Raw genomic sequence first — 57,671 nt, 5'->3', positions numbered from 1 at the left:
AAATGCGTTGTGGATTAAGTGTATTGGCATATTGAAGTGGAAGCGCATTTGTTAAATTTTCTGCATTTGCTAATGTAGCGTAGAATGTCACGTCTAAAGCGTCACTTACACCTTCAGAAATTTCTTCTACCTTAACATTAAGATCAAATAATTCACTGCCATCATTTAAAATATCATCACAAACAAACCAGTTTGTAGGTTCATTGATAACGGGATTAGTTCCAACTTCTATCGTGAGAGATGAAGTACCATAGCAGTCTGAATCTGAAGTATTTTCTACACGAACAAAAATTGTTTGTGGATTTGAAGTGTTTTGAAAAGCTGTATTTTTATCGATTGCATTTGTATTAGTATCTGCATCTGTTTGATTTAAAAAGTAAAATACGTCTTTACCAGTTTGACCATTTAAAATTTCAATATCTTTTGTGAAAAATACAAAATCACCAATGTCATCACTCGAATCTTCACAGATTTTGTAGTTAGAGATCGCTATAAAATTTGGAAGTGTATTTACAATGACTTCCAAACTTTCGGTTGAGTAACATCCTGTAATTGTATTTTCAATTCTTATAAAAACTGTTTCGGTAACTGCTGGATAAGATGAGGTTGTCGCAATTGGATTGGATGCTGTTTGTGCGTCAGATATAGTATTATGGAATGTGATACTCCTATTGGTTGTATCATTAACAATTTCTGAAACTTTGATGTCTAAGTCTATATTAGAAATCCCGTCTTGGTTATCATCACAAATGATAATACCTGATGGCTCATTAGATAATGGAGCAGGCAACACTTCAATGTCAAAGCTATTAATATCTGAGCAACCTGTTTCTCCAAAAGTAATTCTCGCATAAAATGTTTCTGGATTAGAGATGTTCGTATAGAATGCTGGTAATGCGTTTGTATTTGCCTCTGCGTCAGCTTCCGAAGAAAAATAAGTAACCGTAAAATCTGCCAGATTATTAGTGATTAAACTATCAAACTGACTTAAATTTATACTCGTAAAACCGTCTTGATCTGTATCACAATCATTCTGAAGACCAATAGGATCAAAAACTTGAATGGGATCGATATAAAGTTCAATCTGCGATACTTCTTGACAAGTAGGACTTGTTAATGTAATGTATAAAATTTGTGGGTTTGATGTTGGTTCAAAAGAAACCGATGTATCAATTGGATTGGTTTGATTGTCTCTATCGTCTTCTGTTAAATAAAAATCGATATCAATATCATAATCCATAATATCTTCCAAATTATCAAGAATATCTTCAATGATATCAAGGAGATAAAATTCTTCTTGACCATCATTGTCCTCGTCGCAGGCACGAAAATCTTTAATATCTGTTGCTGTGAGTAATAAATTAGTGTGTATCTCAATAGGTGTTATAGAAGCACAACCCGTAGTCGTATTTTCAACCCGTATGTAAAGAAGTTGTTCATTGATAATTATATTGGTATAATTAGTGTCGTCTGCAATAGGGTTAACTCCTAAATCAGCATCTTCTTGTGTGTCATGAAACGTAACATTTACACCAGTTAAACCTTCTAGAACATCATCAATAATCGATGTTAAATCAAAAAGAGCAAATCCGTCTAAATCTGCGTCACAAGCATCAATATAATGTTCGTCTGTATTAATAACGGGATTATTAAGGACTTCAATATTTAATGTTGTCGTTATAGAGCAACCGGTAATGCTATTAGTAACATTTACAAAAAGTGTTTCATTGGGATTTGTATTTACATAAGGTAGTGGGATCGCATTCATTCCATCGTCTGCATCGTTTTGTGTAAAGTGATACGTGACTACTAAATCTAAATTTCCGTTTGTAATTTCATTATCTTTTTGAGATAAATCAATAGTTGTAAATCCGTCTGCTGTTATATCATCACATTCAATTAAAATAGTTGGTGCGGTAATAACTGGTAATGGATTGACGACTAAATTAAAATTCTGAAACGCTAAACAGCCATTTATAATGTCTTCAATTCTAACAAATATTGTTTGTGGGTTTGATGTATTCTGAAATGAGCCAGACATAGCACTCGTGCCAGTTTGAGCATCTATTGCTGATAAGTGATAAGAAATATGATAACTAGAAGCAGGAACTGATGCAAGAACATCTGCATCTTTGGTAGATAAATCGAAAATTTCAATACCATCTCCACTTGCGTCATCACATAATTCATAATTTGAAATAGGTAGAGCCGCTTGCGTAGAACTTAAGGTGACTATAATTTCATCTTCTATAAGACAATTAGAACCCGCTAACGGAATTTGTATTTCAACACGATAAGTACCAGATTGAGCTGTATTAATAGTAGCTTGTGTTTCTGCAGTAATTAAAGTATTATTTAGAAACCATGAGTAGGTTGCTAAAGGATTTTCAATATTACCATCAAGTGTAACTGTATCTGCACAGGTTTGAATATCGGTGCCTAAATCAACACTAGCATTAAAGCTATTACCTTCAATGAATACTGTAGAATCATAATTTTTATCTGTTTGATCTGCGATAACTAATTTAATATGGTAGGTTACATTAGGCGTAATACTAGCTGTGGCTGTCATTACACTAGTACGACCGTTATAATTGGTGTCGCCAATATTGTAACCTTCAAAAAAAACCTCGTTTGAAGCACTACAAAATCCTACAATTTCATCATGAATAGTACTTGTGTTAACAGGAGTAGTTGTACCTGGAATTATAGCAATATTTATATAAGGATCGCTAGTGCCAGCTTCTTTAATTAGAAATGCAAAACCATCAGAGTAGTTACAAGGGAAATCTCCAAAATACTCTTCAGAAGCTAGTATGTAATTAAATTGTATTTGGTTAGATACAGAAGCAAAATCAAACTCTATTGATGTTGCATTAAGAGTTCCTGTAATACCTAAAGCAGTTTCAAGATCTGGATCGGTAGCCCAATCTGGTTGGCCTTCATTTAATACAGCTGTATTTTGTGTGTTTCCTCCAGAAGCTGCATTTCCTGTAGATAGCATGATTCCGTTTTCAAAAGGAAAGTTGGAATCAGCGCGTTCAAAATATGCAAAACTTTGAAACCCGTTGACTTGGCCATTAACTAATGATTGAATATTGGACGTTTCAACACATCCTAGAGAAAGACTGTTTTCTACAAGTTGTTGCTCTGTAAATGAATTATCGACACTAATCTGTTGAGAACTTACTACGTAACATAATAAGCATAAGATAGTACTGAGGGATTTTTTTAAAAATATCATCTGTAAGCGGTTAAATTATAGCATTATCGCTATTATAATTTGGGGTGATATCCAATATTTCTACTGAAGTGTGAAAGTAGCGTTATTTAAGACGAAATACTAAATAACACGACGAAATACATTAAACTTTAACATTTAAATGGTTTTTAGAAGATTGACAACACAATTTTAGAAACATTAGTTAATTGTTTATTTTTTTTTTGATATTTGTTTTTCGAATTTTTATTCCAAACTACTGATGAGACATTCCTTATTATTTTTGATTTTTTTCATACCACAATTTGTGATTTCCCAGATAGAATATCCAGAATCATCGAAACAACCAGTTATTAACACATATCACAATATTGATGTCATTGATAATTATCAATGGTTGGAATCACAAGAAACTGACGAGGTGAAAGATTGGATAAAGGCGCAAAATAAGTTGTCACTAAGATTTTTGAGAAAAACATCTAGACAAGCATAGATTGAACCTCAAATGAACAAATTAATGTTTAAGAGAACTGGAGGGTATTCTGGTCAAAATTTCGACGAATCTTCTAAGGATCGAATTTATTTTTCGACATGCTATACAAGTACAGGTTCAACAAGATCGCTATGTTATAAATATGGCTTAGATGATGATTATGATGTTTTGGTGAAATCCTCTTCCATACCTTCCAAAGGCGACATAGATATTTCGTATTATAAGCCTTCTAGGACCAATGGTCATTTGGCATTTCAATACAATCGCAATGGTAGTGACTGGAAAGAGATTAGAATTGTAAAAGTAAAAAAAAGACGTTCTTATTCTGAAATTATAAAACACACAAAATCATCTAATTTACATTGGTTAAGAAATGGTTTTTTTTACGAGAAATTCCCATTTGATTCGTTGAGAGCGAAGACACAAAAACCTGCAATAATGTATCATAAGATTGATTCAAGTCCTTCTGATGATATTCTCATTTTTAAATCAAGGAGAGAGAGCGATTATATTAGTATGTATGGAGCTCCAGATGAGTCCTTCTTCATTATTAAAAAGGAAAATATCGAGACTCACATTTTTAGTTATTTCTATCTTGATGCTATCGATAATGATTTAAATTTCAAACCCTTTTTAATGAATATTAAGTATGATTTAGAAGGGTTTAATTTTAAAGAGAATCAAATTTATGCGACGACATATCTTGACGATAAAAAGCAAGTTATTTCTATACCTAAAAATGAACCGACTAAGTTTAAAGTGGTCTCTGCAGTCTACGATGGTGCCATCTTTTTAGAGTTTAGAGTTCTCGAGGAGAATATCTTGTCATTGTACCTTACTAAAGAGGGCAATCTTTTTTCATTGGTAGATCGTGATGGGCGCGTTATAAAAGAAACAAAAACACCAAATGGTTTATCTGTTGATGGGATGAGTTACAATACGACCTTTAAAGAGTTCTTCTTTTATTTACAATCTTTCACCATCCCAAGTGTATTATATAAACTAGATTTAGATACTTTTAATTATGACCTTATTAATCAAACTAAAGTCGGCTTTGATCCTAAAGGATATAAGTTTATCAAAAAAACTTTTACGTCTAAAGATGGAGCAGAGGTTCCCATCACTATTGTGTATAAGGATAGTCTCTCCCAAAATTCTGTAACACCCTTTTTAATGAGCACCTATGGTGGATATGGTAGTGTGAGTTCATCATCATATGATCCAGGTATTGTATATTTTATTGAAAATGGCGGTGCTTTTGCATATGATGATATTAGAGGAAGTGGAACGCTCGGTAAGCAATGGTGGGAGAAGGGTAAAGGGCTAAATAAACAAAACGGAATTCAAGATTTTATATCAGCAGCAGAGTTTTTAATAGAACAGAAATATACAGCAGCAAAAAAGATAGCCATTCGTGGTAGTTCTCACGGAGGACTCATAATTGCCGCCTCTGTCGTAAAGCGCCCAGATCTTTTTGGAGCAGCAGAAGTTAATGTAGGAGCTTTAGACATGCTTAGACTTTCAAATTTTACCGTTGGAGCTACGCCAACAAATATTTTGGAATTTGGAGATGTTGAAAATCAACAAGATTTTGATAATCTCTATTCGTATTCTCCCTATCATAATATTGACAACACCGTGAATTATCCATCAATGTTAATTACTACTGGACTTTATGACAATCGAGTACCTCCTTTACATTCCTTTAAGTTCGCTGCTAGACTTCAAAATAATCCATCTCAAGAACATCCTATTTTATTATGGACACAAAAAAGAACAGGACATTTTGGAGCTATAAATATGTATGATAAACTAGAAGAAAACTGCTACATATATGGTTTCTTATTTGATGAGCTGTAATAAACAGTAAAGCATACGGTAACACTTTAAATGTCTAATAATTTACATAAACCCACCCCATTTGAGGTCTAAAATTAGTCTCATTAGGATTAAGAATATAGAAATAGGTGCCAACAGGAACTATTTTACCGTCATTATTTAATCCTCTGTTGATGCGTCCATACCATTTGTTATTATTATTTCCCTCAAAAATTAAAGTTCCATAGCGGTTAAAAATTTTAAGTTGATGATGTTCAAAAATATCATAAAGTCCTTGAATATTGAACCAATCGTTAGTGCCATCATTGTTAGGTGAAAAACCCTCAGGAACATGAGGCGGACAATTATCTACAGAAACCTGAAACTCATAAATATCATAACAAGGTGAGTTATCAACTTTTACAAATAGGGTTTGTGGGTTGTTAACGTTAGAATAACTTTCTGGGTTAATAATTTCGTTTGTATTTGCTTGCAAATCTTCAAATGATTCATAAAATGTAATATCGGTTAATAAGCTTTCTGAAATCAAAAAAATGTCAATTAAATTAAAAGTAGCGCTATTAAAACCTTCATTACAACCAATTTGGTTGGGTAAAATTTGTACAGGAGGTAGGACTAACAATTCTAAAATAACATCGTCAATATTATTTGTTTCTGTGATTTCAGCAACAATACCATTTCCTGATCCATCGTCATCTACAGCTAATGTTAATAAGATAATGTCACCTATTTCGTCTGGTAGTGTTAATGAAATGGTACCACTTTCTGAAGCACCGATAGCAATGTCATTTTGAGTTTGTGATTGCCCAATGATTGTGCCTTCAGCATAAAAGGCAATTGGTGTGTTTGCAGGTAATAGTTCTGTGCTGTTCACGTTAAATACAGTGTAATCCACCAAAATAGTTCTATCACCACAATCAACATTGTAATCCTCTAAAACAATTGTGGCATCTGGTAGCTGACTATTTAAAACCGTGATTATATTATTAATAATAATCAAGTCAGCTCTAAATTGCCCGTTGTCATCAAAATCACCAGTAGTTAATTTAATAGAGGCACTAGTATCTCCAATAGCGATATTATCCTGAATATCATAAACATCTAAATCACAATTATAGAGAGTGTTAGAGTTCGTAAACGTATTAGTACCATTAAAAGCGTTATCACTTAAATTTAAAGGAGGATTGGCAATAATAGTATTATTTATAGATAGACTTTCTCCAAAATTCAAACTGTTGTCACCTTCCCAGGCCAGGAACCCGATTTTAGCTCCAACATTGTCAATAACATTGAGATTATCAATATTGATAATTTTTTCCTGATTATTTCTATTGATGATTTCTAAACCTTGATATAAGTTCACCTGGTTTAATGGTAGCGAAGCATTTTCATATACGATATAAATACTCCAACCTGCAAAATTTGTACGATTGCTGCAGTAACGGTCATTGGTTGTTAGGGCTTCTGTGATGTCAAGATTAGATAATTCATAGGTTGTATTTCCTTCGGAAATTATAAAACTCGTAATGTCAGCGTAACAAGAAAAATAAGTTAATGTTCCACCTACTTCTATATAGTCAACAGTATAAGTGTCATCGGCATCAATTGAAAATCCGTTAAGCATTACATTAGTGTCACCAGTACCAGAACCAGCCCAATATAAATAGGCAGCTGTAATTACTGTCGAGTCTGATAAATCTAAATCAGCACTCGAAGATTCTAATGGAAAGCAAAAACTATCATCTAAATTATTCTCAAAAGGGTTCAGTGTATTGCCAATAGCAGTGTAATCATAACGACCATTAAACTGCTCGAATAATTCAATGTCTTGCGCATGAGAGGGTATTGTAAAAACAAATAGGAATACGATTTGTATAAATTTGATAAACCTCATTGAAAGTAATTGATATTTTTAAAAGTACATAAATTATTTTACACTAATACTCTTAACGTTTAAGTGCAAAATGGCCTGTAAATGTTCTACCATCTTGTAACGATATGACGAACCAATAATCACTAGCAGGCATCGTAAAACCATTAAAGGTCCCATCCCATCCAGGACCTAATGGATCAATTTCGGCTAATAATTTACCAAAGCGATCAAAAATTAAAACTTGAGAGTTAGGTTGAAAATCATTAGAAACCCCTCGAACTTGCCATCTGGGATTAAAAGTATCTCCATTTGGTGTAAAAAACTTCGGAAACCCTATAACCGAAACAATCTCGCTAACGGTACCGCAGTCATTTTCTATATCGCGAACATAAACAGTATGAAATCCAAAACTTACATTCTCAAAAATATTACTTTCTTGATAAGGACCTTCTGGATTATCCAATGCATAGTCATAAACACCTTCTCCAGTTACAAATACTGAAATGGTGTTATTTGAAGTCGCATCTGTCACTTGTATTTCTGTGACTGTTGCGATGTCTGATGCGAATACATTAATCGTTTTGTCCTTAAAACAACCCTGTGTTGAAGTGACTCTCACAGTATAAGTTCCGGGCTCATTAACTTCGATTTCAAATTCATCTTCACCTGTAGACCAATCGTAATAGTAATTGTTAGGCGTATCATCAATTAATCCTCCTGTCAATATTATAGTTTGTGGGAATGTATTTAAACAATAATATAGATCTTCTTGAATGACGATATTAGGCAATTTAAAAACAGTGAGTTCTATATTACTTATACCAAAGCAAGCATTCATGTTTTCTACACGAGCATAAATGGTTTGTTGATAAGGTATGGTATTGGTAAAGTTGTTTCCTAATGGATTATCTTCAATTAAAGCACCTTCATAGCTGTTATAAAAAGTAACCTCTAGATCTGGAGAAATGCCGAAGAGAATTTCATTTAGTGTGTCGTTTAAGTTGAAATTATAGAATCCGTCTTCAGTGCCATCATCATCATCACAAACTTCTAGTATTGTATGATTAGAAGCTGTAGAACTGGCTTGAAGTGTGATCTCAGCAATATTAGAGCAATCTGTAATCGTATTTGTAACGAGTGCGTAAATAATATGCGGATTAAAATAATTTTCAAAAGCATCGGCATTGAGTTCATCTTCATCATTTTCTAAATCGGCAAGCGATACGTAGAATTCGACTGTCCTATTTGAAGCACCACCAGTGATATCATCAAAGATCTGGTTGAGGTCAAAAGTTGTAAATCCTTCTGGTATGCCATCTTCATCACATTGTATTATTGTGGTGTCAAAAGCATCTGGAGGAGGGATTATAATTAAATTTATAGCTACGTATCCAAAACATTCTGTCGTAATTTCTTCTACTCGAGCGAAGACTTCTTGTATGTCAGGAGCTGTGTTTTGAAAATTTGATGGAATAGGGTTAGAGTTAGTCACGGCATTATCCTCAGTTAAATGAAATGAAAATGTATATTCATTAAGATTTAATCCGTTTAATATTTCAGGAATTTTTAGTGTTAAGTCAAATTCTGAGATACCACTAGGTAAATTAACATTATCGCAAAGCTCAAAATCAGAAGGGGTTACGATACCTATTTCAATGACATTTAAGTTTATTCTAGAAGTAATAAAACACAAAGAAATGGTGTTTAGAATTCTTGCATAGATGGCTTGCGAGTTACTGGTATTCGTGTATGGGCTTGCTAAGGGATTGAGACCTAAAACAGCATTTTCTTCTGAGTCATGATAAGAAACCACGATATTAGTTTGATTTCCAGCAAGCGCTAATGTATTAATTTCTAAATCAAATTGTGTGATCCCATCTCCAAATGGAGCTATGGTGTCACATGCATTTAAATTGATGACATCATCAAATGACAATTGATTTTCTGGCGGATTTGGAAACTGCGAAGAACCAGTCCATTCTAGACTAAACGGACTATTTCCAACGGGTCTATCAATGAGTAGATAATACGTTTCACCATTTAGTACTTCAATTTCATTTACAAAACTATCTCCATCTACTCCAGGACCCTCAGTTACGTCAGTTTCAGTCGTATTCATGCCAGTAAGATTATTACCTTGGTTAGCGGCTTGTGGGTTTGTTGTTGAGCAACGAATAGCAGCACCTAAATTAGAACAGGAGTCTGTTGGACCAAATAGAGAAAAGTCATAATCTTCCGTTATTGCAGTACTATTTGGAGTCAAAATAAAGCCAAAATTACCAGCTTGTTCAAACGTTAATCTAAACCAAATGGTGTTATTTTCAACCATTCCGCAGGCATTAGAAAAAGATTCTTGAATCCCCACACCAGCAACATCTAAATCAATATTAGAATTTCCACAAATTTGAATTGCATTTACACAATCGTTAGGAGTTTGAGAAAAAACTGTAGTTGAAAAAAATAAAAATAAAAGTAAAATTGAAAATAGTTTGTTCATGAAGGATCTATCGTTTTAATGCAAAATGGCTTTTAAAAGTACGACCATCCTCTAAGGTGACAACAAACCAATAGTCACTTGCAGGCATATTAAAACCATTAAATGTACCATCCCATCCGGGACCGAGTGGGTCAATTTCAGCTAATAATTTTCCATAACGATCAAAAATTAGAACTTGGGAGTTAGGTTGAAAATTGCTAGAAATCCCTTTGACTTGCCAAGTAGGATTAAAAGTATCTCCATTTGGTGTAAAAAACTTAGGAAACCCTATTACTGATACAACCTCGTTAACGGTTCCGCAATTATTTTCTATATCGCGAACATAAACGGTATGAAATCCAAAACTAACATTTTCAAAGATGTTACTTTCTTGGTAAGGACCTGCAGGGTTATCCAATGCATAGTCATAAACACCTTCACCAGTTACAAAGACTGAAATGGTGTTATTTGAGGTCGCATCTGTCACTTGTATTTCTGCGAATGTTGCTATATCTGATGCTAATACATTAATCGTTCTATCTTTAAAACAACCCTCTGTAGAGGTCACTCTCACTGTATAAGTTCCAGGCTCATTAACTTCAATTTCAAATTCGTCCTCATCTGTAGACCAATCGTAATAGTAATTATTAGGCGTATCATCAATTAACCCTCCTGTCAATATTATGGTTTGTGGGAATGTATTTAAACAATAATATAGATCTTCTTGGATGATGATATTAGGTAATTCAAAAACAGTGAGTTCTATATCACTTATGCCAAAGCAAGCATTCATGTTTTCAACGCGAGCATAGATCGTTTGGTTGTAAGCTATTGTATTTGTGAAACTATTTCCTAAAGGATTATCTTCTAATAAACCCTCTTGATAGGTTTCATAGAATCTGACCTCTAGATCGGGATCAATCCCAAAGAGAATAGCGTCTACAGCACTGGTAAGATTAAAATTATAGAACCCATCTTCAGTACCATCATCATCACAAACTTCAATTGTGGTACTATTTGAAGATGTAGAACTCGCTTGCAAGCTAAGCTCAGCAATGTTAGTACAACCAGTATCTGTATTAGTGACTAAGGCATAAATAATATGCGGATTAAAATAATTCTCAAAAGCATCTGCATTGAGTTCATCTTCGTTATTTTCTAAATCTGTTAGCGACACATAAAACTGAATCGTTCTATTAGCACCACCACCAGTAATATCATCAAATACTTGATTGAGATCAAAGGTGGTGAAGCCTTCTGGAATCCCATCTTCATCACATTGTGTTAATGTGGCGTCAATAGCGTCGGGAGCATCGTTTATAGTCAGAATAAATGAACCTGTAGAGAAACAATCTGTATTTGCATTATTCTCTATTCTCACAAATATTTCTTCTGTATAAGCTGTTGTATTTGTATAAGAATTTAGAAAAATATCGGTGTTATCATCTGCATCTTGCTGCGATGGATGAAATGTTATCGCGTATAACAAGGGCTCTTGTGTAAATAGAATTCCTGCATTGAGTCCATCTAAAGTTATGGTCGTAAAACCGTCCATATTATTCCCATTAAAATCGGTATCACAAACTGTAATATCATCAAGGGTACTTATTACTGGTGTAATAGAAACTGTAAGTGTAAAAGATGTTGTTGCGTAACAATTAACGTTATCGTTATTATCTACGCGAGCATAGATAATTTGCGGATTCTCAGTCGCTGTAAAATTGCCAATAATTTCGTTGGTATTATTATCTGCCTCTTCCTGTGAAGTGAAATAATGAACCGAGTATTGCAAAGAGTCTTGTGTGTCTAAAATAGCTGAGTCTTGAGCGGTTAAATCAAAAACAGAAACTTCAGTAAAATCACAATTGACCATATTTTGAGGTTGTGTGGCTGTTGGGATGTCAAATACACCAACAAAAGCTTCACCTTCAATAGGACATTCACCACTGTTCGGTTCTATAAAAACTTCATAAAACCCTGGCTCGTTAATATCTAATTCAAATGTTATTTCGGTTAATTCAATACCATCTTTTGTCCATGAATAAGTACCTCCGGCAACATCCTCTGCAGTTAAAGTGAAACTGTCACCTGTACACAATTTAAGCTCTGTGGTACTAATCCCATTTTGGATGATATCAATTTGTGAGTTAAAAAGCGACTGGATAAAAGGTGGTAAACCAATACGACTTGTGTTTTGAAACCCACCATTAATATCCAGTAGAATCCCCGTTTCATCATAGTTAGTGGCACTACCAGTTTCTTCAGGATTATTAATGATACCCATAAAGTTTCCAGTATTTGGAAACGGTACATTAAAATTTACACTAAAATCAATTTGCGCCCTATATATACGTTTGTCCAAGCCTAATTGTAGCGCTCCAGCACTAAATACTGTGGATTGATGAATGATTTCAATAGAATTAGGAATATCAGAACTTTCTAAATCCCATTGGTATATAGTGCTGTCTCCACCGCCTCCAATTCCTGCACCAACGCTTGCATATATTTTTCTGTTTTCCGCAGAAAACTCAACACCATAAGGACTATCACCCTGATCTGGGCCATATAACTCAACCGAATTTGATACAATTCCTGTATCGTTGTCAAAGTCTAACAAATAGACGCCACCAGGAGCATTGCCCGCTTGTTCCGTCGCAAAGCCTAAATGAGCAACTGCCAATTTAGACCCATCAGGAGAGGCTTTAAGATAACCAAGAGCATTTCGACGATATCCAGAAATAGGAACCTCAGGGCCAACAGTCGAAATTACAGGGGTTGTATTTACCCCATTAATATCTACTTTAAACGCATAGTATTTATCAATAAAATGAGTGATTACCCAAAATGAAGAGCAATCATCTGCTTTTACAGCTGTAATTTTTTCAGAGCATTTATAGGCTTCCTCTAACGGATTAGCCACATCATAGGTAATTAATGGAATGTTTTTTTCAGTGTCTACGACATCTCCTAAACCACCATCTAAAGTAACATCGACCAAAGAGTAAGCAAATCCATTATTAAAACCATCATCTTCTTCAGGGGCGGAAGTCCCTCCTTGATAAGTCCCTGTATATTGATTGGGAAAAGCATTTGCATTTAAATGATGAGGTTCATCAACAGTAAAAATATAATATTGCGTTGGGTCTTGTGGTTTTGGCACGATTAGTCCCGAGGAGGTACTCGAGGGGTCACCTAAAAGTCCTGTACCACCAAAATAATCACCATTGGCCATTATTTCATGGTTTTGATTCCATACGGTTCTTCCGTCTGTATAAAACAAAAGATCACCAGTAGTATCTGAGATTGAAGTACAGCCTTCTAAAGTATCTATTTGACCATCTGTAATTGCAGTAACCGTCCCGTTACCCGAATTAAATCGCAATCCAGCATTTTGTCCAAAATACCAGTAGGAGGCTTCTTGTTGTGCAAAAGTATAGGCAATGCAAAGGAGTGCTACTAATAATATGAGGGATTTTTTTTTCATGTAATCGTCGCAATTAACTTAGAAAGTCTTGTGAAGTTAACTTGGCTTTTTCTTTTACCTACAAAACATCCATTTTGAACTCTAATTTTATGATTTTTTATAAACGTAGCGATGCTACGTCGAGAAAAAATAATTTCATTTTAGCACAAAAGCTATATTTTTCGGTTTAAAACAAAAAGCCAAGATAACTTTAAGAATAGAACAGTTAACTACGTAAAATTCCTACTTTTTCTTCGGAAATTTTAATCAGTCAATACAGTTTCTTTTTCAAAAAGACTAACCCTTTAAAGGTATTACAAATCTCGCTTCTTTAATAATCTATACGATAAAAAGATAAATAAAGCAGTCCAAGCCATAACGATGGCTATTTCATACCAATGTACTCCAAAATCATATAAAAAATCTTGACCGTTTGGTGCTTTTGAGATGGCGATACGTTGAAACGGTTGGTCAATAAGTTTATACATGGATTTTAATGGAAAGAAATTCTGAATTTTAGTTGCAGTACTTTCGTTAATTTTCCATGCTAATATCCCGAAGATAATCCACTCTAAAATGAACAATACGAATAGGAACGCCAATGCAAAAGCTGAACGTTTTACTAACATACCTAAGAATAAGCATAAACTGAAAAAGCCGACTAGTTTTATGAAATAGGCGAAAAGAAATTCTGTGTCTCTAAAGATAAGATGTAATTCGTCAATGCTCGAGTAAAATAAGCCGACTAATAAACAGATGATAAACACTAACAGCGTTGCCAATGCAGAAAAGAAAATAATGGTATAAAATTTAGAGAGTATGAATTCTTTTTTGCTCAAGCCGTCAATTAAATTTTGCTTAATGGTTTTGTTACTGTATTCGTTACCAACCATACTTACAACGACAATGGCAAAGAAGAGTTTAAATTGTGATGCAAAAAAGGTCACAATATGCCATACAATAGGAAAATTAAAAACGCCATAATGTCCTACTTCTAGAGTGAAATAATTAAATACATTAAATCGTATAGAGGATAGTAGAATAATAAAAAATGGCAGTACAAACGATATAAAAATGAGAACTTTACTAGCTCTATTAAGCAGTAATTTTTGAAGTTCTAGTTGCAGTAATCTTAACATGGTGGTTGATTTTTTTATTCTGAAGTAAAAAATATTCAGAACGCTTTATGGTTGACGATTATAATTCTGTGTGGTCTGTTAATTGCAAGAATTGTTCTTCTAAGCTTTCTTTGCGTTTAACAAGGTGAGAAAGGATAATGCCCTTTTCAAACATGAGCGTGTTAAATTCTGGAGCATCCATAGGAATATTTAAAAACGCAGTGATGAGCTGGTCTTCAACTTTTATATTTCCGAAGGACGTATGATTTTCTAATAATTTGATAAGCTCATCATGCTTTTTTGCTTTAAGTTCAAAGAAGCCATGACTCGATATCATCTCGTCCACACGACCAGAATATAACTTCTCACCTTTTCTTAATACAACAACATGAGAACACACTTTTTCAACTTCATCGAGCAGGTGAGAAGCCAATAGTATGGTTGTGCCTTTGCTTGCTATATCTTTAATGATTTTACGAATTTGATGAATCCCTTGAGGATCAAGACCATTTGTAGGTTCATCAAGAATTAAGATCTCTGGGTCATTTAACAACGCCGAAGCAATTGCCAAACGCTGTTTCATACCTAACGAGTAGGTGCTAAACTTATGGTCTTTTCTATCTAAAAGTCCTACAACCTCTAGCTTTTCTATTATTTTACTTCTATCAACACCTTTTATCCTACAAACTAACCTTAAGTTTTGCGCAGCTGTCATGTAAGGATAAAAGTTTGGTCGTTCAATAATGGCACCTACTTTTTTAAGCGCATCATGAGTTGTGGTATTACCATCAAACCAATGGAAACTCCCTTCGGTTTTATTGACAACGTTTAAAACGATTCCTAGAGTTGTTGATTTTCCACTTCCATTTGGTCCTAGAATTCCGTATACATTGCCTTTATTAATGGTAAATGATAAATCTTTGACAGCAGTGAGGTAGCCAAATTTTTTGGTGAGATTAGTAATGGTTAAAATTGGTTCCAAAATTTGATTGATTTTTCTACGGAAAAGTTTTCAGCAGTGGTTGATTATATCAATACGACGAGCATATGCAGGAATTGTTACAGAAAAAATAAGCAACCTTTAAATTAGATGTCACAATTAAAGCATCATCATAACCACTAAAACAAAAATAATCGTATTAATTGCCAATCGTACCGATCTCATTTTAGATTTCAAAAGCAGTTGAAATACAGATAATACAATCAATAAACCAGTAACAATTAGTAACTGTGCTAATTCTATCCCAACATTAAAACCTAAAAGGGGTAACACAATAGACTCATCGTCAAACAGCATCATTTTGATATAGTTTGAAAATCCTAAACCATGGATTAATCCAAAGATTAACAAAATGATATAAGTAATGACTAATTGTTGTTTAGACTGCTTGTCTTTCAGCAGTACATAAAAATTATTAATACAACTTAGTAGAATGGTAATAGGAATGAGGAGTTCTATTGTATCTGCATTAATGGTCACCAATTCTAATCCAGAAAGAAATAAAGTGATGCAATGACCAAAGGTAAACGCAGTAACTAAACCTATAATTTTCTTCCAGTCTTTAAAAGAGAAAAGAATACAAAATGAAAGTATGAAATAGAAATGGTCAAGGCCATCTAGGTCTAAAATATGAATGATGCCCTCTTTTAAGTAAAACCAAAAATCAGTCATAGATTAGAAATACTTAATTCCAATTCTCATCAAAATCGAGATCGCTATAATCGTCGACATCTAGCTCATCGTCATTAAATTCGTTTAAATCGTCATCAAAATTTTCGGCTTCAAAAGTTTTTTCTGGAGCTGAGTCTGGTATTTGGCCATGAACAAACATGAGATTAGGATAGTCTGTGCCTTCTGTTTCTTCAACAATTTCAGCAAGTTCGACGAGAAACGTCCACATGCTTAGAAAGTCATACACATAAATAAGTTTGGTTTGTGATTGGTCAAGAACAGTATTGAGGATTGTTTCGCTCATCGTTCTCGTGTCATTATGACCTTCACTAACATCATACATCGAGATTTCCTCACCTTGTTCCCAATCTTCATTGCTTACATAAAAAGAGGCCATTTCTAATCCTTCAAAACCAAAAGATTGAGTAATAGCATTATGTAAATCTTCTAAAGAATCGGTTTCCCGAATTTCAATATCTCTAAAAATATCGTCTTCTGTATCGTTGTCAAGTATGGCTCTAAATCTGTAAATCATGTTCATTAATTAGATTACAAAGGTACTGTTAATGTACAAATAAGTTTTATGTTAGAAGCGCTTTTTTACGCTTGCTTTCTAAATAAATATAAAACTGTATTCCAAACATTATCAGCGCAATAACTAAATGTAAAGGTTGTGATAAAAACGGGAAATCAAAGTAGAACATGGCAATTCCTGAAATGATTTCAGCAAGGATACACAACATCAAAAGATAGGTCTTCACGTAGCCTAAATTTAATTTTTTACTTCTAAAAAAGAGCCAGCCATTGATCACAAGGATTAAAACAGAAAAACTACGATGCACATAAAATTGCAAGGTTGGATGCTCCATCCATAGGGATTTTATATAACCAATATCTTTAACACGTTCGTCGATATGCTGTCTCACTTGAGTACCTAACACGATTTGAACTAACGATAATGCAAGAGCTACTAAGATTACATTTCTAAAGGCCACATCAAACACCTGATTTCTAAACCTGAGTTTTGATGCGTAAATCAAGTATAAAACAATGGCAACAATAACCATTGCCATGACCATGTGAACAGTTATCTTAAAAGGCGCTAAATTAGAATCAACAACTGTTTTTCCCAACCAGGCTTGAAATGCCATTCCAAAAACTGTGGCGATTGATAAGATGGTCAACCATTTGTTTTTTCGCCATAACCAAAATGATAAAATAGTAAATATTAAAATCGGAATTCCAGATAATGCACCTAGCAATCTGTTGATATATTCAACCCAAGTATGTGTGGCGTTAAATTGGGCGTAATCGTGTGCTGTGTACGATTCCCAATTATTTAGATTTAGAATTTCCGAAGAATTGAAATGCTCAGTAGCCACTAACAAGGCCTCATCTTTGATGATGATTATACCTTTATCGTAAGCGTGATTGGGTTTGAATTGTAATTCTGAAATTTCTGTTGGCGGAATATAATAGCCAAAACATTTTGGCCAGTCTGGGCAACCCATTCCAGAACCTGTCATGCGAACAACTGCTCCAGCAATGATTACTAAGTAAACCAGAACTAATGCTATTTTTGCGGATTTTCTAAACGGTTTTTGCATACTTTAAATTATCTTTTTAAAACATAAACTATTTTCCATATCTACATATTGACTATAGTTTGTAATACTCTTATAGTCATTCTTTTTATAAAAAGCAACTGCTTCCTTTTGACGAATACCTGTTTCGAGAACGCAAGCCTTATAGTTTAATTCTGAAGCCCAAAGTTCTAATGCTTTTAAAATTGCCGAAGCTATTCCGTTACCTCGCATTTCAGGCTTGGTAAACATGCGCTTTATTTCAACACTTAAACTCTCAAATTCTTTAAAAGCACCACAACCTGCTAGTTCATCATTGACATAGGCAACGAGGACATTATTTAAAATATCAATACCGTTAAATTGGTTGTAGAAGTCGTGTTCATCGCCATCTGTTATTTTTAGATACGCATCTAATTCTGTAACCAACTTGTTAAAATCTCTATTTTTTGAATCTGTTCTTATGATTTTAATCATAATTATACGTTTACTTTTAATCCTAAGCGTTTACCCTCCCTCAACATCAATTCGTAAGCAGCATCATATTCATTTGGAATATCGCCTTCCAAAATTGCTTCTTTAATCAATTCTTTAATTTGTCCAATCTCTCGAGATGGTTTCAAACTAAAAGTGGTCATAATTTCCTCTCCAGAAATTGGTGGTTGAAAATTACGAACATGATCTCTAGCTTCAACTTCATCAATTTTTTGACGCACTATTTTAAAATTGTTATGATACTTATTGAATTTCTTAGAATTTTTAGTCGTGATATCTGCTTCACACAATACCATCAAATCTTCCACAAAGTCTCCGGCATCAAAAACCAAGCGTCGCACGGCAGAATCTGTCACCAACTCTTGAGCTAAAACAATTGGTCGAGAACTCATAAATACCATTTTTTGGACGAATTTCATTTTATCATTCAAGGGCATTTTTAGTCGCTTAAATAAATGATAAACCATTTTTGCGCCTTCAAATTCGTGTGCATGAAATGTCCAGCCTACTTTTTTACTAAATTTTTTGGTTGGGGCTTTCCCAATATCATGTAATAAAGCCGCCCAACGTAACCAGAGGTTATCTGTGTTTTTAGAGATGTTATCTACGACTTCTAAGGTGTGATAAAAATTATCTTTATGGGTTTGACCTTCAACTTCATCAATGCCTTTTAGAGCGGTGAGCTCAGGTAAAATGTGTTTTAAAAGCCCCGTTTTCTCCAAATGTAAAAAGCCTATTGACGACTTGTCACTTTCTAGAATCTTATTGAGTTCTACAACGATACGCTCGTTAGTGATAATATTTATGCGCTCGCTATTTCTAGAAATCGCTTCTAAAGAGTCATCTTCAATGGTGAAATGAAGTTGCGTTGCAAAACGTATGGCGCGCATCATTCTTAATGGGTCGTCACTATAGGTGATATCTGGATCTAAAGGTGTGCGTATTATTTTAGTCTCTAAATCTTTTATACCATTGAATGGGTCTAACAAATTTCCGAAGGAATTCTCATCAAGATGCAAAGCCATGGCATTGATCGTAAAATCTCTACGGTTTTGATCGTCTTGTAAGGTTCCGTTTTCTACAACAGGATTTCTACTGCTTTCACTATAGGATTCTTTACGAGCTCCAACAAACTCAATATCCATATCCTGATGCACTAACATTGCAGTTCCGTAAGTTTTAAATACTTGAACTTTTGGACGATGTGGTAAATTTTTTGCCACTTGTTTGGCGAGTGCTATTCCGCTGCCAATCGCAACAATATCAATATCTTTATGTTCACCACGATTTAAAAGATAATCACGAACAAAACCACCAATAACATAACTATCAAGCCCTATTTCTTTTGCAGATTTAGAGATGATTTTGAATAGATCGTTCTGTAAGGCTTCTTTATAATTTGTCTTAGACATTTGTATTCATGTATTCGTGGTAACGAGATATTACTCTCGTATAATCTTCACCATACCAACATTACTTAATTTAATAATTGTAGATAGTTGTGATTGACTTTTTTCGTTTTGCAAATTTACGACATAGTCCACACCTTTTAAAATCTCCTCACTTATTTCTTTGAATGATTTAGGAGTGGGTTGACCACTAATATTGGCTGATGTAGAAACCAATGGTTTTTTTAAGTACCTGATTAACTTTTCGCAGAATTTATTCTTAATCACTCGAATAGCTAAAGTATTATCGTCTGCTATTAAATTCTCTGCGACTCCTGCAGGGTGGTCATAAATAATGGTTGTTGGTTTTACAGCTATGTCTAGAATTGTATAGGCCATAGTAGGGACGTTATCTACATGTCTCTCTAGCATACCATAATTATTAACCAAACAAATTAATGCTTTAGAGTCAGTTCGTTGCTTTAGCTTGTATACTTTTTTTACAGCTTCATAATTAGTTGCGTCACAGCCAATACCCCAAACCGTGTCAGTTGGGTAGAGTATGAGCCCGCCTTGTTTTAAAACCTCAATAGCTTCTTGTAATGCTATATCCATGATATTATAAATTACGAGCTACTGTAGCAAATTGTTTGTATTTCATATCCATTCCAGTAAATAATAAAGGAATATTATAAAGGTAAGGCTTCAAAGACTTACTAGGGCTAATTCCCTCGTGGCTTACAATTTCGTAGCCTAAACTTTCATACATTTTTCTAATACTTTTTTTAGTAAACCATCGCAAATGTGTTTTATCCATGACACCATGCTCTGCATAATCCCAATTACCGTCTATAACTAACATTTTAAGTACTCTAAAATGTCTAAGATTAGGAATTGAACTTATTACTAATCCATTAGCTTTAAGTTTAGATTTTAAATCTCTTAAAACAGCATCTGGATAAGCTAAATGCTCTAGCACATCATTAAAATAAATGGCATCAAAATAATTATCTGGTAAATCTTTAATAAAATCTTCAACGCCACCAATAAAAACCTTATCGAGAATGTTTTTAGCAAGGTTACCTTCTTCTTTCATGTATTCTATTCCCCAAACCTCTGCATCGTTGTAGTCTTTAATTTGAGCAGCAAAAGCACCTTGGCCACATCCTACTTCTAAAACTGTTTGAGCTTCCTTAGGTAAATAATCGAGCATCTCTTCTCTAGGAAAATTATAGTATGCTTTTGCTTTGTTTTCGTACTCCATAAGGTGTTTTTCGTAGTTAAGGTTTCATTGAGTAAACTAAAGAGTTCCCTCCTTTTAAAATAATTTTAAAGGAAGAGAAGTGTTTTTTAGGTTTTAAAATAGACTTAAATCCATATTTAAAAAGCAATATAATTCTTAATATGTAATAATACATATAACTGTAGTTTTTTTGAATCACATATAAGTAGGAAATCGTAAACTCATTTTTAATTTTAACGTTTGAAGAGCTTTTACCCATATAATGTATAAATGTAGATTCTGGATAAAAAATAGTTTGATAGCCTTTCTTTTTTAATCGAAGACAGATATCCATTTCTTCATAAAACAAAAATATGTTCGGGTCAAAACCACCAGAGACTTCATAAGCTTCTTTTTTGAAAAACATAAACGCACCAGAGACTAAATCAACTTCAAAAGGACTTGTTAAATCACTATTTGTTTTTTTTGAATAATATTTTATTGGTTTTTTCTGATTAAAAAGATGATATTTTAAATCTATAAATTGCCTGAAACTATATTTAAATCGTTCATTTTCTTTATTAACTTGATGAAGACCCATAACTCCTGCATTCTTATCGCTATAACTGTAGTTTAATAACTTTAGTAATGTGTTTTCTGTCAGTTCAGCGTCATTATTTATAAACGCATAATGATTTCCTTTTGCAAATTGATAACCAAAATGATTTCCTCCTCCAAAGCCTAAGTTGATTTTGCTTTTTAAAAAGCTAATGGGTTTATTTTCTAAAAAAGTATTTAGAGCTTTTATGTCTTCCGAAGATGAATTATTATCTACTACAATTATTTCAAATGTTACTTTTTTAGTATATTTATAAATTGATTCTATACAGTTGATGGTGTAGTTTGCAGAATTAAAATTTACAATAATAATAGAAATATCCATAGGCTCTAAGCTGCGCAAATTTAATCAAAAAATTAATGCTTTACGAGATTAAGTTTTCTTAAATGATTAATATTGTAGCATTCCAAAGTATAAATATGAAGAAAATACAAGTAGGTTTTTTGTTATCATATGATTATGAAAAGTTGAAACTTTCAATTCCTCCGGTTTATAATTTAGCAGATGCTATTTTCTTGGCGATGGATGAAGAACAGCGAACATGGTCAGGGGAACGCTTTAAGATTGATCCTGATTTTTATGAGTGGTTAAAAGGTTTCGACAAGGATAATAAAATCACTATTTACAGAGATAATTTTTATGTACCTGAGTTGTCGGCAATTAAAAATGACACCAGAGAGAGACACATGTTATCTCTTAAAATGGGAATTGGGAATTGGTTAGTTCAAGTAGATTCTGATGAGATATTTATTAACTTCTCTAATTTTGTTAACGAATTAAGAGTACACGATCAGTATTTAGAATATCCCGAAAAAAATCCTATTCAAATCGCTGGGTTTTTAATTAATATCTACAAGTATTTAGATGATGGAATTTTATATGTGGATGAACCTACAAAAGTATTGTTAGCCACAAATTATCCAAATTATAAAGTTGCTAGAAAAACAAAAGAGCGTATTATCTATACGAATAATGTTTTACTGCATGAGTGTCTGTCTAGAACAGAAAAGGAACTAAAATTTAAGCTCGATAATTGGGGACATAATGTAGATGTGAATCAAGAATTTTTTGAAAAATGGCGCAAAGCAGATAAAAATAATTATCAAACCATTAAAAATGTATTTTATTTAGAACCACATAAATGGAAGAAACTTGGTTTTTTTGAATCAAAAAACTTAGATAAAATTAAAGACCTTATTAAAGAGAGACCTAGTCTAACTTTAACTAAACTATATTTATTCGGTAAAAATTTCGGACAGTGGTTTAAGTTTTTGAAGGTTATTAAAGGTAACAAAAAGCGTGATTTTGAATCTTATTTTTAATTCATGAAATCTCTAAAAAGTAGTTTAATAATTTCAACTTATAATTGGCCGGATGCACTTAATCTTGTGTTGGCTAGTGTATTGAATCAGGTCGTTATGCCTAGCGAAATTTTAATTGCAGATGATGGTTCAACGCCAGATACTAAAAGGCTTATTGAAAATTATAAATCTAAACTATCTGTGCCAATCGTGCATGTTTGGCATGAAGATATTGGATTTACTAAAGCGACGATATTAAATAAGGCGATAGCGCAATCCAAAGGCGAATATATTGTTCAAGTGGACGGTGATTGTATTGTGCACCCTAACTTTATTAAAGATCATTTGACATTTGCAACGGAAAATTGCTATCTATACGGAAGTCGGGTAAATATCCAAAAAGCTTATCTAGAAAAATTGTTCACTAATCAGCAAGTTCAATTTGGTCCTTTTTCCGAAGGTATAAATAAACGTACAAGAGCGCTATATAGTCCTATTTTAAGTCAGTTTTATAAACCAAAGCTTCAACTTTCTAAAAAATTTAGAGGGTGTAACACCTCTTATTATAAATCAGATTTTATCGCTGTTAACGGTTATAATGAAGATTTTAAAGGTTGGGGAAGAGAAGATTCTGAATTGGCACTGCGGTTTTTGAATTTCGGATTAAAATCAAGACGCTTACGTTACAGAGGGATAGTCTATCATGTCTATCACCTTGAAAAATCGAAAAGCAGAATTGAGCTTAATAATGATATAGAGTTAAAAACTAGTACTGAAAAGTTATCTTGGACAGTAAATGGTATTAATAAATATTTAAGTGAGTAGAACAAAACAAATACACGACAGTTTTAAGCATAACGAGGCTTTTTTGGATGATATCATTACAAATTATGATACCAAAGGCGACCATTTTGGGAACCAAGAAAGAAACTCGTTAAAGTTATTCAAGCTTGATGATAAAACGCTTAACGTGAAGTCGTTTAGAATTCCTAATCTTATCAACCAAATTGCGTATCGTTTTTTTAGAAAAAGCAAAGCGCAACGCTCGTTTGAATATGGTAAATGGCTTCAAAGCTTAGATATTGGTACGCCACAACCCATAGGGTATTATGAATTTAAAACACCATTTCTATTCAAAAAAAGCTACTACATAAGTGAGCAATTAGATTGTGATTTGACCTATCGTGAGTTGACGACAGATTTTGAATATCCAAACCACGAAGATATCTTACGAGCGTTTACAAGATTCACATATAAAGTTCATGAAAAAAACGTACATTTTCTAGACCATTCTCCAGGAAATACTTTAATAAAAAAAGTAGGTGAGAATTACAATTTCTATTTAGTCGATTTAAATCGAATGGAATTCAAACCTTTAGATTTTGATACACGAATTAAGAACTTTTCAAAACTAACGATTCACAAGTTTATGGTGGAGATTATGAGTGACGAATATGCGAAATCTTCAGGAGAAAATTATGATGATGTATTTCGTCTCATGTGGACATACACTAAAGAGTTCCAAAATCGCTATCACAGACGTAGACGATTAAAACAGAGGATTAAATTTTGGAATAATTATGATTAGTTTCTATTTCTACGTAACAACCATAGTTTCACGTAACGAATAAATACAACATAACCTTGTATATAGCCAATTGTTAAGCCAACAATACCATCACGAAAACCACTTTGTACAATGTAATGTTTGAAAAATCCCCAAAAGGGTTTAATAATAAAGTGATAAGGTGTTAAACGCCCTGTTTTATCGTCGTAATCTTTAGCTTGCAAATTAGCATAATGATTCATTTTTTGCATGTACAAATCAAAACTTCGGTATGAGTAATGTAAGAAACTATGTTTCAGTTCCCCAATAGTGCCATTGACTTGTAGAGCTTCATGTACATTGCGATCATTGTATTGACACAGATCTCTTTTAAAAAGTCGAATCACATTATCATTTTGCCACCCACTGTAATTTACACGTTGTCCCATAAAATGATTAATACGTTTTATTCTGAAGGCGTCATGACATATTTTACCGTCATTTAAAATAGAAAGAATTTCGGTTTTTAAATCGGCAGTAACACGTTCATCTGCATCTATCAACAAAATCCATTCATATTTTGCTCGTGAAATAGCATAATTTTTTTGGACACCATAAAAATCAAACTCGCGTTGTAGTACTTTAGTAGCTAACGTTTGCGCTTTTTCAAAAGTACCATCATTACTAAAACTATCAATCACCAATATTTCATCGGCGAAATCAACGGAAGCGATGACAGATTCTATATGGTCAATTTCATTTTTAGTAGGAATAATTACGGTGAGCTTAATCATCTAATTTAATAGTATAAGGTCTATTATAACTTTTAAAAGTAAAATAATTTAAACGCCTTCTTATTTTATACTTGCGAATTAAATTTAAAGGTTTACTTTTTAAATAACTTTTGTCTTTATGCAAGAAATCTATAGTATTGTCAATCACTCTTTTGGAAGAGTTTCCATCATAATAAGGATGTAATTCTGCCACAAAGGTAGCAATATTTTTAAGTAACTCTTTAGGCTGTTTTAAAGCTTCATTGATGCTTTCTTCAATATTTTTAACCGTATTTACGTCAATTAAATAAGGGTGTTGAAAGGTGTGATTAAAAGTTACCACTGGTTTTTTTTGAAGTAAAAACTCCTGAATAGCAGAGGTTGTGTCGGCAAATAGAATGTCAGCAGTTTTAAACAAAGGCATTAGATCTGTTGTATTTATATACTGAAAATTTACGCCATTTAAGGTTTGCCATTTTTGTTTTATAACTTCGGGTAATTTTGGATGTAACACCATTTTAAAATTATAGATACCCAAATGAGATAGTCGTTTTACTTCATTAAAAACAGCCGTATTAAACGCTAAACTTAAACGTTTTGTAAAGGTGGAAGCGATTAAAATGGTGGGTTTCTTTTTTTGTATTTTCTTTTCTAAAGGAAATAAAGGATCGACTTTACTCCATCCTGTTTCTATAACTTCAAAACTTAATTTTTCTCTTTGCTTTCTTAGAAAACCTTCAGTAGAACTTGGTCCTTGCGTACAGTACAAATCAAAAAAACCACGAATTCTAAAATGTGCAAACTTGTTGTTGCTTTCTGGTCGTTTCTGTGCAAAAAAACCATGAAAAATTTGAACCTTTAGTCCAGAAATAAAATCTGGTACATCATCTGTAGCACCAAAAACAATATCTGGTTTATATGTTACGGCCTCTTCGATAGTATGTAGTTGATTGGATTTGTGTTGTAGAGCATTTTTCCCATCCTCTAAATCGCTAAACCACATAACGCTATCACCACGATTTATAATTTCTTTTTCTAAAGGATTACCGATAGGAACAGCATAACTATAAGATATATAAATTAAAAATTTGTAGTGCATTCTATAATGTTGTTAAAAAGGTTTTTAATCTTGGAAAGATCAACTCTGGTTTGAACTTTGAGTAATACACCAATGGTTGTTTTTTTGCATCTTCTATATTATAATCAATGGTTTCTAATAAATGCACAGCAACATGGTTTTTTCTTTCATATTCACTAAACCAATTTTGCTTATTTAGATAGGGTGAAAATATAGTAAAAGTTGGAATTTGTAATGATTTCGCCATGTTAATTGCACCTCCTTCATTACCAATTACGGCTGTGCAATGTGCAGTAATTGCTAGAAATTCTTTTAAACTTTTTCCGAAAACATTGAAGAAAATATGTTGTTGAGTTTGTTTTTTACATAGATTAAAAATAGCTTTTGCTTCTTCTTTCTGTATTGGGATATAATTAAAAAGCATTTGTGAGTAAGGGGTTGTTTCTACGATATTATCTAAGAGTTGCGCCATATATTTGGCTGGATAGGTCTTGACCTCTTGGCTTCCTAACACACTAATCATAAATAAAGGTTTACTTAAGTCAATTTTTGAAGACTCTAAATACGATTTTGCAAGTTCTAGTTCTTTAGAACTTAAGTAAATTCTAGGTTGATATAATTTAAATGGAATGTTTAAACTTTGCAATAAACGCATTCTATTTTCAATAGCTAAACTAGCATTGTGTTCTGGTGCTTTTAGTCTCTTAATACTATGGTTGTAAATAAACGCTGTGTGTTTTTTGAAGTATGCGCTTTTAATTTTGGCTTTGGAATATAAGCTAATTAATGCACTGCTTAACTTGCCATAGACGTCTATAACCACATCATAGTGCTCTTTTTTTAAAGATTTTAAAAATTTGAAAAACATAATCTTATTGTCTTCCATTTCGGGAGTTACAAACAAGAACTTATCAATAAATGGATTATTCTCAACCACAGGAAACGTGTGCGAATTAATTACATAATGTAACTCAGCATCAGGATGTTCAGCTTTAAGGGCTTCAAACAAGATGCTTGTGGTGAGTACGTCACCAATCATTTTCTGTTGGATAATGAGGATTTTCATATTAAAAAATGAAATTACAAATAAAAAACTCCAAATTCCAATAGAAGAGAACAAACCATTGGAATTTGGTATTTAGATTTTGAAGTTATGAGTACAGCGAGTTTAAACTGCAACATCATATTCACGTAAGGCATCATTTAAAGAGGTCTTTTTATTGGTGCTTTCTTTACGCTTTCCAATAATCAAAGCACAAGGCACGTTAAACTCTCCAGCCGGAAATTTTTTAGTGTAACTACCAGGAATCACTACAGAGCGAGCGGGAACTCTACCTTTCATTTCGACAGGCTTATCGCCAGTTACATCAATAATTTTTGTGCTCATCGTCAAAACGACATTAGCACCTAAAACAGCTTCTTTTTCTATATGAACACCTTCAACAACGATACATCGTGAACCTATAAATGCACCATCCTCAATAATTACTGGAGCAGCTTGTAAGGGTTCTAAAACACCACCAATACCAACACCTCCAGAAAGATGAACATTTTTACCGATTTGTGCACAACTCCCAACCGTTGCCCAAGTATCTACCATAGTACCTTCATCAACATAAGCACCAATATTCACGTAGCTTGGCATTAAAATAACGCCAGAAGAAATATAAGCACCATGACGAGCCACTGCATTTGGGACTACTCTTATTCCACGCTTTTTATAATTGCGTTTTAAAGGAATTTTATCATGATACTCAAAGATACCAGCTTCTAGAGTTTTCATTTTTTGAATAGGAAAATAGAGCACAACAGCTTTTTTAATCCATTCGTTCACTTGCCATCCATCGTCAGTAGGCTCTGCAACTCTTATTGTGCCTTCATCTAATAAGTCTATAACGCTTCTAATACTGTCAATAGTAACCTGATTAGTTAATAACGACCTGTCATTCCAAGCGTTCTCTATATTTTGTTGTAGTTGTTTCATTATCTTTTTTTAAGCTATTTCTACAAATATAAGTGTATAATTTAGATCATTAAATTATGGTGAAATAAAATTAATATGGCCGACTAAAATAAGTGAAGTCTTAATTAACGGCTAATTTTTATAAAACCATCCTTATCCGCTAGGAGGTGATTTTATTTAATAGAAAATAAAGGTGACATTGTAGTTGTTTCTGTGTGTAATTTATTGCTTAATAGTGTGTTGTGTTTTGTTCTACGTATACAATTAATATAAATCTAAGTTTTTAAAATTTGTTTAGGCTAAATAGAGGTTTTTTTGTCACCAATACTTAAAATATTTTTATTTAAATGTGACTTATCTAAAAATGTAGTGTCTTAAAATAGTAATGAATTGTTTAAGTTAGAGGGTAAATAATGTCATGCGTTTAATGGATCGTTGATTATTCTGAAACGCTTCTTTAATCTGTAAAGAAGCGTCTTTTTGTTTAACATATCACAATATAAAAGTAACTTTGTCATATGGCAAGAATATTAGCATTAGATTTTGGGACAAAACGAACAGGAATAGCAGTAACAGATGAGTTGCAAATTATTGCTTCTGGTTTGACAACCGTTGCTACAAAAGAGTTGATTGTATTCTTAAAACAGTACATTTCAGAAGAAAAAGTAGAACTATTTATCGTTGGTGAACCTAAGCAGATGAATTATGAAGCGTCTGAAAGTGAGGTGTCTATCGCTAAGTTTTTAGTTAATTTAGAAAAAGCTATACCTCAAATACCTGTAAAACGTGTTGACGAACGATTTACGTCTAAAATGGCATTTCAAACAATGATTGATAGCGGACTTAAAAAAAAGCAACGAAAAGATAAAGCATTGATTGATGAGATTAGTGCGACTATTATCTTACAGAGTTATTTACAGAATCCGTCTTAAAAATTCTTAAATAATAACAAAAATTGTACTTTTGCACCCGAAAATCACAATATAATGATATTACCAATTGTTGCTTATGGTGACCCTGTTTTAAGAAAAAAAGGAGCGCATATTACGAAAGATTATCCTAATCTAGAGGCGCTTATCGAGAACATGAAAGAAACTATGTATGGTGCTTTTGGTGTTGGATTAGCTGCACCGCAAATAGGCTTGCCGATACGAATTTTTCTTGTAGATACTGAGCCTTTTGCCGAAGATGACGAGTTTACTGAGGAAGAACAGGAGCAACTTAAAAATTTTCAGCGTACATTTATTAATGCTGAAATCTTAGAAGAAGTAGGTGATGAATGGGCGTTTAATGAAGGCTGTTTGAGTATTCCTGATGTGAGAGAAGATGTATTTAGACAACCTAAAGTGACCATCAAGTATCAGGATGAAAATTTTAAAATACATACTGAAGTTTATGATGGCTTGATTGCGAGAGTTGTTCAGCATGAATATGATCATATTGAGGGTATTTTGTTCACCGATAAACTATCATCACTAAAAAAACGTTTAATAAAAGGGAAATTAGTAAACATTTCCAAAGGAAAAATAAAAGTAGATTACAGGATGCGTTTCCCACTTATGAAGAAGAAGCGCTAATACTTAAAATATATTATGACTTTAGATAAAATACTTTCCATTTCAGGAAAACCAGGATTATATAAAATTATTACACAAACTAGAAATGGTTTTGTTGTAGAATCTCTAATTGATCACAAAAAGGTTTCTGTGAATATCCACAGTAATATAAGTGTATTGAGTGAAATCGCTGTGTATACGTTAACAGAAGAGTTGCCACTTAGAGATGTCTTAAAAAAAATCAGAGACAAAGAAGATTCAAAGCAAACCTCGATAAGTCATAAAGATTCTAAAGACAAGTTAGAAGCGTATTTCTTTGAAGTCTTACCAGACTATGATGAAGACAGAGTCTATGCAAGTGATATCAAAAAAATTGTACAGTGGTACAACTTGCTTGAAAAGCACGACATGCTAGGTGCTTTAGAGGACGATAACAAAGTGACTGCAGACGAGGAAGAATAAGCCCGTTAATAGATTGTTCATATTATTTGTTACTTAGAATTTCTATCTGAGTGAAACCGTTGTATTTTTGAGTTTTAAATAGAGATTATGTCCGATAAAACTCATCAACTAAAAGCTTTTGAGCGTCTACTTATCATTATGGATGAGCTGCGTGAGCATTGTCCTTGGGATAAAAAGCAAACCATTCAAACCTTACGTAACCTTACCATAGAAGAAGTTTATGAACTGGGTGATGCTATTTTAGATAATGATCTAGAAGAGGTTAAAAATGAACTCGGTGACGTGTTACTTCACATTGTTTTTTATTCCAAAATTGGTAGTGAGAAAAAAGCCTTTGGTATTGCTGATGTTTGTAATAGTATCTGTGATAAACTTATTAATCGCCATCCTCATATCTACGGAAATGTAACTGTTGAGAACGAAGCTGATGTTAAAAGAAATTGGGAACTCATAAAACTGAAAGAAGGCAAAGGGAAAAAGAGTGTTTTAGAAGGTGTGCCCAAAAGTTTACCAGCTATGGTAAAAGCCAGTAGAATCCAAGATAAAGTAGCAGGTGTTGGATTTGATTGGGAAGAACCACATCAAGTGTTTGAAAAAGTACAAGAAGAATTAGGAGAACTACAAGAAGAGGTCAATCAAAATAATCAGGATAGAATAGAAAGTGAATTTGGCGATGTGCTCTTTTCAATGATTAATTATGCACGCTTTTTAAAAGTTGATCCAGAAAGTGCTTTGGAGCGAACAAATAAAAAATTTATTAAACGTTTTCAATATTTAGAGCAAAAATCTAAAGACTTAAACAAACCATTATCAGATATGACACTTGGGGAAATGGACATTTTTTGGGAAGAAGCAAAGCGGTTGCCAAAATAGGTAATTAGAAAATCGTTTTGATTTTCAAATACTAAAGTTATGGAAGAAACGAAAAAATATTTTTTTTTCATTAGTTGTAGTCCAAACACATAAAACCATACGTATATATCCTATATAGAAACTAATTATAGTTTCTTAAACATAAGTAGGTAATCTTAATGCAGTAGTTAAGCGGACGCATTAAGATTTAAAGTTTAGTTTAGTTAGGGATAAAATCCTGTCTGTGTATTCAGACAGGATTTTATTATTTAGCAGAGTTTTCTTCCTAAAAGGCTATTTCCATTTGATATTACAGCCCACACTAGGTTTTTGAGTTTTAGAAACAGGTTGCTTGTTAAGTAAGGAGTCCAACGTATCACGAATATCTTTTCCTGTTAACTCTAAGTTGTTTCCAGGTCTAGAATCATCTAATTGTCCTCTATAAACCAATTTTAATTCATCATTAAAAACATAAAAATCAGGCGTGCAAGCAGCATTATAAGCTTTAGCTACGTCTTGTGTTTGGTCGTATAGATATGGGAATTTATAATCGTTTTCTATAGCATGCTGTTTCATTAAATGGGGAGCATCTTGTGGATAATTGTCAACATCATTACTAGAAATTGCAATACAATTAATGCCTTTTGATACATAGTCTTTTGCTAATTGTGATAATTGTGGATTCACATGAATTACAAAAGGACAGTGATTACAGATAAAGAGTATCAAAGTTCCATTAAGGCCTTTTGCTTCATCTAAAGAAACGAATGTGTCATCAATAGTGTTCACTAATTTAAAATCTGGAGCATTTGTTCCTAACGGAAGCATATTTGAAGGTGTAAGTGACATATTTTTTATACTTTTAAGTTATGGATAATATAATAACTTTCGAAGACTTCACAAAAGTAGATTTGCGTATTGGTACTATTATTGAAGTTAATGATTTTCCTGAGGCTAGATTTCCAGCGTACCAACTTAAAATTGACTTTGGTGATTTAGGTATTAAAAAATCATCAGCACAAATCACAACCTTGTATACTAAAGAAGAATTACTTCAAAAGCAAATTGTTGCGGTTGTGAACTTTCCAAAGAAACAAATTGCTAAGTTTATGAGTGAATGTTTAGTTATAGGAGCCGTTGACGGTAAGGATGTTATGCTTCTCAATCCCGAAAATAGAGTTAAAAATGGAAGCTCTGTTTCTTAATTGCGTTAAGATGTTTAGTTGTTTTAGTCTATTTACATTTTTATTTAAAAAGTTTATGTAGTGTTATTTCATTAAAAACTACTACCATAGAATTATTCAAATCTTAGGGTATTACTGAGAAATTTCCTTTTTTCAAATAAACACTAAATCTCAATAATTGTTAGACCTTAATGAGTTTTAAGTAAAAAGCCTCTATATTCCTCTGGGAACTTCCTTAAATCTCTACGGCATAACACAACCGAGTAAGCATTGAAAACGGCTACTGCGACTCTAAACTATAGCTCTTCTCTAAAGAAAATGGCATTCATTAACAACTTATTAGTGCCATACCAAAAGGCTCTAAAATTTGTGTTATCAGTAAATACAACGACGTTCCCTCTGCCTAAATTCTTAACTTTGAAAGGCACAGTTAGCGACAAGCTATCTAAATTGGGTTTAGAAATATAACCACTTAGCAATGGGTTTTTGGTGTATTTTATGGGATTATTATAACTCTGTTTAGCGGCTTTCATAAATAGTGTATTGTTTCTAAATAGTGCTATGTTATCAGCTTTGTAACCAAAATTTATGGGATGAGAACGATCTAAATGGGCTTTAAAAATCGCACCACCGATAACTTGAGCGCCTCTAAAATCTCCGCGTTGCTCAAAGGTGATATCTGTAGCTTTACGTTCCATTTTTTTGAAATCTATTTTAATAAATTCATTTGTTTTTAACCAATTCAACGCACTTCTATAACCAATAATGGTACCTCCTTTTTGAACCCATTCTTTTAATTTTTTGGTTGCACCCGAGTCAACTCGTCCACTAGGTAGAATGATGGTATTGTAACGATCAAGGTTGACGTTACTTAATGAGTTATTATCTAATTTTGTTATGCGTATGTCATAACGTTGATCAAATAAATGCCACATTTCTCCAGCATCATAAGGGCTAATACCCTCTCCAACAATCAGAGCTACTTTTGGTTGCTTTAATGCTCTAAATTTACTGCTCCCCAAATCAATGCCTTTAGTCAGTCCTGTTTCAACGGCATCAATTTGAACATGACTCTCTTCGGATATTTTTTGTAGAAATTTAAACAGGTCTGCTGCTGATTTGTTTTGATTTTGAACGGGAATTAATATGGTTCCGTAGTCATAATCTTTACCATTGATACTAAATTGTTTCATACCCACTTTTGCTCGTAAGCCAGAATTTAAAATAGCATTTAAAGCTTTAGGTGTATAGTATTCGTGCCATTCCATCAAATAGGCATAGTTGCTTTTTGTAGCAACAGTTCCGGTTTTCATTTCTAAGTTTTCGACTTTTGCTCCAGCGTTTGAGGTGGATATGTTTTCTTCATAATCCAATCCAAAAGCTAGCGGAAAGGTCCAAGCAGAAACATCGTAAAACAAACTGTCTTGAAATGTAGTACGCTTTTCAAACATCGCATTAATCATGCGCGTATTTTTTTGATTCTTCGGAATAATATAAGCATGCCCTTTTTTAAATTGCTTTCCATTACTTGTAAAGTCTGCTTTTAATTCATGAAAATCTATGTGCTGGCGTTTTAAAATTTCAGCTAAATGAAACGTTTTTGCAGCATCTTTTTCATCTCCAAACACGATGGCTTTTCCGTTTTCTTTTTTGGCTTCTTGTCTCGCATTTTTATAAAAATCATGTTGATATTGTAGTATGTCTTCACGCATGTTTTTTGCAGCTTCTAAGGTAGATAAAGCCGCAGTGAGCTGGTTTCTAATAGCGAACGGGAATGTTAAAATTCCATTGTCACTTTCTTGAAGGTGTCCTCGAGCACTAGCTTGTTCAAAAAGAATCCCGATGCCACCGTTAATATCTGGGAAGGTAGATCCTTTTCCGTAGTAAAAATCATCATAGCTTTCTTCAGTATAATACAGTGAACCAATTTTATCTAATGCCTTAGCATGAAAATCACCAATATTTTTAGTGAGTTCTTGATTGAGTTTAGGGGTCAATGGATGGGTTCTGGACGGAATTCCTGGCTGAAAAAAGAAACTAGAATTCGTTCCCATTTCATGGTGATCTGTTAGAATATTTGGTAACCATTTATGAAAACTCGCTATACGTGCTCGCGATTCTGGTAATTGTACAGGTAACCAGTCACGGTTCATATCAAACCAATAATGGTTTGTGCGTCCACCAGGCCAAACCTCGTCATATTCTCTGTCGTTTGGATCTGGATTAGGATTTTTATTTTTATTAGAGTTCGCCCAATAAGCAAAGCGTTGTAAGCCGTCAGGATTAAGAGAAGGGTCAAATAAAATAATAGTGTTCTCTAATATGTTTTTGACATCCTCACTTTGAGCTGCAGCTAAATGATAAGCTGCCAATAGTGACGCGTTAGATCCGCTAGGTTCATTACCATGAATAGAGAATCCTTGGTAGACTACAATTGGCATATTGCCAGTAGTAACCGTATTGTTTTCTGTAGAAGCAATATGTGCTTGCCTAATAGATTCTAGATTTTTATGGTTCTCTGGCGATGTAATAGTTAATAGGAGTAGGGGTCTACCTTCAAAAGTGGTACCGCGATTTTCTACGGTTATTCTATTAGATGATTTTGCTAACGCTTGCATGTAGTAGACTAACTTATCATGTGTAATATGCCACTCTCCAACTTGATGTCCAATCACAGACTCTGGAGTTGGTATACTTTGGTCGTAAGTTACATCCTGAGATAGGTAATAGGATAAATCTGTTTGTTTTTGTGCATTTATATTACATACAAATAGCACTAGTAGAAGCGTCGTTAGTCTCATAAAAGGTATTGATTAGTTTATAAAAATAGAAAAACCGCTACTCATTGAATAGCGGTTTGTACAATTTAACAATTTAAGTTGTTATATGTCTTCAAAATTGATGTCTGTGAATTTTTCAGCAGATTCATCAGAATCATCGACGGGTGCTCCCCCTTCAGTAACATCATCTGCTGCCGCATAGTCTTCTTTTTTGAAATCTTTTTGGTGACGTTCGCTAATAACTTCATCTCCTTTTTCTGAAATGATATAGTCTGTCATCTCAATTAAAATTTCATTAAACTCAGTAAAGTCTTCTTTGTATAGATATATTTTGTGTTTTTTGTAGTGAAACGATCCATCATCGTTAGTGAATTTCTTACTTTCTGTAATTGTAAGATAATAATCTCCAGCTTTCGTAGCTCTTACATCAAAAAAGTATGTTCTTCTTCCTGCTCTTAAAACCTTTGAGAAAATTTCCTCTTTCTCCATCATTCCGTGATCACTCATAGCTAATTTTTAATTTTTAATTTGATTGCGCATCAAAAATCTAAAAAAAAAGAGTAGTAAGCAACAAATTACTATAATTCTTTTGTGCTAAGTTGCTTTAAGTAAAGCACTTTGTAGTATCCATCTGTGTTTACCAGAGACTCATGTGTTCCTTTTTGAATGATTTTTCCGTCTTCTAACACAATAATAGTATCTGCATCTTTAGCAGAAGAGACACGATGACTCACAATTATAGTCGTTTTTCCTTCGGAAATTTTACGTAAATTTTTAAGGATTTTTTCTTCAGTTTCTGTATCTACAGCAGACAAGCAGTCATCAAATAACATGATTTCTGGTGCTTTAATTAGGGCTCTTGCAATAGAAACACGTTGCTTTTGTCCACCAGAGAGCGTTACACCTCGTTCACCTAATTTGGTCTTATACTTTTTAGTGAATTTCATAATGTTTTTGTGCACATCTGCATTTTTTGCAGCGTTGATGACTTCTTCTTCTGTAGCATCTTCTTTACCAAACATGATATTATTTTCAATAGTATCAGAAAACAAAAAGGCATCTTGGGGTACATAACCTACGTAGTGTCTTAAACTTTTAAGATGTATTTGGTTTATTTGTGTGCCGTCAATTAATATTTGGCCCTCTTGTACATCATAGAGCCTACCAATGAGATCTAGAATTGTTGATTTGCCAGAACCTGTTTTACCTAGTATAGCAAGTGTTTGTCCTTTTTTGAGAGAAAAACTTACCTTATCTAAGGCCTTAATATTAGTGTCAGGATAAATGTAGGTGACCTCTTTGAATTCTATATTTCCATTGATATTGGTTGGAGTCGTGCTCAAGTTTTTAACTTCAGGTTCTTCTAATAAAAACTGGTTAATACGTTGTTGAGAAGCTTCGGCTTGTTGTACTAAATTAGTAACCCAGCCTACAGTTGCAACAGGCCATGTCAGCATATTCACGTAGATTAAAAATTCTGCTATGGTTCCAATTTCTTTAATTTCTCCATTGATATATTGCATGCCACCAATATAAGCGACGAGCACATTACTTATCCCAATAAGAAGAATCATTGATGGAAAAAATAAAGCTTGCACTTTAGTTAAATCAATTTGCTTTTGTTTGCTTTCTTCAGAAAGTTTATGGAACTCATCAAAATTTCTTCCTTCTATACCATAGGATTTAATAACAGAGATTCCGCTAAATGATTCTTGTGTATAAGCAGAAAGGTGTGATAAATACTCTTGCACTATTCTACTGCGATTATTTATGACTCTACTTAATTTGTAAATAATAAATGATAATAATGGCAGCGGTAATACAGTATACAATGTAAGCTTAGGTGCAACATTTATCATATAAATTAAAGCCACTAGGAAAAGTGTCACCGTATTTATAGTATACATAATAGCTGGTCCAGCATACATTCTCACCTTATTAACATCTTCACTAATTCTATTCATTAAATCACCTGTTTTATTGGCTTTATAGAAGTTTAGTGATAGATTTTGATATTGTTGGTAGATTTCATTTTTTAAATCAAATTCTATATAACGTGATACATTTATAATAGTTTGTCGCATTAAGAATGTGAGAATTCCAGCAATAACAGCAGCTCCAATAAGGTAACCAATATTTATTGCTAATTCTTGTCTAAAAAGTTCCTCACTGATTTCTCCATTTAATTTTTTGGAGATAGTGGTTATGGCTTTACCAATAAATCGGGGTGTAAATAATGCAAATATTTTTGCTCCTATCGTTATTAGTACACCTAATAGTAGTCTGTAGCGATACTTTTTAAAATATTTATTTATATGTCTGAGTTCTTTCATTAACTATATCGAAACTTGAATATTAACAATTTGATATTTTAAGACCTTATTTTTGCTAATACTCACATATTGGATTATTTTTGCTCGCTATTTTACATATAATTAAAATAGATTTTTAATCTCAATATAATGACATCAGATGTTTTAAGTTCTAAAGAACTTTCAAAAATAGATCCAGTTTTTGGACAATTATCTTTTGATAATCACGAGCAAATCGTTTTTTGCAACGACAAAGATACTGGTTTAAAAGCAATAATTGGAATTCATAACACAGTTTTGGGACCTGCTTTAGGAGGTACTAGAATGTGGAACTATAATAACGAGTGGGAAGCACTTAATGATGTATTAAGGTTATCACGTGGGATGACATTTAAATCTGCGATTACAGGCCTAAATCTTGGAGGAGGAAAAGCCGTTATTATTGGTGACGCTAAAACCCAAAAGACTCCTGAGCTTATGCGTAAGTTTGGTGAGTTTGTGCACTCCTTAAGTGGTAAATATATTACTGCGGAAGATGTAGGGATGACTACGGAAGACATGGACACAGTAAGAGAAGTCACACCTTATGTGACAGGTATTTCTGAAAGTAAGGGAGGTGCAGGGAATCCATCTCCAATTACTGCTTACGGTGTTTTTATGGGAATGAAAGCTGCTGCTCAGTTTAAATATGGTAGTGATGTTTTAGAAGACAAAACGATATTTGTTCAAGGTATAGGACATGTTGGAGAAGCTCTTGTCGAGCATCTAACAAATGAAGGTGCTAAAGTTACTATTGCAGATATAAATCAAGAACGTTTAGAAGAAGTACGCTCTAAATATGATGTCACTATTTATGGAGGACAAGACATCTATAGTGAGCGTATGGATATTTATGCGCCTTGCGCTTTAGGAGCAACAATAAACGATGATACGATCTATAAATTAAATGCAGATATCATCGCAGGTGCTGCAAATAATCAGTTGGCAGACGAAGTAAAACATGGCAAGCTTTTAAAAGATAGAAATATTCTTTATGCTCCAGATTTTTTAATTAATGCAGGTGGAATCATCAATGTGTATGCAGAATTAGAGAATTATGATCGTCAAGAGATCATGCGAAAAACTGAGAATATCTTCAATACAACATTGGAAATTTTAGATCGTGCTAAAGCAAACGATGTCACAACCAACAGTGCCGCTTTGAGTATCGCTAAAGAACGTATTGAAACTCGAAAAAGAGAACAAGGAAAATAATAAGATTACAAACTAAAATAGTTTGCATCTTTTAAAATTATAGTATTTTTGCAAGGCAAATTTGATTACTGTACTTCTATGAAATCAGTGGTCACATTTGCTTTTATTAATTAATAGCTCTTTGTAAACATGTTAAATAGACGACATATTCGTATTAAGGTAATGCAAACACTATATGCTTCAAGAGGAAGTGAAAGTGATGATATTAAAATAAGCGAAAGGTTTCTTCTACAGAGTCTTGATAGCATGTACGAATTATTTATCGCTCAATTATCTCTTTTGATTGAGGTTCATAAAAAATCAAAAGATATCTTAGATAAAACCCAAAAAAAACTGCTAGCAACTAAAGAGGAAAAAAATCCAAATTCAAAGTTTGTAAACAATGAGGTTTTGATACTTCTAAGTTCTAACGAGGTTTTTTTAGAGTTAATAGAGGATCAAAAAGAAAATCCTTGGTATTTAGATTTTGAATACATTGACGTCATATTCAAATCTATTCTTAAAAGTGATATTTATAAAGACTATATGTCTACTAAAACATCAACTTTTAAAGATGATAAAATATTTATAATCGATTTGTTTACAGAAATTATTGCACCTAATGACAAGCTATATGACTACTTTGAAGGCAAACGCCTTACTTGGTTAGATGATCTGCCAGTAGTCAATACTGCAATACTTAAGATTTTAAAAAAAGTCAAAGCATCTTCTGACGGTAAGTTCTTTACCCCAAAATTATTTAAAGATACGGAGGACAAAGAATTTGGAGTTAATTTATTGAAAAAGAGTATTTTAAATCAGGCTAAATTTATTCAGGAAATAGGGTCTAAAACTAAAAATTGGGATGCAGAGCGTATCACACAAATTGATGCAATATTGATGCAAATGGCTATTTGTGAATTTCAAAAATTCCCTTCAATACCAGTAAAGGTGACTATAAATGAATACTTAGAAATTGCTAAAGAGTATTCTACACCCAAGAGTAGTAATTTTATTAATGGTATCTTAGATAAGATTGTTAAAGGTTATACCGAGGAAGGAAACCTTAATAAAATTGGTAGGGGTTTGATGTAAACCTTATATTTTATAAGTGATATACTGTTAATCTTTTGTTTGAAAATTGGCTAAAAATTTTAATTAGATGAAATTATTAGTACATTTGGCTTCTCGAATCAAAAATTATTTAAAAATTATACAAATGAAAAAATCAATTTTAGCCTTAAGCGCGTTATGTTTAGTAGCGTTCACATCTTGTAAAGAGGATGCAACAAGTAAGATCAACTCAAGCAACGTAGCAGCTGCTGCAGAAAGAGATGCAACTGCAGGTGATTTTCCTGTGATTTCTTTTACTGAAACTGAGCATGATTTTGGAACTATCGTTAATGGTACTCCTGTAGAAACAAAATTTAGTTACACTAACACTGGTAAGACACCTTTAGTAGTAAGTAATATTAAAAGTACATGTGGATGCACTGTGCCTTCAGATTGGAACAGAAACCCTTTAGCTCCAGGTGAGTCTGCTGAGTTTACTGTCAAGTTTAATGGAAAAGGTGCTAATCAAGTTCAAAAGTCAATTACGTTAACAACGAATACTGAAAAAGGTTCTGAAATTGTTAAAATTAAAGCTTTTGTTCAGCCAGATCCAAATGCACCAGATAAGAAAGCGGGTACGACATCAATTAATCCTGTATCTAAATAATTTATGGGAGCAATCGGAGATTTTTTACCTTTTATAGCCATGTTCGCCGTTGTGTATTTCTTTATGATTGCACCTCAGATGAAACGAGCAAAACAAGAAAAAACGTTTTCTGCAGCTTTAAAAAAAGGTGATAAAGTTGTTACAAAAAGTGGTTTACACGGTAAAGTCGTTGATCTTAATGATAAAGACAATAGCTGTGTTATCGAAACACTTGCAGGGAAAATTAAGTTTGAGCGTTCTGCTATTTCTATGGAAATTAGTCGAAAATTAAATACTCCTGCAATTGTAAAATAGAAGAATAATATTTACAAGATATTTTAAACTCCGAAAGTTCTCTTTCGGAGTTTTTTGTTTTATTAAGACCCAAGACAGAAGATAGTAGTTTGCATCTATAGAACATAGTGATGGTTAAAATGCCTGAATTTCTGAAAGAAGAACGTACTGAATGTTTTAAACTCTAATGATAATCGTGGATACGTCTTTAAGGTTTTCTTCTGTTTTTTTTGTATGTATTTCTAGGTTACTCTATAGCTTTCTTTGCAGTCAACTCAGCAATCTTACAAATTACTTCTGTGGCTTTTATCATACTTTCTACTGGCACATATTCATAACGTCCGTGGAAATTATGACCGCCAGCAAAAATATTCGGACAAGGTAATCCCATAAAACTTAATTGTGAACCATCAGTCCCTCCTCTAATAGGTTTTATTAAAGGTTCTATATCCAATGCTTTCATAGCTTCCTCAGCAATATCAACAATGTGCATTACAGGTACTACCTTTTCTTTCATATTGAAGTACTGATCTTTTATTTCAATGGTAATCACTTCACGCTCATATTGTTCATTTATTGCATTAGTGAGCTTTTGTATCACTTCTTTTCTAGCTTTAAAATGATTCATATCATGATCTCTTATGATATAATGTAATACGGTTTCTTCAACTTTACCTTCTATATTATGAAGATGGAAAAATCCTTGATAGCCTTCTGTATGCTCTGGTGTCTCCATACGAGGTAAAGAATTGATAAACTCTGTAGCGATATACATGGAGTTAACCATTTTTCCTTTAGCATAACCAGGATGTACTATTTTACCTTTTACAACTACTTTTGCTCCTGCAGCATTGAAATTTTCATATTCTAATTCGCCAATTTGGCTACCGTCTATAGTATAAGCCCAATCAGCTCCAAATTTTTTAACATCAAATTTGTGTGCACCGCGACCAATTTCTTCGTCTGGAGTGAAACCTACTTTGATAACACCATGTTTAATTTCTGGATGATTAATGAGGTATTCCATTGCAGAGATAATTTCTGTTATTCCAGCTTTATCATCTGCACCAAGAAGCGTTGTTCCGTCAGTAGTAATGAGAGTTTGTCCTTTGTACAATAATAAGTCTTCAAAATAATCTGGTGAGAGAATGATATTTTCCGCAGCATTTAAAACAATATCCTTACCATCATAATTTTCAATAACCTGAGGATTGACATTTGCACCTGTAAAGTCTGGTGTTGTATCAAAATGAGACACAAAACCTATTGTTGGTACTTTATGATTTACGTTACTTGGTAAAGTTGCCATGATATAAGCATTATCATCAATAGAGACATCGCTCATACCAATAAGTTTTAATTCTGCTACCAAAATATTTGCCAAGTCCCATTGCTTTAGAGTGCTTGGTGTTGTGTCACTTTCTGGATCAGATTCAGTGTCAACGGTAACGTAGCTTATAAATCGTTTTGTGATGTCGTCTTTTGAAATCATAACGTGTAATTGTTTTGTTTTAAGAGTTTTAGTGAAATGTAAAAAACTATAGGTTAATTATTAAACCTAAAGTTAGCGATTATATTCAAATGTATATTATTTTTGCACTAGAAAAGATTTTCAATGTACAAGCTTTTAATTAGACCGCTATTATTTTGTTTTGACCCTGAGAAAGTCCACTATTTTACATTTTCTTTAATTAGGACTGTTTCTAAAATCCCTGGGTTTTCATTACTTTTTAGGACTCTATATCTTTTAGAAGATCCTTTTTTAGAACGTAAATTATTCGGACTTAAATTTAAAAATCCAGTTGGATTAGCAGCAGGTTTTGATAAAAATGCAGTGCTTTATAACGAGCTAGCCAATTTTGGTTTTGGGTTTATTGAAATTGGTACAGTCACACCAAAAGCCCAAATTGGAAATCCTAAAAAGCGTCTATTTAGATTAAGGGATGACAAAGGGATTATCAACCGAATGGGTTTCAATAACGAAGGTTTAGATGCCGCTATTTTAGAGTTAAAAAAGAATAAAGGTAAATTAATAATAGGAGGGAATATTGGTAAAAATACAGATACCAAACCAGAAGATTACACTAAAGATTATATACATTGTTTTAATGGGTTACATCCTTACGTAGATTATTTTGTACTCAATGTAAGCTGTCCTAATGTAGATAGCCATGCTAAACTTAATGATAAAGATTATTTATTGGAGCTCATTCATGCTGTACAAAAAGCGAATAATACATTTGATACACAAAAACCAATTGTATTAAAAATAGCGCCAGATTTAAATGATCTTCAACTTGATGAAATCATAGAGTTGATAGCCGAGACTAAATTAGATGGTGTTATTGCTAGTAATACCTCTATGGATAGAGCTGGTTTAAAGGCTTCTAATGAGCGTCTTGCTGAAATCGGCAATGGTGGATTAAGTGGTCAACCTATTAAAGAGAAATCGACGCGAGTTATCAAATATCTTTCAGAAAAAAGTAATAAGTCATTTCCTATAATTGGTGTAGGAGGTATTCATTCCGCAGAGGATGCTTTAGAAAAAATTGAAGCAGGAGCAGACCTAGTTCAAATCTATACTGGTTTTATTTATGAAGGACCAAAATTGATTAAAAACATCAATAAAGCAATACTAAAAAAGCAAATTCACAGTTAAGTCAATTCGCTTTGTGAGATATGGCAATTAGCATGTAAAATAAGTCTAATAATTAGCGTGTATGGCACTTGTATTTCAAAATAAAAGCATAACAAAGACTATTCATTTATTTTAGTTCATAATGCCATTAAATGAGACTAATGAGTTCATGAATCTGCGATTTCTATTTTATCTAAGGCTTATTTCACTTACTAATTGGTACTAAAAAATTTCCGAAGTATTAATTTTTAATAAACGGAATTGTTTCTGAGCTATTCTCTTTAGTCAATTCTAAATAATATACACCGTTACTTAGGGTATGAGTTTGTATACTTAAATCATCAACTTGAGTGATTTTTTTACTGGTCATAATTTGACCTAACATATTATAAACGATATAACCATCTGGTAAATCATTAGTAGTAGCTAATTTAATGTTTAAGACCTCTTTTGATGGGTTTGGATACACCGTTATGTTGTTAGATGAAAAATAATCATCCACACTTAATACAGCATTACCCATATAAATTATTTCGCCAAATCCATAATTTCCCCCAGTAGTGACAATATCACCTTCTAGAGTCTCAAGCGTATAAGATCCATTTCCTGAAGAACAACAAATACCATCACCATAGCTGTCAATCATTTCAAACGTATAACAGTCATTTGTTGCAATATCAAACACTTCTGTAAATGTTGCATAATCATCATCACCTTCAATATATTCTGAGCTTATGATTTCTACTCCAGTACTAATGTTTGTAAAAACCCAAGAGGTTTCTGCCGGCCAGTTATCTGTAATTAGGGTTAGCAATACTTGAGTTGTACTGATGTTTTCCCCTCCAACTTTGATATACTCTTGGTATACCTTTGTTAATGATTCAGATCCATTAGAAATGGTGAGCGTAACATCATATCCACCTTGATTAGAATACGAATGTGATGGGTTTTGGGTAGTATAATCAATGATGTCATCGCCATCAATATCCCATTCCCATGAGGTTGCTCCAACACTACTATCTGTGAAATTTACTGCCATAGAATTACCACAATCTCTAATGAAATCTGCAGCGATATTTACATTAAAACTTGGACAAACCATTGCCGATCTAGAGGTTTGATACGTACCATAAATTCGTGCATATTGCTGTAGAGAGAATTCTGTACGACATGTTTTACGAGAATAGGACATAATGTTTAAGGGATTAGGTGTGAAATCCTCACCATTTGCATCTATATCAGTTCCTACGTAATTACAAGAGCCAGTTACATTACCAAATCCTAATTGTGGATCTGCAGCTGTATCACAAATAAAGTCACCATCTGTATCACAATTAGATCCATCAACTAACTCTGTTGTTAATGTGCCATTAGTGTTTCCATGTGTGTGTGATAAACCAAAAAAGTGTCCCATTTCATGAGGCATTGTACTGCCATTTAGGGCACAGGTATTATCCATCAATATGACCTCTGGTCCTCCTGGAAAATAGGCATAGCCACATAAACCACCACCTTCTGCAGTGCTTACTGAATTGGCAAAGTATATATTTATAACGTTAGGAACATTATTAGTCAATGTAAGGGCATCCTGCTCGTCTGTAGAAAAATCATAATATTCTGTACTATCAATATAATTAATAGCATCACAAAGAAAGAATTCCAAAAATGCATTATCATAAAAGGTATTCATATCAGCAATAATAGTGTTTATTGTTGCTTCTGTAAAACCTCCAGTGCCTTCATCAGTTCTTAAAACATGTATTTTAACAGGAACAGAACTCACTGCTGTTGAAGAACGTTGTAAGATTTTTTGGTAATACTCTTGCTCAAATTGCCTAACCTGAGGCAGTGTGTTTTGATAATATTTTTCGGATTCTGCAGTAGCTACAGTACCACACTGTGGTTCGTTTTGAGCTATTACATTAGAAAATGAAAATAAAATAACAGTTAAGCATAGCAGTAAAGTGTTTATTGGGGTAATTCGTTTCATAACTTAAAGTAAATGTGTAGGTTAAGTTTATACTGTAAAGATGTAAAAATACGACTAAATACTTAAATCATAGGTGAGATACGTTTTTAAATTCGAATTAATCATTTTAATTCACAGTAGATTTTACGAGATAGGGAGCTATATAGCGAATAGTTTACCAATTAAAATAAATGTAGTCTTACATTATTTTTTAATTAAGTTTATAAAAAATATAGACTTTGAATTACGACCTCTTAATCTCTTTCATGATTGCAACTTCGGTGCTGGCAATATCTCCTGGGCCAGATAATATTTATGTATTGATGCAGAGTATTGTTAATGGTAAAAAATATGGTTTAGCAACTGTTGCAGGTTTAATATCAGGATGTTTAGTGCATACCACATTAGTCGCTTTTGGCGTATCTGCCATCATCAAGGAAAGTGATATTTTATTTTTTATTATAAAACTATTAGGTGCACTCTACTTATTATTTTTAGCTTTTAAGGTGTACAAATCAGGTTCTGAGTTAAGCTTAAATAGCGATAATATTCCAAAGAAAAGTTTATCGCAACTCTTTAAGCAAGGGTTTATAATGAATGTATTCAACCCTAAAGTATCGATATTCTTTTTAGCATTTTTCCCGGGATTTTTATTTAGTGATACCTTAAGTTCTATTATCCAATTTTACGTATTGGGTTTATTGTTTATGCTAGTTTCTGGGATCATTCTTTCGACAATAGCTGTTTTGGCTGGATCAATTTCAGATTATATAAAACAACACGAGCGCATTGGATTATATTTAAAGTGGTTACAAATTATTGTCTTTGTTGGGATTGCGATTTTAATTTTTACTTCGGAAAAATAAAACGTTCATTTCACCAATATTACTATCTTTGAACCCAATGATTAAACCTCTTAAAATAATCGAATGTCCTCGTGACGCTATGCAAGGGATTAAAGCTTTCATTCCTACGGAAAAGAAAGTCCAATATATTCAGTCTCTGCTTAGAGTTGGTTTTGATACCATAGACTTCGGAAGCTTCGTGTCTCCTAAAGCCATACCGCAAATGGTCGATACTGCTGAAGTTTTGTCAAAATTAGATTTGAGTACAACGAAGAGTAAGCTTTTGGCAATCATAGCAAACACTAGAGGCGCACAAGAAGCATGTCAATATCCAGAGATTGATTATTTGGGCTACCCATTTTCAATTTCTGAAAATTTTCAGATGCGCAACACACATAAAACCATTGCACAATCGGTAGTGACACTTTCTGAAATTTTAGAACTTTCCAATACTCACAATAAAGAAGTCGTCGTCTACATTTCTATGGGATTTGGAAATCCTTACGGTGATCCTTGGGATGTTGATATTGTAGGGGAATGGACAGAACGATTAAGTAAAATGGGAGTAAAGATTCTCTCGTTAAGTGATACTGTAGGAAGCTCAGATCCAGAAAACATCAACTATTTATTCTCTAATTTGATTCCACAGTACTCTAATATTGAGTTTGGAGCACATTTGCATACGACGCCAACGACATGGCATGAAAAAGTAAATGCAGCTTTTAAGGCAGGTTGCATGCGTTTTGATGGTGCCATACAAGGATTTGGTGGTTGTCCAATGGCAAAGGACGAACTCACAGGTAATATGCCAACAGAAAAATTATTATCTTACTTTACATCTTCAAAACATAATAACCTTAATGCCATGAGTTTTGAAAGTTCCTATAATGAGGCGACTAAAATTTTTACTGAGTACCATTAAAAAAGCCCTGATCTTTCGATAAGGGCTTTAACTTTCAGATTAAAAACTCAAATAATTATTCTTCAAGTAATTTGTATAACTTCAGTACAGAAAAATTACATGCACTGATTTTAAATTAATTCAATATTATTTTTTTGGTGGTACTAAATGCTCCAGATGTAAATTGTAAAACGTAAATCCCACTTGATAATGATGAAAGATCTAAGCTTTTGTTATAAAAACCGGAGTTGCTTTTTAATGCTGTCTCATAAACCTTTTGTCCGGTTGAAGAATAAATAGCAACGTTGTTATTGTTTCCATCTAAAGCACTTACATCATAGACCAAGTTAATTTGTTTGTCCGATGAAGGGTTTGGATAAATTCCAAAAGATACATTTTGAGAGACATCGGCAATACTTAAGGCATCCGTTACATTATTAATAACAAATGTTAAATCTCCAGAACTAGTACCTGAAAACGCTGTAAATGTTAGTCTGTAAACAGTATCATCAGCATATTTTATATAAAATGCTTGATTTGAATCTACTACAATCCCTGATCCACCAAAAGCTTTCCAATCGTAACCAATAGTATTCATATTATCTAAATATGTTAATGAAGGATTCATTAGCATACCACCTGGCTCATCATTTTGAGCAATTTCAACATTAGGATTATGTAAGACACCTGTTACATTATAATACTGTCCTGGAGGATTTAGGAAGGAATTATATTTTCTAAATACAAAATCCCAGTCTGTTGCAGCAGGTTCAGCAATAACTTCAGAATCCGTTTGTAAACTATAGTAATTGAATCGGTTGTTTGGATTGCTAGAATTGGCTACGGTCTCTGTAATATCTGCTGTCCAAGCACTTCCTGTCCAACTCGAATATTTAAACGTGTAGGCACCAAGATAGGTTTCAATAAAGAATTTTTTATAAGAGCCATCAGGGTATTTCAAGACAAAAACAATTTGTCCTTCTACGGTATTATTCCCTCCGTTGTAGTTTCCAAAACCAGAAGCAGGAAATGGATTGCCAGAAATTGATGTATTCATAAAAGCGCCACTGCTCCAGTTGGTATCACTGTTGTACAATTGCGTCCAAGTAGACTCATTAGTAACATCTACTGTGTCATAACCAGCAGGTGTATTAGCAGCTTCAAATACTTGTATGCCAACACCGTCATTGACACGTACACCAAGATCAAAAATACTAGTTCTTAAAAAAGCAATATCCCATTGATTGGCAGTGAATACAGTCTCAGTTTGAGTGCTCAATTTATAATAAATTTCATTAGAATAACCAGCACCCATACTGATGTCTACAGTGACTTCTTGCGCTTGCGAATACATAACACTTATTAGTGTGACGAATAAAATGTGTAAATTTATTTTCATAATAGTTGTATTTAATAGTTTATAATAATTCGAATTCAAATTCTGGATAACCTCTTTCACCACTATCACTGGTAAAATGTTAAAAACTTTATTTTGTAAAGATTACCGTCCGTATCTTTTAATACGAAAAAAACATCATCAAAAACACCTGTAAAAACACTTCTCCAACTGCTACCTATACTGTTTTGACTCAAATCAAAACTGCTTGTATCAATATCTGCAATAGAAAAATCTTCATAGGTCGATACATCTGTCGCAACACTATAAGAAGACACATTTCCGTTTCTATTAGTAATTATAAAATCTGAAAAACCATAAGCACCAAACTCAGGACCAAAAGCAATAACATTAGTAAACACAGTAAACCCTAGATCCCATTTATCTTTCTCAGGTTGAACATCAACAATTTGATTATTTTCCATACTGAAAAAAGTAAAATTGAATGCTGAATTTTTTGATATGGTCACTTCTTGATGTGTTGTAGCATCTAAATCTGCATATTGAAGTACATAATTATCACCACTTCTTAAAACACGAATTTTTTTCCATCCTCTAGGGGAATCTGAGATATCAACACTTCCCACTTCTGGAGTATTTGTTCCAACTTCATAACCCATATTTATTAGATATACCGGATTGTTAGTAGCGGTTGCTGAAATTTCGGAAATAGCAGTGGTGCCTATATCACCTGTAACACCATCGGCATATACATCAGCGCCAACCTGCCCAATATTCATTTGAGGCTGTAGATTTGCTATTTGAGTATCAGACGCTGTTACAGCATCAATGTCAGTTGAAGATAATGCTGCTGCAAACATATAAATACTATTATTTATAGCGACCCTAAAATCATCGCCTCCATAAAATCCTAAATCCCAAGAATCTCGTCGTGCTGTCGTAATTTTATTATTACTGAGATCTACAAATACTTGATCTTGTTGATTAGGCCCACCAGTAGTTGGTACTAGACTTCCTCCAAGCGAAGCGGAAGAGTTAAATTGAAAGATACTATTACCTTGAATAGTACCATTTGAATAGGCAATGTTGGTAATTTCAAACTCTATTAATGTGTTTTCATCAATCGCAGCACTAATTTTATTAAAAGTAAAGCTGGTGTTCATTTCTCCACTACCAATATCTAATACAATTTCATTATTCATTGCTGCAGGTGATGTTGTATAATCGATACCATAAACGGCATTAGTTTCAGCAATATTTAATGTTATGGTACCCGTTTGATTAGTGGTTTCCGAATACACTAAATTCACAGTATTTTGTGACTCAAATGATGTGAGGTTTGCAGATAAGTTTTCAAAAGCAACTACAAATGGATCTGATAGTATCGTTTCATCATCGCTACATGACAATGCGAATAGCATTACACACAGCATTATTGCGACTTGTTTTGTATGTTTAATAAGTTTCATAATTTATTAGTATTTAAGATTATAATTTAATTTTAAAAAGAAAGATCGACCATAAGCTAATGGTAGTCCAGTAGGTGCATCACCATGTGCTCCTCCTGGAAACGCACTCGTATTTACAGTAGTAATATTTAAAAGGTTTCGTGCACCAACAGTGGCTACAATTTTCTTATTTAAGAATGATTTTTCATAGTTTAGATCTAGCCAACTAAAGGCTTCAGTTTCTCCTCTTTCAAAGGTTTGCTCACCGACATCATTGGCTTTTTGAACAAATTGTTGAGCGCGTCCATTATGCTTTAAATACAGTGTGAAATTGCTGTTCCATTTGGGTACACTATAATTTAAATTGAAATTAGCCGAAAGATTAAATAGAAAGTTATCATTAGCATTTTGCTCTGCATTTAATACTTGAGAAACACCAGTAACAGATAAGCCTAAACCACCAGTTAAACGTTTGTATTTTAATTCATTTTCTAAAAAGAAACCTAAGGACTTGAAGGCGTCTATATTTGTATACTTAAATGCTAATGGCTGAGGATTGGATACAATAAGTTCAATTTTATCTTCCAAATCAATGTAAGAGACACTTAGCTTACTTTTTAGTGATACGTCATTTTTGAATTTGATTGTTTTTTTTAAATGTGTAAATACAGAGAAACCACGTTCCGGATTTAAATTCGGGTTCCCTTGTACATCGTGGTTACTATCTACAAAAAAGGTGAATAGCTCATCGTAAGTAGGTGTTTTGTTCGAAGAACCAATGACTGTTCTGAACTCCCAATCTTTTCCAAATGAATATTTAGTACTCAATGATAAGATGTACTGAGGTCCAAATAAATTAGTAAATGACGTTCTAATGCCTGGTCGAATCGAGAAGCGATCAGAAAATTGATATTCCGAAGAAAGGAAACCGTCATAAGTATTGAGTCGTCCTTCAACACGTTCAGTATTTGGATCTAGTAATATTGCAAGTCCGTCGCCATAGCCTTTTTCCAATGTCATTTCGTATCCAGCTTGGAGATTATAACGTTTGGTTTTAAACAAATTACTTACGGTTGCTCTGGTAAAAAAGGCAGTACGCGATAAATATTCTTGGCGCTCCACATTTTGAAGATCTCTATCTCTTATGACGTATCCGTAGGTTTCAATATCATTTCTTTGCTGTTGAAAAGAGCTTACTATATTATAGTTTAGTTGATCATTTATACGTCCTATGGCATTAATACTATGTGTAAATCTGTTTGCTATTAAGTTGTTATCTAAAGCGATAGGATTACTGGTATCTGTAGCAGGGTTTATGTTTTCATTAATGGACCTGTTATTCCTATTGATTATTTCATTTAAATAATCAAACCTATAATGAATAGAAAAATCTTTGTTGCCTTTAAATCGAAGTAGTAGGTTAGGGTTCAATTGTGTTTTAGGCAACCATTCATGTCCTCTTCTACCATCATTTTGGTCGTAATTCTCTCCTAATTGCTTATTAAAAAAACCTGCAAATTGATTTCTTAAAAATCCTGCTTTGGCGAAAAACTTTTCATTAAAATAATGATTAGCACTAACCGACTGTATGTGTCTACCTTGGTCAAATAATCCATATTCACTACCTACAGTTTCTTCCTGTACATAAATTGAAACTTCTGTATCAAACCGAGACGATTTTTTCGTGATTATATTAATAATACCAGTAACCGCATTAGATCCATATTGGACTCCCATGGCACCTTCTACGATTTATATACGCTCTACATCGTCTAAATTTATGAGAGTTAAATCAGCACCATTACCAAAACCACCTTCGTTTATAAGTGGCACATTATCAATCAAGATTTTGAAGTATTGACCGTTCAAGCCAAATAGTGATACTTCAGATCTTCCATTTCCTAGGTTAGGAACTATATTTATATTTAAAGTTTGATTAAGTAAGTCTGCTAAATTGACACCAGCGCGTTTTTCGATTTCTCTTCTGTCAATCACTTTTACCTCAAAAACAGATTTCTCAACAGATTGAGGATTTATCTGCCCAGTAACAACCACTTCTTTTAGTTTTTCAACTTTTACAGAATCTTTAGCAGTCTCTTGTGTTTCTTGAGCTAGAGAAAGCGCACTAAAAAAAAGTGTAAAATAAAGTAAGAAATATTTGTTATTTAGATTCATTCTTGATTAAATTTACCGCAAATATAAAAGTTATTTTAATTTAATCTAAATAAGAATAGAGTTTTTTCGAAAGACTTAAATTTTAACAATTATGAAAAAAGCAATCATCTTACCAGTATTATTTTTAGCGTTTTCTCTCGTTATAAATGCACAAAACAAAAAACAATTAGACCAAGAAGCCATTAAATCTATGTGTGGTTGCTTTGAAGTCACCTTTAATTTTACTGAGACATTTTCTTATAGTAAAGATTCTGTATATCAACCTTCAGAAAAAAAAATAGATTATGCTTTGGAGTGGGCTCAATTAGTCCAAGATGAAGATAACAAAGTGTCTATCCAGCATTTATTGCAAGTTGGTAAGCCAGATAATCCATATATCGTGAAGCATTGGAGACAAGATTGGTTGTTTGAAAACACAAATCTCTACATGTATAATGGCGATAATAATTGGGATTTTGAGAAGAGGTCTAATGATGCTGTGACAGGGCAATGGACACAAAAAGTGTTTCAGGTGGATGATAGTCCGCGTTATGAAGGCTCAGCAACTTGGGTTCATGTCGATGGGAAAAGTTACTGGGAAAATACAACACCTGCGCCATTACCACGACGAGAATATACCAAGCGTAATGATTACAATATCACACTAAGAGGGAATCGTCAGGAGATCACAAAAGGGGGTTGGGTTCATGATCAAGATAATGCTAAAATTGTAAGAGCAGATGGTCAGGTTGATGTTATAATAGCAGATGAAAAAGGTCATAATACTTATAAAAAAGTAGACGATAGCACATGTCAAGGTGCTATAGATTGGTGGCAAGAACACCAAGATAAATGGGCTATGGTTAGAGCTAAATGGAATGAGGTTTATGGTAGACATCAAAACTTAGTTCTAGAAGAAAAAGTAGACAATAAAGTGTTATACAAGTTTTTATTTGATAATGAGATGACCAAAGAAAGTGATATAAACTCCACTATTGAATCATTTGTAAAAAAATAGATCATGAGAACGTTCAAATTAATTACAACAGTATTAATCCTAACCATTTTCACTCCTTTTTTTGCTCAAGAATCGAATGTGTTTTTAAATCGTGAGTTTTGGAAGACCAATCCGTCAGTTTCTATCGTAAAGAAAAAGATTAAGTTAGGAAATAATCCAGCCCAATTAAATAACAATGCTTTTGATGCGATGTCTTATGCACTTATTGAAAACGTGGATAATAAAACGATAAAATATCTTTTGAAGCAACCACGGAACGACGTGAATAAACTAACTCACGATGGGAGAACCTTTATTTTCTGGGCAGCTTACAAAGGTAATCTAGAGATGATGGCCTATTTGGTGAGCCAAGGTGCAAAGACAGATATTATTGATAGTCACGGGTATTCTGTTGCAAGTTTTGCAGCAAGATCTGGTGTTCAGTATATTGAGTTATATGAGTTTTTAGTGAAACATGGTGCCCAGTTTTCCGAAGAAAAAAATCATGATGGTGCCAATGCGTTATTATTGGTTGCATCGTCTTTGAATGACTTTAAATTGGTAGAGTATTTTACATCTAACGGTATTGACTTAAATACTACAGATAATTTTGGCAACGGGATTTTTAATTATGCTGCAAAAGGAGGTAACACCAAAATGCTTGATAGGCTTATTGAAAAGGGGATTTCGCATAAAGGTTTGAATAAAAATGGAGGTAATGCCATGCTATTTGCTAGTCAAGGTTCTCGTGGAGGCAAAACCAATCTTGGTACCTATATGTTTTTGGAAGAAAAAGGTATTGCTGCCAATGTCATTGGTGAAAACGGAAGAAACCCGTTGCATGCCATTTCTTATAATAGTGAGGATCTAGAAATCTATCGATTTTTTATCAAACATGGTGTTGATTCCAATTTGCAAGATAATGGAGGTAATTCTCCTTTTATGAACGCAGCCAATAGTAATACGTTACCTGTTGTGAAGTTTCTATACTCTTATGTCAAGGATATTAATGCTAAAGATGAAAATGGTCAATCAGCGCTAGTGATGGCTGTCAATCGTAATGATGTTGACATCATAGATTTTCTTCTAAAAAAGCAAGCGGATATAAACACCGTTGACAATGAAGAAAATACCCTGTCTTATTATCTACTGAATAATTTCCAGGTTAATAATACCAAAGCATTTGAAGATAAGTTGAGCTTACTGAAATCTAACGGGTTGGTCATCAACCAAACTCAAAATAATGGTAATACCTTATTACATATCGCCACTGAACGTAGTAATCTTGAGTTATTAAAACGTCTTGAAACCTTTGATATTGATATCAATGCAAAAAACACAAACGGATTTACTGTACTTCAAATTGCAGCCATGAAAGCTAAACACCAAGATATTTTGAAATACTTGATTGGGAAAGGCGCAGACAAAACAGTCATGACCGATTTTGATGAGTCTGTCTACGATTTAGCAAACGAAAATGAGTTGTTGCAACAACGTAATATTGATATTAATTTTTTAAAATAATAGATGATGATAAAACGATATTTTAAACTAATACCAATACTACTAGTGAGCGCTTTTATAGGTTTTGGATTCTCGTTTAAACCAAAAGAGTCGCATTATAAATGCATGATTCAAATGACGAATTATACAGGAGAAGGTGCTTACATCGTCATTTCTTTATTGAATACTGAAGGTGAATACGAAAAGACTTTATATGTTCAAGGTGATGATGATGAGTGGTATTTTGATATTACAGATTGGTGGGATTTCTACGGAAAACGTCGCACTAATCTAGACGCTATTACAGGAGCAACCATTAGTGGTGGCGAACGTGCGATTAGCGTCATAGACATTGAGGATGATAAGCTTGATAAAGGCTATACAATTAGATTTGAATCTGCTGTTGAGGACCAGGAATATTACAAAGATGATGTAGAATTTGAACTCACAACAGATAACGTTAAAGGAAAAACAGAAGGTGACGGATTTATTCGTTACATAAGAATGATGCCCCAAAAATAGCCTATAGTATGACCATTTCGGTTTGGAGATTTAGCCACCTAATGTTGGCGCTCATATCTTCAATTTTTATTGTTTTAGCGTCTTTAACAGGAATGGTCTTGGCTTTTGAGCCTATTTCTAATCAGTTGCAAGATTATAAGGTTGAATCTATGGATGAGGTCTCGTTGGCGACCACTATTCTCAATTTAGCTAATACTTATGATGAGGTTCTCCATGTTGAAGTCGATAATAATGAATTTGTTATTGCTTCGGTACTTACAAACGAAGGAGAGAGTGAAACGTTTTATGTCAATCCAGAAACAGGTGAAAAGCTAGGTGATATTATTGAAAAAGCGTCTGTTTTTAAGTTTGCAACCAATTTGCATCGGTCTTTATTTTTAAAATCTACCGGTCGTTTTATTATTGGATTAGTCTCCTTCTTTTTATTTCTAATGGCGATTACAGGTATTATTTTGATTGCTAAGCGTCAAGGCGGGATAACACGTTGGTTTTCTAAAGTGGTTAACGAGAATTTTGAGCAATATTACCATGTGTTGCTTGGTCGCTATCTGCTCATTCCAATAAGTATTGTTGCCTTTACAGGCGTTTATTTGTCCTTGGAGAAATTTGATCTCCTTCCGGAAAGTGACATCAAACATTCCTATCCAGAAGTTGTAGAGGTTGACGTGGTGAGAACCCCAATTTCAGAATTTGAACTGTTTCGAAGTCTTAAAATTTCCGAAGTAAAAAGTATTGAGTTTCCATTTTCCGAAGACATCGAAGATTACTTTTTTATCAAATTGGCAGACAAAGAACTATTGTTCAATCAGTATTCTGGTGACATTGTGAGTGAGCAACCTTACGCTATGGTTCAAATGGCATCGCAATGGAGCTTTGTTTTGCATACAGGAAGCGGAACTATAGTTTGGTCTGTGGTATTGTTTTTAGTTTGTATTGGTCTCTTGTTTTTCATTTATACAGGTTTTGCAATGACTTTAAAACGATTAAAAAATAACGAAAAAGTGAGTAATAGTATTATGAAAGATGATGCAGAATATATAATTCTCGTAGGTTCAGAAACCGGAACAACTTACACGTTTGCTACGCTGTTTTTTAAGGCTCTAATTACTGCTGGTGAAAAAGCTTTTATTTCTGATTTAAACAGTTATACAGGTTATGATAATGCTAAACAGCTTATTATTTTTACTGCTACTTATGGCGAAGGCGAAGCGCCTACCAATGCCAAACAGTTTGGTAAACATTTAGATGTTACCGTTCAAAATAAATTAGAGTATGCGGTTCTAGGTTTTGGATCATTGATGTATCCTGAGTATTGTAAATACGCAATTGTGGTGGATGCATTATTGCAACAACACAAAGAGTTTACGCCCAAATTACCATTGTTTAAAATCAATAACCAATCTCAAGAAGCCTTTAAATTATGGGTGAGACAGTGGAGTGAAAGTAATGCCATTGCCCTAGATGTAAAGTTTAGGGATTCAATAAAAGATCAAAAAAGCAGTAAATCGTTTAAAGTGATGGAGCGGTCAGCGTTGAATGTGGATCGTTCTTTTTTAATACGATTTAAACCACAACAGCGGGTGAAATTTGAATCAGGTGATTTATTGTCAATTAAAATTAACAGCGATGAAACGGCACGATTATATTCAATAGGAAAATTAAATGGAGATATTTTATTATCTGTAAAGACCCATGACAAGGGGTTATGCTCAAATTATTTAAATGATATAAATGCTAACGATATGATAAAAGCAGGAATACAACGAAATTATGATTTTCATTTTCCAGAATATGCTGATGAAGTGGTGATGATCGCAAATGGTACTGGAATAGCACCTTTTTTAGGAATGATTAGCGATAACAAAAAGAAAAAGAAGATTCATTTATTTTGGGGTGGTCGCACAAAAGCATCCTTTGATATGTATGACAAGGTTATTTACCAAGCTTTTGATAAAAAATATATATCGAGTATAAATATTGCCTATTCACAAGAGCAGGACGAACAAAATTATGTGCAAGATTTAATTGCTCAAAAAGACGAGTTCATTGCTAATCATCTTAAAAATGAAGGGGTCATCATGATTTGTGGTTCATTAGAAATGCAAAATAGTGTTTTAGAGACGTTGCAAAACATCACTAATACCAGATTAAAGATGTCTTTAAGTGCCTTTGAAAACATGGAACAAATTAAAATGGACTGTTATTAAGTTGTAAGTTATGAGTAAAAAAATAAAAACGTTATCAAAAACAAAAAGTGGAGAATTATATCTATGTGGCCAATGCGAGGTTTTCCATTTAGAATTCAATAATATTTATTTTGAGTTTACAGAAGAGCAATTTTTATATTTTAAAAATTATCTATTGTGTATTGAAGTTGAGTATTGGGAACATAAATATGCATGCGGTAGAATAAAAAAAAAAATTCCAATTCCAACAATGCAAGCCAATTTAGTACTCATGTTCAACAGACAAGAAATTTTTGAGTTGATTGATCTGTTTGAATTTACGGATGGCTCCAAAATATTAAAAGTTTCAGATATAGATTATACACTAATAGTTAATTGACTATGAGACAGATTTATAGATTCTATTACAACGACTTTGGTACTTCTTTTTTTCTGGAAAAGTAACTTAAAACATAAAAATAATTTAGTAGAGTTGGTCTTTAGGGATGCAAAATTGTATTTAAAACTTGTTGAAATTGAAATCATGTATGACATGGTAAAGGGTGTCGTGGACAAGACTTCACTTTGTTTGGATTGTTAAAATTACGAGTATTGTAACCCTTGTCCTCTATAAGTTTCAAAAGCAAAAGGGAGTTTTAAGAGCGCCTTTAATGAAGC

General features: G+C 33.2%; 50 protein-coding genes (1 of these 50 only partly in view). 22 read left to right on the top strand and 28 right to left on the bottom strand.

From position 1 onward, the window contains the following. On the bottom strand, positions 1–3,244 hold the 5' portion of the coding sequence (locus H593_RS18755) for a T9SS type B sorting domain-containing protein (protein ID WP_051229672.1). 2,435 nt of this gene lie to the left of the window's left edge; only the first 3,244 of its 5,679 coding nucleotides appear in the window; the start codon lies at positions 3,242–3,244; its stop codon lies off the left edge, out of view. 238 nt (positions 3,245–3,482) lie between these two features. Here H593_RS18755 and H593_RS0108575 point away from each other — a divergent pair, with 238 nt between their 5' ends. Continuing rightward, the gene (locus H593_RS0108575; RefSeq protein WP_028872080.1) at positions 3,483–3,713 is read left to right on the top strand and encodes a hypothetical protein; all 231 of its coding nucleotides are present in this window, start codon (positions 3,483–3,485) and stop codon (positions 3,711–3,713) included. Between the two features lie 24 nt (positions 3,714–3,737). Beyond that, on the top strand, positions 3,738–5,573 hold the full coding sequence (locus H593_RS0108570) for a prolyl oligopeptidase family serine peptidase (RefSeq protein WP_169338353.1): 1,836 nt from the start codon (positions 3,738–3,740) through the stop codon (positions 5,571–5,573). 34 nt (positions 5,574–5,607) lie between these two features. On the opposite strand, the gene H593_RS0108565 is transcribed toward H593_RS0108570, so the two are convergent. The 13 genes from H593_RS0108565 to H593_RS0108505 form a co-directional block, all read right to left on the bottom strand. Beyond that, positions 5,608–7,446, bottom strand: a complete 1,839-nt coding sequence (locus H593_RS0108565; RefSeq protein ID WP_028872078.1) for a T9SS type B sorting domain-containing protein — start codon at positions 7,444–7,446, stop codon at positions 5,608–5,610. Positions 7,447–7,498: 52 nt separating this feature from the next. Then, the gene (locus H593_RS0108560) at positions 7,499–9,922 is read right to left on the bottom strand and encodes a T9SS type B sorting domain-containing protein (protein ID WP_028872077.1); all 2,424 of its coding nucleotides are present in this window, start codon (positions 9,920–9,922) and stop codon (positions 7,499–7,501) included. Positions 9,923–9,929: 7 nt separating this feature from the next. Further along, positions 9,930–13,385, bottom strand: a complete 3,456-nt coding sequence (locus H593_RS0108555) for a T9SS type B sorting domain-containing protein (RefSeq protein ID WP_037051815.1) — start codon at positions 13,383–13,385, stop codon at positions 9,930–9,932. Positions 13,386–13,678: 293 nt separating this feature from the next. Then, entirely contained in the window at positions 13,679–14,503 is an 825-nt protein-coding gene (locus tag H593_RS0108550) for an ABC transporter permease (RefSeq protein ID WP_028872075.1), read from the bottom strand. Positions 14,504–14,561: 58 nt separating this feature from the next. Beyond that, positions 14,562–15,464, bottom strand: coding sequence for an ABC transporter ATP-binding protein (locus H593_RS0108545; RefSeq protein WP_028872074.1), 903 nt, complete (start codon positions 15,462–15,464; stop codon positions 14,562–14,564). A gap of 117 nt (positions 15,465–15,581) precedes the next feature. Continuing rightward, positions 15,582–16,154 (bottom strand): HupE/UreJ family protein, encoded by a 573-nt coding sequence (locus H593_RS0108540; RefSeq protein WP_028872073.1) that lies wholly within the window; start codon positions 16,152–16,154, stop codon positions 15,582–15,584. Between the two features lie 13 nt (positions 16,155–16,167). Then, positions 16,168–16,689 carry an IS1096 element passenger TnpR family protein gene (locus H593_RS0108535; RefSeq protein ID WP_028872072.1) on the bottom strand — a complete coding sequence of 174 codons (522 nt, stop codon included), beginning with the start codon at positions 16,687–16,689 and terminating at the stop codon, positions 16,168–16,170. Positions 16,690–16,735: 46 nt separating this feature from the next. Continuing rightward, positions 16,736–17,761, bottom strand: a complete 1,026-nt coding sequence (locus H593_RS0108530; RefSeq protein ID WP_028872071.1) for a COX15/CtaA family protein — start codon at positions 17,759–17,761, stop codon at positions 16,736–16,738. Between the two features lie 3 nt (positions 17,762–17,764). After that, the gene (locus tag H593_RS0108525) at positions 17,765–18,214 is read right to left on the bottom strand and encodes a GNAT family N-acetyltransferase (protein ID WP_028872070.1); all 450 of its coding nucleotides are present in this window, start codon (positions 18,212–18,214) and stop codon (positions 17,765–17,767) included. Between the two features lie 2 nt (positions 18,215–18,216). Further along, positions 18,217–19,644: a CCA tRNA nucleotidyltransferase gene (locus H593_RS0108520; RefSeq protein WP_028872069.1), complete on the bottom strand. Its 1,428-nt coding sequence runs from the start codon at positions 19,642–19,644 to the stop codon at positions 18,217–18,219. A 30-nt stretch (positions 19,645–19,674) separates the two neighbouring features. Then, on the bottom strand, positions 19,675–20,235 hold the full coding sequence (locus tag H593_RS0108515) for an L-threonylcarbamoyladenylate synthase (protein ID WP_028872068.1): 561 nt from the start codon (positions 20,233–20,235) through the stop codon (positions 19,675–19,677). 4 nt (positions 20,236–20,239) lie between these two features. Continuing rightward, the gene (locus tag H593_RS18750) at positions 20,240–20,884 is read right to left on the bottom strand and encodes a class I SAM-dependent methyltransferase (protein WP_037051812.1); all 645 of its coding nucleotides are present in this window, start codon (positions 20,882–20,884) and stop codon (positions 20,240–20,242) included. A gap of 16 nt (positions 20,885–20,900) precedes the next feature. Then, on the bottom strand, positions 20,901–21,785 hold the full coding sequence (locus H593_RS0108505) for a glycosyltransferase family 2 protein (RefSeq protein ID WP_037051810.1): 885 nt from the start codon (positions 21,783–21,785) through the stop codon (positions 20,901–20,903). Positions 21,786–21,880: 95 nt separating this feature from the next. Between H593_RS0108505 and H593_RS0108500 the strand changes: the two genes are divergently transcribed. The 3 genes from H593_RS0108500 to H593_RS0108490 are packed head-to-tail and all read left to right on the top strand — an operon-like array spanning position 21,881 to position 24,350. Next, complete coding sequence (locus tag H593_RS0108500) at positions 21,881–22,783, top strand: hypothetical protein (RefSeq protein ID WP_028872066.1); 903 nt, start codon at positions 21,881–21,883, stop codon at positions 22,781–22,783. Positions 22,784–22,786: 3 nt separating this feature from the next. Continuing rightward, positions 22,787–23,587: a glycosyltransferase family 2 protein gene (locus H593_RS0108495; RefSeq protein ID WP_028872065.1), complete on the top strand. Its 801-nt coding sequence runs from the start codon at positions 22,787–22,789 to the stop codon at positions 23,585–23,587. Next, positions 23,580–24,350 carry a Kdo domain containing protein gene (locus H593_RS0108490; RefSeq protein WP_051229671.1) on the top strand — a complete coding sequence of 257 codons (771 nt, stop codon included), beginning with the start codon at positions 23,580–23,582 and terminating at the stop codon, positions 24,348–24,350. The genes H593_RS0108495 and H593_RS0108490 overlap by 8 nt, the downstream gene beginning before the upstream one ends. On the opposite strand, the gene H593_RS0108485 is transcribed toward H593_RS0108490, so the two are convergent. From H593_RS0108485 to H593_RS0108470, 4 genes are all read right to left on the bottom strand, one after another. Further along, positions 24,347–25,102 carry a glycosyltransferase family 2 protein gene (locus H593_RS0108485; RefSeq protein WP_028872063.1) on the bottom strand — a complete coding sequence of 252 codons (756 nt, stop codon included), beginning with the start codon at positions 25,100–25,102 and terminating at the stop codon, positions 24,347–24,349. The genes H593_RS0108490 and H593_RS0108485 overlap by 4 nt on opposite strands. After that, on the bottom strand, positions 25,095–26,180 hold the full coding sequence (locus tag H593_RS0108480) for a CDP-glycerol glycerophosphotransferase family protein (protein ID WP_028872062.1): 1,086 nt from the start codon (positions 26,178–26,180) through the stop codon (positions 25,095–25,097). Before H593_RS0108480 ends, H593_RS0108485 begins: the two co-directional genes overlap by 8 nt. 1 nt (position 26,181) lies before the next feature. Further along, positions 26,182–27,225 carry a glycosyltransferase family 9 protein gene (locus H593_RS0108475; RefSeq protein WP_028872061.1) on the bottom strand — a complete coding sequence of 348 codons (1,044 nt, stop codon included), beginning with the start codon at positions 27,223–27,225 and terminating at the stop codon, positions 26,182–26,184. Positions 27,226–27,327: 102 nt separating this feature from the next. Further along, positions 27,328–28,143 carry a 2,3,4,5-tetrahydropyridine-2,6-dicarboxylate N-succinyltransferase gene (locus H593_RS0108470; RefSeq protein ID WP_028872060.1) on the bottom strand — a complete coding sequence of 272 codons (816 nt, stop codon included), beginning with the start codon at positions 28,141–28,143 and terminating at the stop codon, positions 27,328–27,330. A gap of 497 nt (positions 28,144–28,640) precedes the next feature. Here H593_RS0108470 and ruvX point away from each other — a divergent pair, with 497 nt between their 5' ends. The 4 genes from ruvX (at position 28,641) to mazG (ending at position 31,013) form a co-directional block, all read left to right on the top strand. After that, a complete protein-coding gene (ruvX, locus tag H593_RS0108465; protein WP_028872059.1) occupies positions 28,641–29,054 on the top strand; it encodes a Holliday junction resolvase RuvX in 414 nt (137 codons plus the stop codon). Between the two features lie 54 nt (positions 29,055–29,108). Next, on the top strand, positions 29,109–29,699 hold the full coding sequence (gene def, locus H593_RS0108460) for a peptide deformylase (RefSeq protein ID WP_028872058.1): 591 nt from the start codon (positions 29,109–29,111) through the stop codon (positions 29,697–29,699). A 15-nt stretch (positions 29,700–29,714) separates the two neighbouring features. Next, entirely contained in the window at positions 29,715–30,140 is a 426-nt protein-coding gene (locus tag H593_RS0108455; protein ID WP_028872057.1) for a DUF5606 family protein, read from the top strand. Between the two features lie 87 nt (positions 30,141–30,227). Beyond that, positions 30,228–31,013, top strand: a complete 786-nt coding sequence (gene mazG, locus H593_RS0108450; RefSeq protein ID WP_028872056.1) for a nucleoside triphosphate pyrophosphohydrolase — start codon at positions 30,228–30,230, stop codon at positions 31,011–31,013. A gap of 273 nt (positions 31,014–31,286) precedes the next feature. Here mazG and H593_RS0108445 read toward each other — a convergent pair whose 3' ends face one another. Then, positions 31,287–31,841, bottom strand: coding sequence for a thioredoxin family protein (locus tag H593_RS0108445; protein ID WP_028872055.1), 555 nt, complete (start codon positions 31,839–31,841; stop codon positions 31,287–31,289). A gap of 20 nt (positions 31,842–31,861) precedes the next feature. Here H593_RS0108445 and H593_RS0108440 point away from each other — a divergent pair, with 20 nt between their 5' ends. Then, entirely contained in the window at positions 31,862–32,197 is a 336-nt protein-coding gene (locus H593_RS0108440; protein ID WP_028872054.1) for a tRNA-binding protein, read from the top strand. A gap of 275 nt (positions 32,198–32,472) precedes the next feature. Here the strand turns inward: H593_RS0108440 and H593_RS0108435 are convergent, their stop codons facing one another. The 3 genes from H593_RS0108435 to H593_RS0108425 all read right to left on the bottom strand — a co-directional run bounded on the left by H593_RS0108435 (position 32,473) and on the right by H593_RS0108425 (position 37,289). Continuing rightward, complete coding sequence (locus H593_RS0108435; protein ID WP_028872053.1) at positions 32,473–34,977, bottom strand: M14 family metallopeptidase; 2,505 nt, start codon at positions 34,975–34,977, stop codon at positions 32,473–32,475. An 81-nt stretch (positions 34,978–35,058) separates the two neighbouring features. Then, positions 35,059–35,463, bottom strand: a complete 405-nt coding sequence (locus H593_RS0108430) for a PUR family DNA/RNA-binding protein (RefSeq protein WP_028872052.1) — start codon at positions 35,461–35,463, stop codon at positions 35,059–35,061. Positions 35,464–35,534: 71 nt separating this feature from the next. After that, positions 35,535–37,289 carry an ABC transporter ATP-binding protein gene (locus H593_RS0108425; protein ID WP_028872051.1) on the bottom strand — a complete coding sequence of 585 codons (1,755 nt, stop codon included), beginning with the start codon at positions 37,287–37,289 and terminating at the stop codon, positions 35,535–35,537. A gap of 129 nt (positions 37,290–37,418) precedes the next feature. On the opposite strand from H593_RS0108425, the gene H593_RS0108420 reads away from it, so the two are divergent. The 4 genes from H593_RS0108420 to yajC all read left to right on the top strand — a co-directional run bounded on the left by H593_RS0108420 (position 37,419) and on the right by yajC (position 40,515). Continuing rightward, positions 37,419–38,522, top strand: a complete 1,104-nt coding sequence (locus H593_RS0108420; RefSeq protein ID WP_028872050.1) for a Glu/Leu/Phe/Val family dehydrogenase — start codon at positions 37,419–37,421, stop codon at positions 38,520–38,522. A 129-nt stretch (positions 38,523–38,651) separates the two neighbouring features. After that, positions 38,652–39,596, top strand: coding sequence for a transcription antitermination factor NusB (gene nusB / locus H593_RS0108415; protein ID WP_245585024.1), 945 nt, complete (start codon positions 38,652–38,654; stop codon positions 39,594–39,596). Between the two features lie 124 nt (positions 39,597–39,720). Next, on the top strand, positions 39,721–40,221 hold the full coding sequence (locus tag H593_RS18745; RefSeq protein WP_051229674.1) for a DUF1573 domain-containing protein: 501 nt from the start codon (positions 39,721–39,723) through the stop codon (positions 40,219–40,221). Positions 40,222–40,224: 3 nt separating this feature from the next. After that, positions 40,225–40,515 (top strand): preprotein translocase subunit YajC, encoded by a 291-nt coding sequence (yajC, locus tag H593_RS0108405; protein ID WP_028872048.1) that lies wholly within the window; start codon positions 40,225–40,227, stop codon positions 40,513–40,515. Positions 40,516–40,741: 226 nt separating this feature from the next. Here yajC and pepT read toward each other — a convergent pair whose 3' ends face one another. Continuing rightward, the gene (gene pepT / locus H593_RS0108400) at positions 40,742–41,986 is read right to left on the bottom strand and encodes a peptidase T (protein ID WP_028872047.1); all 1,245 of its coding nucleotides are present in this window, start codon (positions 41,984–41,986) and stop codon (positions 40,742–40,744) included. Between the two features lie 123 nt (positions 41,987–42,109). Here pepT and H593_RS0108395 point away from each other — a divergent pair, with 123 nt between their 5' ends. Further along, on the top strand, positions 42,110–43,153 hold the full coding sequence (locus H593_RS0108395) for a quinone-dependent dihydroorotate dehydrogenase (RefSeq protein ID WP_028872046.1): 1,044 nt from the start codon (positions 42,110–42,112) through the stop codon (positions 43,151–43,153). 220 nt (positions 43,154–43,373) lie between these two features. On the opposite strand, the gene H593_RS0108390 is transcribed toward H593_RS0108395, so the two are convergent. Further along, positions 43,374–45,122 carry a T9SS type A sorting domain-containing protein gene (locus tag H593_RS0108390; protein ID WP_028872045.1) on the bottom strand — a complete coding sequence of 583 codons (1,749 nt, stop codon included), beginning with the start codon at positions 45,120–45,122 and terminating at the stop codon, positions 43,374–43,376. 218 nt (positions 45,123–45,340) lie between these two features. Here H593_RS0108390 and H593_RS0108385 point away from each other — a divergent pair, with 218 nt between their 5' ends. Next, a complete protein-coding gene (locus tag H593_RS0108385; protein WP_028872044.1) occupies positions 45,341–45,967 on the top strand; it encodes a LysE family translocator in 627 nt (208 codons plus the stop codon). A gap of 37 nt (positions 45,968–46,004) precedes the next feature. Next, positions 46,005–46,868 (top strand): hydroxymethylglutaryl-CoA lyase, encoded by an 864-nt coding sequence (locus H593_RS0108380; protein WP_028872043.1) that lies wholly within the window; start codon positions 46,005–46,007, stop codon positions 46,866–46,868. A gap of 115 nt (positions 46,869–46,983) precedes the next feature. Here H593_RS0108380 and H593_RS0108375 read toward each other — a convergent pair whose 3' ends face one another. From H593_RS0108375 to H593_RS19975, 4 genes are all read right to left on the bottom strand, one after another. After that, positions 46,984–48,246, bottom strand: a complete 1,263-nt coding sequence (locus H593_RS0108375; protein ID WP_028872042.1) for a T9SS type A sorting domain-containing protein — start codon at positions 48,244–48,246, stop codon at positions 46,984–46,986. Positions 48,247–48,311: 65 nt separating this feature from the next. Next, positions 48,312–49,673 carry an HmuY family protein gene (locus H593_RS18740; RefSeq protein WP_051229670.1) on the bottom strand — a complete coding sequence of 454 codons (1,362 nt, stop codon included), beginning with the start codon at positions 49,671–49,673 and terminating at the stop codon, positions 48,312–48,314. 6 nt (positions 49,674–49,679) lie between these two features. Continuing rightward, on the bottom strand, positions 49,680–51,389 hold the full coding sequence (locus tag H593_RS18735) for a TonB-dependent receptor plug domain-containing protein (protein WP_051229669.1): 1,710 nt from the start codon (positions 51,387–51,389) through the stop codon (positions 49,680–49,682). A gap of 15 nt (positions 51,390–51,404) precedes the next feature. Next, complete coding sequence (locus H593_RS19975) at positions 51,405–51,827, bottom strand: TonB-dependent receptor plug domain-containing protein (protein WP_051229668.1); 423 nt, start codon at positions 51,825–51,827, stop codon at positions 51,405–51,407. A 91-nt stretch (positions 51,828–51,918) separates the two neighbouring features. On the opposite strand from H593_RS19975, the gene H593_RS0108360 reads away from it, so the two are divergent. From H593_RS0108360 to H593_RS18730, 5 genes are read left to right on the top strand one after another with little or no spacing between them, the layout of a single operon-like run. Beyond that, positions 51,919–52,824: a DUF6607 family protein gene (locus tag H593_RS0108360; RefSeq protein WP_028872041.1), complete on the top strand. Its 906-nt coding sequence runs from the start codon at positions 51,919–51,921 to the stop codon at positions 52,822–52,824. Positions 52,825–52,827: 3 nt separating this feature from the next. Beyond that, entirely contained in the window at positions 52,828–54,327 is a 1,500-nt protein-coding gene (locus H593_RS0108355; protein WP_028872040.1) for an ankyrin repeat domain-containing protein, read from the top strand. Positions 54,328–54,330: 3 nt separating this feature from the next. Further along, entirely contained in the window at positions 54,331–54,828 is a 498-nt protein-coding gene (locus H593_RS0108350; RefSeq protein ID WP_028872039.1) for a DUF2271 domain-containing protein, read from the top strand. Positions 54,829–54,836: 8 nt separating this feature from the next. Next, the gene (locus tag H593_RS0108345) at positions 54,837–57,035 is read left to right on the top strand and encodes a PepSY domain-containing protein (RefSeq protein ID WP_028872038.1); all 2,199 of its coding nucleotides are present in this window, start codon (positions 54,837–54,839) and stop codon (positions 57,033–57,035) included. 10 nt (positions 57,036–57,045) lie between these two features. Further along, positions 57,046–57,393 carry a DUF6686 family protein gene (locus tag H593_RS18730; RefSeq protein ID WP_028872037.1) on the top strand — a complete coding sequence of 116 codons (348 nt, stop codon included), beginning with the start codon at positions 57,046–57,048 and terminating at the stop codon, positions 57,391–57,393. Positions 57,394–57,671 lie beyond the last annotated feature (278 nt).

The organism is Psychroserpens burtonensis DSM 12212, from assembly GCF_000425305.1.
Classification (GTDB): domain Bacteria; phylum Bacteroidota; class Bacteroidia; order Flavobacteriales; family Flavobacteriaceae; genus Psychroserpens; species Psychroserpens burtonensis.
This window is presented reverse-complemented; position numbering and strand designations above follow the sequence as displayed.

Coding starts and splice junctions, on each gene's coding strand:
- H593_RS0108575 (WP_028872080.1), top strand. CDS start 3,483: ATGAGACATTCCTTATTATTTTTGATTTTTTTCATACCACAATTTGTG.
- H593_RS0108570 (WP_169338353.1), top strand. CDS start 3,738: ATGTTTAAGAGAACTGGAGGGTATTCTGGTCAAAATTTCGACGAATCT.
- H593_RS0108565 (WP_028872078.1), bottom strand. CDS start 7,446: ATGAGGTTTATCAAATTTATACAAATCGTATTCCTATTTGTTTTTACA.
- H593_RS0108560 (WP_028872077.1), bottom strand. CDS start 9,922: ATGAACAAACTATTTTCAATTTTACTTTTATTTTTATTTTTTTCAACT.
- H593_RS0108555 (WP_037051815.1), bottom strand. CDS start 13,385: ATGAAAAAAAAATCCCTCATATTATTAGTAGCACTCCTTTGCATTGCC.
- H593_RS0108550 (WP_028872075.1), bottom strand. CDS start 14,503: ATGTTAAGATTACTGCAACTAGAACTTCAAAAATTACTGCTTAATAGA.
- H593_RS0108540 (WP_028872073.1), bottom strand. CDS start 16,154: ATGACTGATTTTTGGTTTTACTTAAAAGAGGGCATCATTCATATTTTA.
- H593_RS0108535 (WP_028872072.1), bottom strand. CDS start 16,689: ATGATTTACAGATTTAGAGCCATACTTGACAACGATACAGAAGACGAT.
- H593_RS0108530 (WP_028872071.1), bottom strand. CDS start 17,761: ATGCAAAAACCGTTTAGAAAATCCGCAAAAATAGCATTAGTTCTGGTT.
- H593_RS0108525 (WP_028872070.1), bottom strand. CDS start 18,214: ATGATTAAAATCATAAGAACAGATTCAAAAAATAGAGATTTTAACAAG.
- H593_RS0108520 (WP_028872069.1), bottom strand. CDS start 19,644: ATGTCTAAGACAAATTATAAAGAAGCCTTACAGAACGATCTATTCAAA.
- H593_RS0108515 (WP_028872068.1), bottom strand. CDS start 20,235: ATGGATATAGCATTACAAGAAGCTATTGAGGTTTTAAAACAAGGCGGG.
- H593_RS18750 (WP_037051812.1), bottom strand. CDS start 20,884: ATGGAGTACGAAAACAAAGCAAAAGCATACTATAATTTTCCTAGAGAA.
- H593_RS0108505 (WP_037051810.1), bottom strand. CDS start 21,785: ATGGATATTTCTATTATTATTGTAAATTTTAATTCTGCAAACTACACC.
- H593_RS0108500 (WP_028872066.1), top strand. CDS start 21,881: ATGAAGAAAATACAAGTAGGTTTTTTGTTATCATATGATTATGAAAAG.
- H593_RS0108495 (WP_028872065.1), top strand. CDS start 22,787: ATGAAATCTCTAAAAAGTAGTTTAATAATTTCAACTTATAATTGGCCG.
- H593_RS0108485 (WP_028872063.1), bottom strand. CDS start 25,102: ATGATTAAGCTCACCGTAATTATTCCTACTAAAAATGAAATTGACCAT.
- H593_RS0108480 (WP_028872062.1), bottom strand. CDS start 26,180: ATGCACTACAAATTTTTAATTTATATATCTTATAGTTATGCTGTTCCT.
- H593_RS0108475 (WP_028872061.1), bottom strand. CDS start 27,225: ATGAAAATCCTCATTATCCAACAGAAAATGATTGGTGACGTACTCACC.
- H593_RS0108470 (WP_028872060.1), bottom strand. CDS start 28,143: ATGAAACAACTACAACAAAATATAGAGAACGCTTGGAATGACAGGTCG.
- ruvX (WP_028872059.1), top strand. CDS start 28,641: ATGGCAAGAATATTAGCATTAGATTTTGGGACAAAACGAACAGGAATA.
- def (WP_028872058.1), top strand. CDS start 29,109: ATGATATTACCAATTGTTGCTTATGGTGACCCTGTTTTAAGAAAAAAA.
- H593_RS0108455 (WP_028872057.1), top strand. CDS start 29,715: ATGACTTTAGATAAAATACTTTCCATTTCAGGAAAACCAGGATTATAT.
- mazG (WP_028872056.1), top strand. CDS start 30,228: ATGTCCGATAAAACTCATCAACTAAAAGCTTTTGAGCGTCTACTTATC.
- H593_RS0108445 (WP_028872055.1), bottom strand. CDS start 31,841: ATGTCACTTACACCTTCAAATATGCTTCCGTTAGGAACAAATGCTCCA.
- H593_RS0108440 (WP_028872054.1), top strand. CDS start 31,862: ATGGATAATATAATAACTTTCGAAGACTTCACAAAAGTAGATTTGCGT.
- H593_RS0108435 (WP_028872053.1), bottom strand. CDS start 34,977: ATGAGACTAACGACGCTTCTACTAGTGCTATTTGTATGTAATATAAAT.
- H593_RS0108430 (WP_028872052.1), bottom strand. CDS start 35,463: ATGAGTGATCACGGAATGATGGAGAAAGAGGAAATTTTCTCAAAGGTT.
- H593_RS0108425 (WP_028872051.1), bottom strand. CDS start 37,289: ATGAAAGAACTCAGACATATAAATAAATATTTTAAAAAGTATCGCTAC.
- H593_RS0108420 (WP_028872050.1), top strand. CDS start 37,419: ATGACATCAGATGTTTTAAGTTCTAAAGAACTTTCAAAAATAGATCCA.
- nusB (WP_245585024.1), top strand. CDS start 38,652: ATGTTAAATAGACGACATATTCGTATTAAGGTAATGCAAACACTATAT.
- H593_RS18745 (WP_051229674.1), top strand. CDS start 39,721: ATGAAAAAATCAATTTTAGCCTTAAGCGCGTTATGTTTAGTAGCGTTC.
- yajC (WP_028872048.1), top strand. CDS start 40,225: ATGGGAGCAATCGGAGATTTTTTACCTTTTATAGCCATGTTCGCCGTT.
- pepT (WP_028872047.1), bottom strand. CDS start 41,986: ATGATTTCAAAAGACGACATCACAAAACGATTTATAAGCTACGTTACC.
- H593_RS0108395 (WP_028872046.1), top strand. CDS start 42,110: ATGTACAAGCTTTTAATTAGACCGCTATTATTTTGTTTTGACCCTGAG.
- H593_RS0108390 (WP_028872045.1), bottom strand. CDS start 45,122: ATGAAACGAATTACCCCAATAAACACTTTACTGCTATGCTTAACTGTT.
- H593_RS0108380 (WP_028872043.1), top strand. CDS start 46,005: ATGATTAAACCTCTTAAAATAATCGAATGTCCTCGTGACGCTATGCAA.
- H593_RS0108375 (WP_028872042.1), bottom strand. CDS start 48,246: ATGAAAATAAATTTACACATTTTATTCGTCACACTAATAAGTGTTATG.
- H593_RS18740 (WP_051229670.1), bottom strand. CDS start 49,673: ATGAAACTTATTAAACATACAAAACAAGTCGCAATAATGCTGTGTGTA.
- H593_RS18735 (WP_051229669.1), bottom strand. CDS start 51,389: ATGGGAGTCCAATATGGATCTAATGCGGTTACTGGTATTATTAATATA.
- H593_RS19975 (WP_051229668.1), bottom strand. CDS start 51,827: ATGAATCTAAATAACAAATATTTCTTACTTTATTTTACACTTTTTTTT.
- H593_RS0108360 (WP_028872041.1), top strand. CDS start 51,919: ATGAAAAAAGCAATCATCTTACCAGTATTATTTTTAGCGTTTTCTCTC.
- H593_RS0108355 (WP_028872040.1), top strand. CDS start 52,828: ATGAGAACGTTCAAATTAATTACAACAGTATTAATCCTAACCATTTTC.
- H593_RS0108350 (WP_028872039.1), top strand. CDS start 54,331: ATGATGATAAAACGATATTTTAAACTAATACCAATACTACTAGTGAGC.
- H593_RS0108345 (WP_028872038.1), top strand. CDS start 54,837: ATGACCATTTCGGTTTGGAGATTTAGCCACCTAATGTTGGCGCTCATA.
- H593_RS18730 (WP_028872037.1), top strand. CDS start 57,046: ATGAGTAAAAAAATAAAAACGTTATCAAAAACAAAAAGTGGAGAATTA.